The 57,671-nt window shown below is 40.1% G+C and carries 58 protein-coding genes and 4 tRNA genes (2 of these 62 running past the window's edge); 16 read left to right on the top strand and 46 right to left on the bottom strand.

Translation table 11 applies throughout. From position 1 onward, the window contains the following. Positions 1-947, bottom strand: the 5' portion of a protein-coding gene (tyrS, locus tag ATS74_RS14285) for a tyrosine--tRNA ligase (RefSeq protein ID WP_058549539.1). It extends 253 nt beyond the left edge of the window; the window shows 947 of its 1,200 coding nt (coding positions 1-947); the start codon lies at positions 945-947; its stop codon lies off the left edge, out of view. Between the two features lie 323 nt (positions 948-1,270). Here tyrS and ATS74_RS14280 point away from each other — a divergent pair, with 323 nt between their 5' ends. After that, positions 1,271-2,584 (top strand): peptidoglycan DD-metalloendopeptidase family protein, encoded by a 1,314-nt coding sequence (locus ATS74_RS14280; protein WP_058549538.1) that lies wholly within the window; start codon positions 1,271-1,273, stop codon positions 2,582-2,584. A 78-nt stretch (positions 2,585-2,662) separates the two neighbouring features. On the opposite strand, the gene ATS74_RS20035 is transcribed toward ATS74_RS14280, so the two are convergent. The 5 genes from ATS74_RS20035 to ATS74_RS14260 all read right to left on the bottom strand — a co-directional run bounded on the left by ATS74_RS20035 (position 2,663) and on the right by ATS74_RS14260 (position 7,125). Next, on the bottom strand, positions 2,663-2,839 hold the full coding sequence (locus tag ATS74_RS20035; RefSeq protein WP_201023029.1) for a hypothetical protein: 177 nt from the start codon (positions 2,837-2,839) through the stop codon (positions 2,663-2,665). A gap of 8 nt (positions 2,840-2,847) precedes the next feature. After that, positions 2,848-3,819 (bottom strand): aldo/keto reductase, encoded by a 972-nt coding sequence (locus tag ATS74_RS14275; RefSeq protein ID WP_058549537.1) that lies wholly within the window; start codon positions 3,817-3,819, stop codon positions 2,848-2,850. A gap of 127 nt (positions 3,820-3,946) precedes the next feature. Beyond that, complete coding sequence (locus ATS74_RS14270; protein WP_058549536.1) at positions 3,947-5,077, bottom strand: sodium ion-translocating decarboxylase subunit beta; 1,131 nt, start codon at positions 5,075-5,077, stop codon at positions 3,947-3,949. A 12-nt stretch (positions 5,078-5,089) separates the two neighbouring features. Continuing rightward, on the bottom strand, positions 5,090-6,868 hold the full coding sequence (oadA, locus tag ATS74_RS14265; RefSeq protein WP_058549535.1) for a sodium-extruding oxaloacetate decarboxylase subunit alpha: 1,779 nt from the start codon (positions 6,866-6,868) through the stop codon (positions 5,090-5,092). Positions 6,869-6,879: 11 nt separating this feature from the next. Beyond that, the gene (locus ATS74_RS14260; RefSeq protein WP_058549534.1) at positions 6,880-7,125 is read right to left on the bottom strand and encodes an OadG family protein; all 246 of its coding nucleotides are present in this window, start codon (positions 7,123-7,125) and stop codon (positions 6,880-6,882) included. Positions 7,126-7,653: 528 nt separating this feature from the next. Between ATS74_RS14260 and ATS74_RS19760 the strand changes: the two genes are divergently transcribed. The 3 genes from ATS74_RS19760 to ATS74_RS14250 all read left to right on the top strand — a co-directional run bounded on the left by ATS74_RS19760 (position 7,654) and on the right by ATS74_RS14250 (position 8,673). Next, entirely contained in the window at positions 7,654-7,827 is a 174-nt protein-coding gene (locus tag ATS74_RS19760) for a DUF1328 domain-containing protein (RefSeq protein WP_002961939.1), read from the top strand. Between the two features lie 56 nt (positions 7,828-7,883). After that, complete coding sequence (locus ATS74_RS14255) at positions 7,884-8,075, top strand: hypothetical protein (protein ID WP_004587517.1); 192 nt, start codon at positions 7,884-7,886, stop codon at positions 8,073-8,075. Positions 8,076-8,205: 130 nt separating this feature from the next. Continuing rightward, entirely contained in the window at positions 8,206-8,673 is a 468-nt protein-coding gene (locus tag ATS74_RS14250; RefSeq protein ID WP_058549533.1) for a YcxB family protein, read from the top strand. 50 nt (positions 8,674-8,723) lie between these two features. Here ATS74_RS14250 and csrA read toward each other — a convergent pair whose 3' ends face one another. From csrA to ATS74_RS14220, 6 genes are all read right to left on the bottom strand, one after another. Beyond that, positions 8,724-8,915, bottom strand: a complete 192-nt coding sequence (gene csrA / locus ATS74_RS14245) for a carbon storage regulator CsrA (RefSeq protein WP_004587515.1) — start codon at positions 8,913-8,915, stop codon at positions 8,724-8,726. 91 nt (positions 8,916-9,006) lie between these two features. Further along, positions 9,007-10,224 (bottom strand): aspartate kinase, encoded by a 1,218-nt coding sequence (locus ATS74_RS14240; protein ID WP_058549532.1) that lies wholly within the window; start codon positions 10,222-10,224, stop codon positions 9,007-9,009. A gap of 6 nt (positions 10,225-10,230) precedes the next feature. Then, the gene (alaS, locus tag ATS74_RS14235) at positions 10,231-12,831 is read right to left on the bottom strand and encodes an alanine--tRNA ligase (protein ID WP_058549531.1); all 2,601 of its coding nucleotides are present in this window, start codon (positions 12,829-12,831) and stop codon (positions 10,231-10,233) included. Positions 12,832-12,850: 19 nt separating this feature from the next. Beyond that, entirely contained in the window at positions 12,851-13,303 is a 453-nt protein-coding gene (locus tag ATS74_RS14230; protein ID WP_058549530.1) for a regulatory protein RecX, read from the bottom strand. Next, positions 13,303-14,091 carry a BPSS1780 family membrane protein gene (locus tag ATS74_RS14225; RefSeq protein ID WP_058549529.1) on the bottom strand — a complete coding sequence of 263 codons (789 nt, stop codon included), beginning with the start codon at positions 14,089-14,091 and terminating at the stop codon, positions 13,303-13,305. Before ATS74_RS14225 ends, ATS74_RS14230 begins: the two co-directional genes overlap by 1 nt. Positions 14,092-14,172: 81 nt before the next feature. Beyond that, entirely contained in the window at positions 14,173-14,796 is a 624-nt protein-coding gene (locus ATS74_RS14220) for a GTP cyclohydrolase II (RefSeq protein WP_058549528.1), read from the bottom strand. Between the two features lie 252 nt (positions 14,797-15,048). Between ATS74_RS14220 and ATS74_RS14215 the strand changes: the two genes are divergently transcribed. Next, a complete protein-coding gene (locus ATS74_RS14215; RefSeq protein ID WP_058549527.1) occupies positions 15,049-16,161 on the top strand; it encodes an energy transducer TonB in 1,113 nt (370 codons plus the stop codon). Between the two features lie 53 nt (positions 16,162-16,214). Here the strand turns inward: ATS74_RS14215 and ATS74_RS14210 are convergent, their stop codons facing one another. Further along, positions 16,215-16,664 carry a low molecular weight protein-tyrosine-phosphatase gene (locus ATS74_RS14210; RefSeq protein ID WP_058549526.1) on the bottom strand — a complete coding sequence of 150 codons (450 nt, stop codon included), beginning with the start codon at positions 16,662-16,664 and terminating at the stop codon, positions 16,215-16,217. A gap of 36 nt (positions 16,665-16,700) precedes the next feature. Further along, a complete protein-coding gene (locus tag ATS74_RS14205; protein WP_058549525.1) occupies positions 16,701-17,207 on the bottom strand; it encodes a DUF3087 domain-containing protein in 507 nt (168 codons plus the stop codon). Positions 17,208-17,353: 146 nt separating this feature from the next. Here ATS74_RS14205 and ATS74_RS14200 point away from each other — a divergent pair, with 146 nt between their 5' ends. The 3 genes from ATS74_RS14200 to ATS74_RS14190 are packed head-to-tail and all read left to right on the top strand — an operon-like array spanning position 17,354 to position 19,168. Continuing rightward, complete coding sequence (locus tag ATS74_RS14200; protein WP_058549524.1) at positions 17,354-17,989, top strand: energy transducer TonB; 636 nt, start codon at positions 17,354-17,356, stop codon at positions 17,987-17,989. Positions 17,990-18,003: 14 nt separating this feature from the next. Beyond that, positions 18,004-18,558: a sigma-70 family RNA polymerase sigma factor gene (locus tag ATS74_RS14195; protein WP_082660606.1), complete on the top strand. Its 555-nt coding sequence runs from the start codon at positions 18,004-18,006 to the stop codon at positions 18,556-18,558. After that, the gene (locus ATS74_RS14190; protein ID WP_058549522.1) at positions 18,545-19,168 is read left to right on the top strand and encodes a hypothetical protein; all 624 of its coding nucleotides are present in this window, start codon (positions 18,545-18,547) and stop codon (positions 19,166-19,168) included. Before ATS74_RS14195 ends, ATS74_RS14190 begins: the two co-directional genes overlap by 14 nt. Before the next feature lie 149 nt (positions 19,169-19,317). On the opposite strand, the gene drt4 is transcribed toward ATS74_RS14190, so the two are convergent. The 15 genes from drt4 to xerD form a co-directional block, all read right to left on the bottom strand. Next, complete coding sequence (gene drt4 / locus ATS74_RS14185; RefSeq protein WP_058549521.1) at positions 19,318-20,964, bottom strand: antiviral reverse transcriptase Drt4; 1,647 nt, start codon at positions 20,962-20,964, stop codon at positions 19,318-19,320. A gap of 71 nt (positions 20,965-21,035) precedes the next feature. Further along, positions 21,036-22,778: a potassium/proton antiporter gene (locus ATS74_RS14180; protein WP_058549520.1), complete on the bottom strand. Its 1,743-nt coding sequence runs from the start codon at positions 22,776-22,778 to the stop codon at positions 21,036-21,038. A 246-nt stretch (positions 22,779-23,024) separates the two neighbouring features. Beyond that, the gene (locus ATS74_RS14175) at positions 23,025-24,401 is read right to left on the bottom strand and encodes a Na+/H+ antiporter NhaC family protein (protein ID WP_058549519.1); all 1,377 of its coding nucleotides are present in this window, start codon (positions 24,399-24,401) and stop codon (positions 23,025-23,027) included. Positions 24,402-24,587: 186 nt separating this feature from the next. Beyond that, complete coding sequence (pbp4b, locus tag ATS74_RS14170; RefSeq protein ID WP_152996120.1) at positions 24,588-26,249, bottom strand: penicillin binding protein PBP4B; 1,662 nt, start codon at positions 26,247-26,249, stop codon at positions 24,588-24,590. Between the two features lie 9 nt (positions 26,250-26,258). Further along, the gene (locus ATS74_RS14165; RefSeq protein WP_058549518.1) at positions 26,259-27,434 is read right to left on the bottom strand and encodes an exo-beta-N-acetylmuramidase NamZ family protein; all 1,176 of its coding nucleotides are present in this window, start codon (positions 27,432-27,434) and stop codon (positions 26,259-26,261) included. Positions 27,435-27,934: 500 nt separating this feature from the next. Further along, positions 27,935-28,011, bottom strand: a tRNA-Arg gene (locus ATS74_RS14160). A 46-nt stretch (positions 28,012-28,057) separates the two neighbouring features. Continuing rightward, a tRNA-Arg gene (locus tag ATS74_RS14155) sits at positions 28,058-28,134 on the bottom strand. Between the two features lie 47 nt (positions 28,135-28,181). Further along, positions 28,182-28,258: transfer RNA gene (locus tag ATS74_RS14150), tRNA-Arg, on the bottom strand. Between the two features lie 36 nt (positions 28,259-28,294). Further along, positions 28,295-28,387 (bottom strand) — tRNA-Ser (locus ATS74_RS14145). 128 nt (positions 28,388-28,515) lie between these two features. Continuing rightward, entirely contained in the window at positions 28,516-28,698 is a 183-nt protein-coding gene (locus ATS74_RS14140) for a hypothetical protein (RefSeq protein WP_058549517.1), read from the bottom strand. Between the two features lie 335 nt (positions 28,699-29,033). Then, positions 29,034-30,569, bottom strand: coding sequence for a lysine--tRNA ligase (gene lysS, locus ATS74_RS14135; protein WP_058549516.1), 1,536 nt, complete (start codon positions 30,567-30,569; stop codon positions 29,034-29,036). A 26-nt stretch (positions 30,570-30,595) separates the two neighbouring features. Then, a protein-coding gene (gene prfB / locus ATS74_RS14130; protein WP_104643288.1) for a peptide chain release factor 2 occupies positions 30,596-31,694 on the bottom strand; the annotation gives its coding sequence in 2 pieces (ribosomal slippage) (positions 30,596-31,618 and positions 31,620-31,694; 1,098 coding nt in all). Between the two features lie 144 nt (positions 31,695-31,838). Continuing rightward, complete coding sequence (gene recJ / locus ATS74_RS14125) at positions 31,839-33,560, bottom strand: single-stranded-DNA-specific exonuclease RecJ (RefSeq protein WP_058549514.1); 1,722 nt, start codon at positions 33,558-33,560, stop codon at positions 31,839-31,841. 78 nt (positions 33,561-33,638) lie between these two features. Then, complete coding sequence (dsbC, locus tag ATS74_RS14120) at positions 33,639-34,367, bottom strand: bifunctional protein-disulfide isomerase/oxidoreductase DsbC (protein ID WP_058549513.1); 729 nt, start codon at positions 34,365-34,367, stop codon at positions 33,639-33,641. Positions 34,368-34,428: 61 nt separating this feature from the next. After that, positions 34,429-35,355, bottom strand: coding sequence for a site-specific tyrosine recombinase XerD (xerD, locus tag ATS74_RS14115; protein ID WP_058549562.1), 927 nt, complete (start codon positions 35,353-35,355; stop codon positions 34,429-34,431). A 105-nt stretch (positions 35,356-35,460) separates the two neighbouring features. Between xerD and fldB the strand changes: the two genes are divergently transcribed. After that, positions 35,461-35,982, top strand: coding sequence for a flavodoxin FldB (fldB, locus tag ATS74_RS14110; RefSeq protein ID WP_058549512.1), 522 nt, complete (start codon positions 35,461-35,463; stop codon positions 35,980-35,982). 38 nt (positions 35,983-36,020) lie between these two features. Here fldB and ATS74_RS14105 read toward each other — a convergent pair whose 3' ends face one another. The 3 genes from ATS74_RS14105 to ATS74_RS14095 all read right to left on the bottom strand — a co-directional run bounded on the left by ATS74_RS14105 (position 36,021) and on the right by ATS74_RS14095 (position 39,090). Then, entirely contained in the window at positions 36,021-36,467 is a 447-nt protein-coding gene (locus tag ATS74_RS14105) for a DUF2147 domain-containing protein (RefSeq protein ID WP_058549511.1), read from the bottom strand. 153 nt (positions 36,468-36,620) lie between these two features. Further along, positions 36,621-38,330: a DUF4153 domain-containing protein gene (locus ATS74_RS14100; protein WP_058549510.1), complete on the bottom strand. Its 1,710-nt coding sequence runs from the start codon at positions 38,328-38,330 to the stop codon at positions 36,621-36,623. 61 nt (positions 38,331-38,391) lie between these two features. Continuing rightward, complete coding sequence (locus ATS74_RS14095; RefSeq protein ID WP_058549509.1) at positions 38,392-39,090, bottom strand: tRNA1(Val) (adenine(37)-N6)-methyltransferase; 699 nt, start codon at positions 39,088-39,090, stop codon at positions 38,392-38,394. Positions 39,091-39,166: 76 nt separating this feature from the next. Between ATS74_RS14095 and srmB the strand changes: the two genes are divergently transcribed. Beyond that, entirely contained in the window at positions 39,167-40,393 is a 1,227-nt protein-coding gene (gene srmB / locus ATS74_RS14090; protein ID WP_058549508.1) for an ATP-dependent RNA helicase SrmB, read from the top strand. A 260-nt stretch (positions 40,394-40,653) separates the two neighbouring features. Then, a complete protein-coding gene (locus ATS74_RS14085) occupies positions 40,654-40,974 on the top strand; it encodes a BON domain-containing protein (protein ID WP_058549507.1) in 321 nt (106 codons plus the stop codon). 61 nt (positions 40,975-41,035) lie between these two features. On the opposite strand, the gene ATS74_RS14080 is transcribed toward ATS74_RS14085, so the two are convergent. The 4 genes from ATS74_RS14080 to yaaA all read right to left on the bottom strand — a co-directional run bounded on the left by ATS74_RS14080 (position 41,036) and on the right by yaaA (position 44,508). Beyond that, positions 41,036-41,743 (bottom strand): hypothetical protein, encoded by a 708-nt coding sequence (locus ATS74_RS14080; RefSeq protein WP_058549506.1) that lies wholly within the window; start codon positions 41,741-41,743, stop codon positions 41,036-41,038. A gap of 166 nt (positions 41,744-41,909) precedes the next feature. After that, positions 41,910-42,317: a hypothetical protein gene (locus ATS74_RS14075; protein WP_058549505.1), complete on the bottom strand. Its 408-nt coding sequence runs from the start codon at positions 42,315-42,317 to the stop codon at positions 41,910-41,912. A 330-nt stretch (positions 42,318-42,647) separates the two neighbouring features. After that, complete coding sequence (locus ATS74_RS14070; RefSeq protein ID WP_058549504.1) at positions 42,648-43,604, bottom strand: mechanosensitive ion channel family protein; 957 nt, start codon at positions 43,602-43,604, stop codon at positions 42,648-42,650. Positions 43,605-43,728: 124 nt separating this feature from the next. Beyond that, positions 43,729-44,508 (bottom strand): peroxide stress protein YaaA, encoded by a 780-nt coding sequence (yaaA, locus tag ATS74_RS14065; RefSeq protein ID WP_058549503.1) that lies wholly within the window; start codon positions 44,506-44,508, stop codon positions 43,729-43,731. Positions 44,509-44,733: 225 nt separating this feature from the next. Here yaaA and tal point away from each other — a divergent pair, with 225 nt between their 5' ends. Together tal and ATS74_RS14055 are read left to right on the top strand one after the other, a co-directional pair. After that, positions 44,734-45,684, top strand: coding sequence for a transaldolase (gene tal, locus ATS74_RS14060; protein WP_058549502.1), 951 nt, complete (start codon positions 44,734-44,736; stop codon positions 45,682-45,684). 190 nt (positions 45,685-45,874) lie between these two features. Then, entirely contained in the window at positions 45,875-46,063 is a 189-nt protein-coding gene (locus tag ATS74_RS14055; protein WP_058549501.1) for a DUF3545 family protein, read from the top strand. A 72-nt stretch (positions 46,064-46,135) separates the two neighbouring features. On the opposite strand, the gene ung is transcribed toward ATS74_RS14055, so the two are convergent. The 8 genes from ung to ATS74_RS14015 all read right to left on the bottom strand — a co-directional run bounded on the left by ung (position 46,136) and on the right by ATS74_RS14015 (position 53,875). Then, entirely contained in the window at positions 46,136-46,798 is a 663-nt protein-coding gene (gene ung, locus ATS74_RS14050; RefSeq protein ID WP_058549500.1) for a uracil-DNA glycosylase, read from the bottom strand. Next, positions 46,795-47,655 (bottom strand): cobalamin-binding protein, encoded by an 861-nt coding sequence (locus ATS74_RS14045; protein WP_058549499.1) that lies wholly within the window; start codon positions 47,653-47,655, stop codon positions 46,795-46,797. Before ATS74_RS14045 ends, ung begins: the two co-directional genes overlap by 4 nt. Continuing rightward, a complete protein-coding gene (gene cobO, locus ATS74_RS14040) occupies positions 47,655-48,254 on the bottom strand; it encodes a cob(I)yrinic acid a,c-diamide adenosyltransferase (protein WP_058549498.1) in 600 nt (199 codons plus the stop codon). The genes ATS74_RS14045 and cobO overlap by 1 nt, the downstream gene beginning before the upstream one ends. After that, positions 48,244-49,728, bottom strand: a complete 1,485-nt coding sequence (locus tag ATS74_RS14035; RefSeq protein ID WP_058549497.1) for a cobyric acid synthase — start codon at positions 49,726-49,728, stop codon at positions 48,244-48,246. The genes cobO and ATS74_RS14035 overlap by 11 nt, the downstream gene beginning before the upstream one ends. A gap of 4 nt (positions 49,729-49,732) precedes the next feature. Beyond that, on the bottom strand, positions 49,733-50,737 hold the full coding sequence (locus tag ATS74_RS14030) for a FecCD family ABC transporter permease (RefSeq protein ID WP_058549561.1): 1,005 nt from the start codon (positions 50,735-50,737) through the stop codon (positions 49,733-49,735). Between the two features lies 1 nt (position 50,738). Beyond that, positions 50,739-51,551: an ABC transporter ATP-binding protein gene (locus ATS74_RS14025; protein WP_058549496.1), complete on the bottom strand. Its 813-nt coding sequence runs from the start codon at positions 51,549-51,551 to the stop codon at positions 50,739-50,741. Between the two features lie 356 nt (positions 51,552-51,907). After that, positions 51,908-52,840 (bottom strand): porin, encoded by a 933-nt coding sequence (locus tag ATS74_RS14020; RefSeq protein WP_058549495.1) that lies wholly within the window; start codon positions 52,838-52,840, stop codon positions 51,908-51,910. A 183-nt stretch (positions 52,841-53,023) separates the two neighbouring features. Next, positions 53,024-53,875 carry a LysR family transcriptional regulator gene (locus ATS74_RS14015; protein WP_058549494.1) on the bottom strand — a complete coding sequence of 284 codons (852 nt, stop codon included), beginning with the start codon at positions 53,873-53,875 and terminating at the stop codon, positions 53,024-53,026. 91 nt (positions 53,876-53,966) lie between these two features. Here ATS74_RS14015 and ATS74_RS14010 point away from each other — a divergent pair, with 91 nt between their 5' ends. Beyond that, positions 53,967-54,341 (top strand): DUF413 domain-containing protein, encoded by a 375-nt coding sequence (locus ATS74_RS14010; RefSeq protein WP_058549493.1) that lies wholly within the window; start codon positions 53,967-53,969, stop codon positions 54,339-54,341. 87 nt (positions 54,342-54,428) lie between these two features. After that, positions 54,429-55,664, top strand: coding sequence for a response regulator (locus tag ATS74_RS14005; protein ID WP_058549560.1), 1,236 nt, complete (start codon positions 54,429-54,431; stop codon positions 55,662-55,664). 10 nt (positions 55,665-55,674) lie between these two features. Here ATS74_RS14005 and rarD read toward each other — a convergent pair whose 3' ends face one another. Beyond that, positions 55,675-56,592: an EamA family transporter RarD gene (gene rarD / locus ATS74_RS14000; protein ID WP_058549492.1), complete on the bottom strand. Its 918-nt coding sequence runs from the start codon at positions 56,590-56,592 to the stop codon at positions 55,675-55,677. 129 nt (positions 56,593-56,721) lie between these two features. Continuing rightward, positions 56,722-57,177 carry a thioesterase family protein gene (locus tag ATS74_RS13995; protein ID WP_173827057.1) on the bottom strand — a complete coding sequence of 152 codons (456 nt, stop codon included), beginning with the start codon at positions 57,175-57,177 and terminating at the stop codon, positions 56,722-56,724. Between the two features lie 134 nt (positions 57,178-57,311). Between ATS74_RS13995 and recQ the strand changes: the two genes are divergently transcribed. Further along, on the top strand, positions 57,312-57,671 hold the beginning of the coding sequence (recQ, locus tag ATS74_RS13990) for a DNA helicase RecQ (protein WP_058549491.1). The gene runs 1,464 nt beyond the window's last position; only the first 360 of its 1,824 coding nucleotides appear in the window; its start codon is at positions 57,312-57,314; the stop codon falls past the right edge of the window.

Below are 57,671 nucleotides of genomic sequence, written 5' to 3'. Positions count from 1 at the left end.
TGGAAACGTTTGATAAAATCGTCATGTGCAGCTTGTGCATCTTCTTCACTATGAAAACGAGCTATTAGTTCTTTAGCCAACTCAATTTTAATATCGCGCGGGTTAGTGCCTTGTTCAACACGTTCTTTTTGCGCTGCAATTTGCTCAATTGAAAGACCACTTAGTAAGTCGTAGTAGCGCCACATTAGTACATCGCTAATCGACATTACTTTACCAAACATATCGTTTGGTGCATCAGTAATACCAATGTAGTTACCTAGCGACTTAGACATTTTTTGAACGCCGTCAGTGCCTTCAAGCAATGGCATCATTAATACAGTTTGCGGCTTTTGACCTTCTACTTTTTGCAGCTCACGGCCCATAAGTAGGTTAAAACGCTGATCAGTACCACCAAGCTCTACATCTGACTCAAGTGCAACCGAATCCCAACCTTGTACAAGCGGGTATAAAAACTCATGAATCGCAATAGGCTGACCGCTACCGTAACGCTTTTTAAAGTCGTCACGTTCTAGCATGCGTGCTACCGTTTGGTTAGCAGCAAGCTTAATCATACCTGCAGCACCTAGGTTTTCCATCCACGTAGAATTAAATGCAACCGTTGTTTTAGCCGGATCTAATATTTTAAATACTTGCTCTTTGTATGTTTCAGCATTGGCTAGTACATCTTCGCGAGTAAGTGGCTTACGCGTTACGTTTTTACCTGTTGGGTCACCAATCATGCCCGTAAAGTCACCAATTAAGAAAATTACCTCATGACCTAAGTCCTGAAAGGTCTTCATTTTATTAATTAGTACAGTGTGGCCTAAGTGTAAATCTGGCGCTGTAGGATCGAAGCCTGCTTTTATTTTTAGCTTTTTGCCCGACTTTAGTTTTTCAACTAGCTCGTCTTCAATTAATATTTCTTCTGCACCGCGTTTAATCTCTGCTAGAGCGGTTTGTAAATCCACTTTGTGTTACTCCAAAATTCTGCCGACGAAGGGGCGACTAGTTACTTGCGTAGTCACGGTTTAATAAAGGTTTAAACCGAATATATAGATGTAGCTAACATAACAAATTTCTACCTAATTAAAACAACTTTTTAAGTGATTCATGCAACTAAACAAAATCAATTGAGTCTTACCTAGGTAGAGCGTTAAAAAAGGCTTTCTAAGACCGATTTTAGCGTAATTTAAGGTCAGTTTAAATCTACAAAACACTAGTATTCGTACATTATTAGGTATATCCTGCAATATTATGTATTTATTATCTTGACAGCAGAAAAAGGCACGTTATGGTTCACGTGGTTCGCACGCTCCCCAAAAAACACAAATTGCTTATATTAGGTTTGGTTTCTGCTATTGTTGGCTTAGCCTTTCTTCCTTCTGAAAAAGCCACTGCATCCAAAGACAATAGTGCAAATGCACTAGAGATTGGTAAACGCTACGAGTTACAAGTAAAAGTTGATGGCAACGAAAAATTAACTGAGCTAAATTCAGAGCAAGCAGCAGAAAAGTTACCAGAATACGACTTTGTCGATCATAAAGTTAAAAATGGCGACAATTTAGCAATTATCTTCAAGCGAGCTGGCTTTTCAGCGCAAACGCTTCATAAACTAATTAACACTAATGCAGAAACACGTAAACTAACCAAAATTCACCCCGGTGAAGTACTTAGTTTTGCTACATCTGAAGATGGCTCTTTGGCACAATTGCGTTACGTAATTTCAAAAACCGATACGCTGTTTGTTACATTAAATGACGAAGGTAACTACGATACAGCAATCGACAGCAAAGAAATTGAAACACTTACCAAAACCGCTGGCGGTGAAATATCTAACAATTTTTGGACGTCTGCAATTGCAGCTGGTTTAAGTGAACGCCAAATAATGAACTTTGCGGATATTTTTGGTTGGGATGTCGATTTTGCAAACGACATTCGCAAAAATGATCAGTTTGGTTTAATTTACGAGTCTCACTATGTTGATGGCGAGTTTATTGGTACTGGTAAAATTATTGCCGCTGAATTTATTAACCAAGGTCAACGCTTTGCAGCTATTCGCCACACCGACGGCAATTTTTATACGCCCGAAGGTCGTAGCATGAAAAAAGCATTTTTACGCGCGCCGGTTAACTTTAAATATATTAGCTCAAGCTTTAACCCTAAGCGTTTACATCCAGTTACCGGGCAAGTAAGAGCTCATCGCGGTATTGACTACGCAGCACGTACAGGCACGCCTGTAGTTGCATCAGGTAACGGTAAAGTAATTAAAGCAGGTTACAGCAAATATAACGGTAATTATGTATTTATCAGCCATGGTACACAGTACGTAACTAAGTACTTACACCTTAACAAAAAACTGGTTAAAACCGGCCAAAAAGTTAAGCAAGGCGATAAAATTGGTACTGTTGGTTCAACAGGTCGCGTAACAGGCGCTCACTTACACTATGAGTTTTTAGTTAACGGTGTTCACCGTAACCCGAAAACCGTTAAGCTTCCTAAGTCAGAGCCACTACCTCGCTCAGAGCTTGCTAAGTTTAAACCTATTGCAGATAACTTTATTGCACAGCTAGAGCGCAATCGCGAACTACAGCTAGCACTTAAGTAACGTTAAGTTATAGATAATAAAAAAGCCTTTGCTGGGTAACCCGCAAAGGCTTTTTTGTGTTTTTTATTAATTTATTTATTAGTTCATTAATACATAAATAAGCTGCACTACTATAGACACCATAACAAGCGGCCAAATATATTTGCTGAATTTGGTTGCTCCCTCCAGCCCCATTTTACTTTGGTACTTTTCTAGTAACGGAATAAGCACTGCTAGGGCTACAAACAAGCAAATTAAAATAACAAATATGTTCATAGCGATTCCTACGGCAACTCATGACCTTTAGCACTTACGTAAAGTGCATACCAATGTTCGCGGCTTAGCTCTACGTTTACAGCATCACAAGACGCTGCAATTCGCTTAGCGTTAGTTGTGCCAATAATTGGCTGTATAGATGCAGGATGGCGTAACAACCATGCTAGTACGATAGCTTCTGGCGAAGTTTCGTAAAGTGCGGCAAGTTTATTAACTAGTATGCTGGTATTTATATCGGCTTGCGATGCATTTGATAAGTCGCTTCCTGTATATAAACCTTGGCACAAACTACCCCAACTTTGTATTTGAATATCAAAATGGCGGCAATATTCAACACTGCCAGGGGTAAAGTTTAGGTCTTTACCATCAGCATTGCCTGCATAAACACCTTCATCAACAAACTGGTGTTTTTGTAAGCTTGCTTCAATTTGATTAGCCACTATTGGCATATCGAGTGCATGCTGTAAAAAGTTCATCTGATGTTGCTGCATATTCGATACAGCAAAATTACGCACTTTGCCGCTTTCTTGTAAGCAGCTAAATATTTGCGCTATTTCGTCTACTTCCATAAGCGGATCTGGACGGTGTAGCATAAGTACATCGAGGTAATCTGTGTTTAAACGCTTTAGCGAGCCTTCAACTGACTCCTCAATCCATTTTGCTGAGAAGTCATAACGCTTAGGTCCTTGCTCGTCTTCAAAGCGAATACCGCACTTAGATTGAATATACATTTTTTCTCTAAGCTCTGGGCGCTCACTTAATGCTTTACCAAAAACCTGCTCTGCTTTACCAAAGGTATAAATGTCAGCATGGTCAAAAAAGTTAATTCCGCCTTCAAAGGCATTATCTATACATTCATGAGTTTGTTTTAGGTGTGCACTAGTAATTGCATCTTTGTTCCAACCACCGCCTAAACCCATGCAACCAAATACAAGTTTACTAACATGAGGTAAGTGTTTTGCTAAAGGTGTGTGAAGCATGATAACCGTCCTTAAAGTTTAGAAGAGTCATCACTGTAAACAAAAACGCTGTATCTATCTACAAATTAGGCACAAAAAAAGCGCAGTAAACCGCGCCTAATGGTTGGTTTAATTTTAAAACGAGAGCTTAGCCAACAAGTGCTAGCAATATACCAGCAGCTACTGCGCTGCCTAAAACACCGGCTACGTTTGGCCCCATTGCGTGCATAAGTAGAAAGTTATGTGGGTTATTTTCAAGCCCTACTTTATTAACTACTCGAGCAGCCATTGGTACAGCCGACACTCCCGCTGCGCCAATTAATGGATTAATAGGGGTTTTAGAAATTTTATTTAAGCCTTTTGCCATAAATACGCCCGAAGCTGTACCAATTGCAAAAGCCAATGCACCAAGTACTAAAATACCAATAGTCTCAACTGTTAAAAACTTATCTGCTGCTAGTTTTGAGCCAACAGCTAAGCCTAAAAATATAGTGGTTATATTGATGATTTCGTTTTGAGCGCTATTACTTAATCTATCTACAACACCCGACTCACGCATTAAGTTACCTAAACAAAACATACCAACAAGCGGTATAGCCGCAGGTAAAAACATCGCAGTTAAGCTAAGCACCATTAGAGGAAATACAATTTTCTCTTTTTTAGATACTTTGCGCAGCTCAGGCATTTTAATTTGACGCTCTTGAGGTGTTGTTAGCGCACGCATAATTGGCGGTTGAATAATTGGTACAAGTGCCATGTAAGAGTAAGCCGCTACAGCTATTGCACCAAGTAAATCTGGTGCAAGCTTCGAGGCTAAAAATATTGCTGTAGGGCCATCGGCACCACCAATAATGGCAATAGCTGAGGCATCTTGTAAGGTAAATTCAAAACCAGGCACATAGTTTAATAGTATTGCACCAAACAACGTTGCAAAAATACCAAACTGCGCAGCAGCACCAAGTAATAACATACGCGGATTAGCAATTAGCGCACTAAAGTCTGTTAATGCCCCCACGCCCATAAAGATTAATAACGGGAATATTCCCGTATCAATACCAACGTAATAAACGTAGTAAAGTAAACCACCGGGATCTGACAAACCCGCCACAGGAATATTAGTAAGTATTGCGCCAAAGCCAATAGGCAGTAGTAACAGTGGCTCAAAGTTTTTAGCAATTGCTAAAAACAATAATAAGCACCCTACTGCAATCATTATCAAACCAGGAAACGTAAAGTTAGCAATACCTGTAGCATGCCAAAGGTTTAAAAGTGCTTCCATTTAAACTCTCCCTTAAGCTAACGCTATAATTGCGTCGCCTGTTGTTACCGAGTCACCCTCAGAAACAAGCACTTCAGCTATAGTACCGGTATGCATTGCACGTACTTCGGTTTCCATTTTCATGGCTTCCATAATTACAACTACATCACCTTCGTTAACTACTTGGCCCGCTTTTACTTTTACTTTAAAAATATTACCGGCTAATGGTGCATTCAAAGTTTCGCCAGAAGCAACCGATGCAGACTGAGGTAAATGCTCAGAGTCTTTAAGGGTTACTTCTTTAAGCTCTCCGCCTTGCGCTACAACTACATCATAAACTTTACCGTCTACCTTAACGCTGTATTGCTCTGCTTTTACGCTATTTTTACCTGCTGGTTTTGCAGCCGGTTTATTCGCTTCATCGTCAGCACTTGGTACTGCTTCAAACGCATCTGGGTTATTACGGTTTTTAATAAATTTAAGGCCAACTTGTGGGAATAACGCATAAGTTAGTACATCGTCTATTTGATCATCACAAAGCGTTAAGCCTTGCTCTTTTGCCTCTTTAAGTAACTCAGCTTCAAGCGTTGCAAGTTCTGGCTGTATCTTATCAGCAGGACGACATGTAATAACTTCGCTACCATCAAGCACTCGCTCTTGCAGCTCTTTGTTCATAGGTGCTGGCGTTAAGCCATACTCACCTTTTAGTACACCGGCAGTTTCTTTGGTAATTGTTTTGTAACGCTCGCCAGTAAGCACATTAAGTACAGCTTGTGTACCTACAATTTGCGATGTTGGTGTTACAAGTGGAATAAAGCCTAAGTCTTCACGTACACGTGGGATCTCAAGTAACACTTCATTTAGCTTATCGGCAGCGCCTTGCTCTTTAAGTTGGTTTTCCATGTTAGTTAACATGCCACCAGGTACTTGAGCTAATAAGATTCGTCCATCAACCCCTTTAAGGCTACCTTCAAACGCAGCGTATTTTTTACGTACGTCCCTAAAGTAAGCCGCTATCTCTTCAAGCTGATTTAAATCAAGCTCGGTATCGCGAGCAGTTCCTTCAACAATCGCTACAATAGTTTCTGTTGCAGAGTGACCATAAGTCATACTCATAGAAGAAATAGCGGTATCAAGCATATCAATACCTGCATCAATTGCTTTTTGATACGTTGCAGTACTTAGCCCCGTAGTAGCATGACACTGCATAGCAATAGGAACAGACACAGTTTCTTTAAGTGCTTTGATAAGCTCTTCTGCATCGTATGGCTTTAATAAACCCGCCATATCTTTAATACAAATTGAGTGACAACCCATATCTTCAAGCTGTTTTGCAAGAGTGAGCCACATATCAAGCGTATGGACTGGGCTTACTGTATACGAAATAGTACCTTGCGCATGCGCGCCAACTTTAACAGCCGCCTTAATTGCAGTTTCTAGGTTACGTACGTCGTTCATTGCATCAAAAATACGAAATACATCAACACCGTTTTTGTGTGCGCGCTCTACAAACTTTTCAACTACGTCATCAGCATAATGACGGTAACCTAATAGGTTTTGGCCGCGTAATAGCATTTGCTGTTTAGTGTTTGGCATTGCCTTTTTAAGTGCACGAATACGCTCCCACGGATCTTCACCTAAATAACGAATACATGAATCAAATGTTGCGCCGCCCCATGATTCAATCGACCAATAACCTGCATCATCTAACTTGCTTGCAATAGGAAGCATGTCGTCTAAACGCATACGTGTTGCTAATAAAGACTGGTGAGCGTCGCGTAATACTAATTCTGTTAACTTTAATTTAGCCATGTGTGTGCCCCTTAGTTATTATTTGATTTGTACTGAGCAATGGCAGCACTAATAGCAGCGATGTGCTCACTAGGCACACCTTGAGATTTAAAAGACGGTGATTTAACTGGTGTTGTCACTTCTGGTTCGCTAAAACGCGCAATCAAGTTAGACATAAGAACAACCGCACCAATTAATATCGACAAAAATACAAACACCCCAACCATACCGGTTAGCATTAAGCTACCTGCAGTTGTAAGTAGAGCACCTATATCCATTACTCTCCCCCTTAAAACCCACATCGAAATAAAAAATCGATTTATTTAAATAATTATTCACTGGATGATAACAAAACTAATAGCTTTGTCTACACCTTGTAAATTGGTAAAACCAATTAAAATAAAAATAACATATCACCCCCTTGGTTAACATAGCTAAAACAGCCATAAACACTACTACGTATAGATGATAAAAATAACGGTTATAGGCAAAGGTTATATCCATAACTTTAACAATCCATAAATACCATTAAAAATAGCGCGTTACAGGTATAGTAACGTTAAAGCCAATTGATAAAATGTAAATTGGTCTTACCAAAAAACGTTAAACTTAGCTATCTATATATCTTGTTTACTAAAATTACATAGGTGTGAATAAGTTACATAACAAAGCGTAAAAATTACTAAGCCAATAGTTACCTATAATTATCAAAAAACAATTAAGCAATTGATAAATAACAATAAAATAAACTGGCATGTAACTGGCATTAGTTATTTCGAACGATTTGATAAACCAAGGAGAAGACAATGTTACGCTGGACAATCACATTTTTAGTTATTGCTTTAATCGCTGCAGTGTTAGGTTTTGGTGGCATAGCAGGTGCCGCAGCTGGTATAGCAAAAATTATATTTTTTATCTTTTTAGTACTTTTAGTGATTTCATTAGTTTCAGGTGCGCTACGTGGTAAATCACCCAGGTAGATAAGGCATACGACTAACAAACACTAAATTAATTAATACTTACAAGGAATTACACTATGAACTCTACAACTTTAAAAGCAGCACTAATCGCAGTATTTGCAGGTTTTTTCATGATGGGTTGTGAAGACAACCACGCAGAAGAAGCTGGTGAGCGTATTGATGAAGCAGTAACTGACGTGCAAAACTCTGTTGAAGATGCATGTGAAAATGTAAAAGAAGGCGTTAACGCAGAAGAAACTAACTGTTAATTCTTCGCCTTTAGAAAAAAGCGGCTTACGAGCCGTTTTTTTGTGCCTGCAATAAAATCCTCACTTTAAAGCTGCTCATTTAGGGGCTTACTGTTAAAATGTCAAAAAATACGCTTTAAGTAAATACAATATGGCATTCACAACTACCTACACGCTTGATAAACCTTATTTTTACGAGTGCTTTGACGAGTCGCTTCCTTATAGTAAACGCGCCAAACCCAAGTATTTTTTACTAGTACTACTTATTGCACTTGGTTTATTTGGGATTTATGGATTGGACGATCATTACCTAGGTACATTTATGATCATGTTAGCCGTGCTGGAATGCGTAGCATTTTACTACCGCCGACCTTGGTGGGTTACTAGGCAAATGTTTAGCAGAGCATCAGGCTCCGAGGTTACGCTCACTTTTGATGATGAAGGGATTAAATCCTCTAATCATTACAAAAGCTACCAACTAGCATGGCAAGATATAACTGAGGTAGTAAATACACCAAACGGTTTGTTAATTAAAAATAAAAGCGGTATGCAATACATCTCAAAACAAATACTAAGCCCAGAAACACTCGATTTTATAAACAAAAAAGCCACTCAGTGAGTGGCTTTTTAACTAGCTGAGTAAATTACTCAACTACGTATACGTGTTGATTAAGCATTGCCCGGATTAGGGTTCGACTTCTCAGCTTGTATGCGCATGTAAATCTCTTCACGGTGCACAGATACGTCTTTAGGTGCATTAACACCAATTCGAACTTGATTTCCTTTAACACCTAGAACGGTAACTGTTACTTCGTCACCAATCATTAGGGTTTCACCTACTCTACGAGTTAGTATTAGCATTCTCTTGCTCCCATGTTCCAATAAAAATTATAAGATTCCGCTTAAACATATTAATGAAAAATCGATTGAAAAGTAAGTAAAAACTCCCAAACTACTCATTTTCCGTTAAAAATGTTTTATGTAATGCACGAACAGCCAACTCTAGGTACTTTTCATCTATTAAAACTGAAATTTTAATCTCTGACGTAGAGACTAAAACCACGTTAATATTTTCCTGCGCTAATGCATCAAAAAATAAACTAGCTACACCAGAATGCGATTTCATACCCATTCCAACAGCAGACACTTTAGCCACTGTGGTTAATCCGCTAATATTATCAGCGCTTAATTGAGCTTGTTGCTCAGTAATTAATTCAAGCGCTTGCAGATAGTCATTCGAGTGCACAGTAAAAGCATAGTCTATTTTTTCAAAGTTATGATTATCTTGATTAATCATATCTATTTCGACGCCATTATCGGCAAAAAGTTTCAAAATTTTTGCAAGGTACTGAGTGCCGCTTGGCATACCTTGTACCTTAATTAAACATTCGTCGCGATTAAACGCAATACCCGAAACAACCTTACTTGGCATATCGCTTTCCTCAAAGCTAATTAATGTGCCTTCATCAGGGTTAAAGCTTGAAAGCACCCTAAGCGGAACATTGTGTTTACCTGCCGCCTCAACAGAGCGAATGTGCAATACTTTAGCGCCTAAACTGGCCATCTCTAGCATTTCAGCAAAGGTTACTTGGCTCATTCGCCGTGCATTAGGTTCAACACGAGGATCTGTAGTATATACGCCATCAACGTCTGTATAGATCTGGCATTCATCAGCTTTTATTGCGCCGGCAATTTCTACTGCTGAGGTATCTGTGCCACCACGGCCAAGCGTTGTAATATTGCCTTCTACATCACGCCCCTGAAAACCCGCAATAATAGCAATGCGGTTATGTTCAAGCTCATGCTTTAAACGCGTAGCAGCAATGTCCTCAATTCGGGCTTTGCCAAACATGTTGTCGGTTTGAATATTAACTTGATCAGCAAGTAGGCTTACGGCCGAATGGCCACGCTTTATAATAGCCATAGCTAGAAGCGATACAGACACCTGCTCTCCGGTGCTAATTAATACATCTAGTTCACGGCTACTCGGGCGAGTATCAATTTGTTTGGCGAGATTAATTAAGCGGTTGGTTTCTCCCGACATGGCCGAGAGCACCACAACCACTTGATGACCTTGTTGCCTAGTTTTAACAACAAGGTCGGCGACCGCCTCTATTCGCTCTATTGAGCCAACTGAAGTGCCGCCATATTTTTGGACAATAAGTGCCACGTAATCTTAAACTTTCTCGGTTACCCAAGCTGTTACGCTATCAAGCGCTGCGTTTAAGTTTTCAGGCTGAGAACCACCCGCTTGAGCCATATCAGGACGGCCGCCGCCTTTACCGCCGACTTGAGAAGCCATGTGGTTTACAAGCTCACCGGCTTTAACTTTACCTGTTAGGTCTTTAGTTACACCGGCAATTAGGCTTACTTTGTCGCCACTGGCAACACCGAGGGCAATAACACCTGAGCCAATCTTGTTTTTAAGGTCGTCAACCATACCGCGAAGCGCTTTAGACTCAGTACCTTCAACGTTTGCAACTAATAGCTTAACGCCATTAATTTCTACTATCGAATCAAGTAAAGACGCACCTGCAGCACTTGCTAGCTTGTCGTTAAGCTGAGCAATTTGCTTTTCAAGGCCTTTAGACTTTTCAAGAAGCGCTGTTACTTTTTCAAGTACTGATGCGCTATCGCCTTTAACAAGCGCTGCAACATCGTTAAGCTGTTGCTCTTGCTCGCTTACATACGCTACGGCATCTGCGCCAGTTACTGCTTCTATACGGCGAACGCCTGCAGCAATACCGCTTTCAGATACAATTTTGAATAAACCAATATCGCCAGCTCGCTCAACGTGTGTACCACCACAAAGCTCAATTGAGTAATCACCAATAGTTACTACACGTACTTCGTCGTCGTACTTTTCGCCAAACAACGCCATAGCACCTTTCGCTTTAGCATCATCAATTGCCATAAGTTCAGTGTTAAGTGCAAAGTTACGACGAATTTCGTCATTAACTACACGCTCAATTTCACGTAACTCATCTTTTGTAACAGCTTCAAAGTGCGAGAAATCAAAACGTAAACGGTCAGCTTGAACTAGCGAGCCTTTTTGGCCTACATGTTCACCTAACAACTGACGAAGTGCTTCATGTAAAATATGCGTAGCTGTGTGGTTTTTCTTGATGCTATCACGACGTGCGTCATCAATAGTGGCATCCACTTTATCGTTTACACCAATACGCCCTTGCACCGCACCGTGGTGCGCAAATGCATTACCAAGTTTAGTGGTGTTAGTAACATTAAACTCGCCACCAGCAACGCTAATAGTACCGGTATCGCCAGTTTGACCGCCCGATTCTGCGTAAAACGGTGTGCGATCTAATATTACAATGCCTTCTTGGCCATCTTCTAATAACTGAACGGCTTCGCCACCGGCAAAAATTTCTACCACTGTTGCGCTATGGTGCGTGTTGTCGTAGCCCTTAAACTCAGTTAGTTTTTCTGATTTTAATTGCTCGTTGTAATCTGCACCAAATTTACCTGCTTGCTGTGCAGTTTTACGCTGTACAGCCATGCATTCTTCAAAGCCTTTATGATCAATCGTCATTTGGCGTTCACGTGCAACATCGGCGGTTAAATCGGCAGGGAAACCATACGTGTCGTAAAGTTTAAATACTAAATCACCTGGGATCACATCGCCTTTAAGGTCACTTAAGCTTTCTTCTAAAATAGCTAAGCCACGTTCAAGTGTTTTACCAAATTGCTCTTCTTCAATGCGAAGTACTTTTTCGATAATTTCTTGCTGCTTAGCAAGCTCTGGGTACGCTTGACCCATTTGCTCAATAAGTGCAGCAACTAATTTAAAGAAAAACGCGCCTTGTGCACCTAACTTATTACCGTGGCGCACAGCACGACGAATAATACGACGTAGTACGTAACCACGACCTTCGTTAGATGGCATAACACCGTCTGAGATTAAAAACGCACACGAACGAATATGATCCGCCACCACGCGAAGTGACTTATCGTCCATATCTTGTGCGTTAGTTACGCTTGCAGCTGCTGCAATTAAGCCTTGGAATAAATCGATTTCGTAGTTTGAATGCACGCCCTGCAAAATAGCAGAAATACGCTCAAGGCCCATGCCTGTATCAACAGATTGCTTAGGTAATGGCAGCATAGTACCGTCGCTTTGACGGTTGTACTGCATAAATACGAGGTTCCAAATTTCAATAAAGCGGTCGCCGTCTTCCTCTGGAGTGCCTGGAGGTCCACCCCAAATGTGCTCACCGTGATCGTAAAATATTTCAGAACACGGGCCACACGGGCCTGTATCACCCATAGACCAAAAGTTGTCTGAGGTAGCAATACGAATAATGCGATCTTCACTTAAGCCAATATCTTTTGACCAGTACTCAAATGCTTCTTCATCATCATGATAAATAGTAACAAGTAGTTTTTCTTGAGGTAATTTAACAACCTCAGTTAAAAACTCCCACGCAAACTTAATTGCTTCTTGCTTGAAGTAATCACCAAAGCTGAAGTTACCTAACATTTCAAAAAATGTATGGTGGCGCGCAGTGTAACCAACGTTTTCTAAATCGTTATGTTTACCACCGGCACGTACACAACGCTGCGAGCTTGTCGCACGTGTATATGGGCGTGATTCCGCGCCTAAAAATACATCTTTAAACTGCACCATACCGGCGTTGTTAAATAACAACGTGGCATCGTTACCCGGAATAAGCGAGCTTGAAGGTACAACTTGGTGTTGTTTGCTGGCAAAAAAGTCTAAAAACTGTTGCCTAATTTGTGCGGTAGTCATGTGCTGCATTTGAAAGTCTCACCTGTATTTACTGTGCTTGCATTGCAAAATTAATTTCATCGTAGCTAAACCCTCGATACATTAAGTAGCGCACGCGCTTAGCTTTGTCTTTGTAATCGAGATTTGGCGGTGTATCCGAATATTTTTTGTTGTACGCGTCCTGCGCCAGCTCAAACCAATCTATTTCAAGCTCTTCAACTACTCTTTCAAGTAGCGAACGGTCAATCCCTTTGCCCATGGCTTCGCTTTGAATACGCTTAAGCCCGTGGCATTTAAATATGTGTTTTCTTACAAAGCCTTCACAGTATCGCTGCTCATTAATAAAATTGTGCTCTTCGCACCAATTAAGCAGGTTTTCGATAAACTCGTCTGTGGCTTCTTTTTGCTGTAGTTTTTGCGTTAACTCACGGCGCGAATACTCTTGGCGCCCTAGTAACCAAAGTACATAATTTTTTAGCTTTTGCTTTAACTTATCATCCATTAAGCGTCAAAACGCCCGCTTGTTTCACTACTAAGTGGCTTAACGTTGCTATCGTCACTTGGTGGCACAATAGGCATAAAAATAGCCTGATAAGATACAAAAAAGCTAATGTAGCAAATTGGCATTAAAATCAATAGTGGTAAGAACGATAAGAACATAGAAAGCGCCATAAATAATGCGCAAATAACGCCAAAAACGCCAAGTGGCAAAATATTATGGTAAAACACCATTAACGACTTTTTAAGTGCCGTTAAAATACGTGCTTCTTTACTAAAGTAAACAAGCGGTACAGCGTACGCAAATGCCGTTAGGTAAATAAGCATCGCCATAAAAAATAAAATAACGTTAGCGCCAGATATACTCTCAAGCATTTGCTCAAGTGCTACGTTTGGATCAAGCCCTGGCTGGCTCATAACAGCCACTGCATCGGCAAATAAACCATTAGCAAGTAACGCCATTAAAATACCCGCACCCATTTGATAAAGCGCTAAGCGCAGTAACCCTAAACGATTCCCCTTTGCCGAAAACGGTTTGAGTATATCGGCCAGCATAATTTTACCGCCTTGCTGCTTTGTAAGCACCGCCTGATAAAAGCCAGCGGTTAAAAACGGCGTAGCTAGTGCTGCAACAACTTGCAGTACAGGTAAAAATAAAGACAGTAGCCCTACAATGCCAATAAATAAATGCATAAAAATAAAGGTTGCTGGCTGGGTTTTAAAAATAAGCCATCCGGCTTTAAACCACTTTAGGCCTGCATCAGCTTTAAAAATTCGTAATTCTGTAGACATACTTGCTCTTAATTTAAAACGAAACACGCCAAGTATAACTTGGCGTGAGGGGGGATTAATAGACAGAACGCAATTAAATACTTAAGGTTTTTTAATTTTCTTAATGTCTAGCATGTGCGCGCCGTGCTTAATTTTAGTTTCTAGGTACGACTTGTTACCTGCAACACCCGCTTTAATGTGTGCATGAGTACCAATAACTGAATCAACCTCAATACCCGCATCCCTGAGTGCATTAAGCTTTTTAGGGTTATTAGTCATTAATTTAACGTGGCTTAAGTTAAGCGCATTAAGCATTAACACCGCATCCGAAAAATCACGTAAATCGTCGGCAAAGCCTAAGTGGTTATTAGCCTCGTAGGTGTTCATACCTTGCGATTGAAGTACATAGGCATCAATTTTATTGTACAAACCAATACCGCGCCCTTCTTGGCGCAAATATAGTAAAACACCGCCTTTTTCGTGCATCATTTCAATACATTCATTTAATTGCTCACCGCAATCACAACGTGACGAATGAAATACATCCCCTGTTAAACACTCAGAGTGCATACGAATAAGCGGCACAGCTTGCTCGGTATCGGCGTTGTTAAACACCATAGCAATATGCTCTTGGCCGTCTTTTAAGTCAGTAAACGACACTATTTCTGCAGGGATATCACTGTTTTTGCCAACATTAAGCTGGACTCTTGCTCTTACTTGCGCCACGACAAATCCAAATATTTAAATAACTACGACACGATAAGGTGATAATATCACAAACGTTTAAATTTAGATCGTAGTACAACATTGTTTATCGCAATTATATGGCGACGACAGCCGTTGTTTTCAATGATTAACCGCAATTTAAAACGCCCTCAACAAATGAGTTAAGCATTTACGTTCATTTACCCATTTTAATGACAACCATTCTTATTTGGTGTACGTTACTATAAAGTATGAATATTAATAGGGATTATTATGAAGCCACAGCAACTCGCCTTATTTGTTGGTTTAAGTTTATCAGCGCTAAGCGCAACTACTTTAAGCACCCAAGCACTAGCTAGCCAAGCAAACGACCCTCAACGTGTTTTTAGCCAAGCATACAAAAATTACTTAGCTGCCGTTAAAGCAGACGAAAATGTACAACAAGCTGCAGAACTTGCTTACACTTCAGGTAAAGCTGTTTATGGTAAAAACGACGACAACACCGCTAATTTAGCAATTAACTACGCTAAGGCGATTAATGGCTATGGGACAGAGCTAACTGAGCAACGCTTTAATCTCTATAAAGAAGCACATACCATTTTGGCAGGTAATCATGGGGAGCAATCTGTAGAAGTTATTGATGCTTTATTTGGTCAGGCAAACTTCGCTCCATCGGCTTATCAAGCAGATAACTATTTAGAACAAATAATTGAAATAGCCGAAACACAAAACAACCCTAAGTTTGTAGCCGACATGAAGCTAGAAGCGGCAACGCTGCTTGCTAAAAAGCATAGCCACAAAAAATACCGTGAAGCCAAAAACTACCTAGAAGCCGCCGACGAATACTACCGAGAAAACGTACCTAATGGCTCAGTAGAACAAATTAAGGCCGATTTTCTAATGGCTTCTTTTGCCGAAGGCAGAAAAAGATACAGCCAAGCCATTGAGCGCTTAAACAACATAGTTACCGTGTTTGACGAAAACTTAAGCTTTGATCACAGTGCAGAGCTAACAGCACATTCGCGTCTTGTTAGCCTGTACGAAAAGCAGGGCAAAAGCGACGAAGCAACTAAGCATTGCCTAGCTATTGCCCAAATGGTGCCTTGGAAAGAATCGCAACAGCAAACACCGCTCTACCGTGTTCATCCTGAGTACCCTAAAAATAAAGCTAGATTTCGTAGCGATGGTAGCGTTGTTATGGAGTTTGAAGTAGATACTGCAGGCTTTGTTAAAAACCCTAAAGTACTTAGTTCAGAAGGTGGCAGCGCATTTGAAAAGTCAGCTCAAGCTGCCATAGAACAATGGCGTTACGCGCCAAAGTTTGAAGATGGCAAACCGGTTAGCGCTGTAACTCAGGTGCAACTCGACTTTAAAATTAACCGATAAGCTAAAATATAAAAAAAGCACCATTTGGCGCTTTTTAAATTTATAAATTAGTTCTAAATCTTAGCGAGTATTTTATCGCTTGCCGCTTCTATTAAATCAAGTACATTTTCAAAACCATCATCGCCGCCGTAGTATGGGTCGGGTATAGCGCTTTGGCTTTGCTCGCCGTATTCTAAAAACAATGCCAGCTTGTAATGTAAATGGGTGGGGCATTGCGCTTTTAAGTCAGCTAAGTTTTGTGTGTCGGCCGCTAATATTAAATCAAATTCAGTAAAATCGCTGCTGCGCACTGGGCGCGAAAAAAGTCCTTTAAAGCTATAACCGCGTTTTTCACCCGCAGCCATTGAGCGGCTATCTGGCGTTTTACCTTCGTGGTAGCCAATAGTCCCTGCCGAGTCGACTTTTACCTCAACACCTAATTTTTTAGCACGCGCTTTTAACACAGCCTCTGCGGTTGGCGAGCGGCAAATATTACCTAAACACACTATAAGTACTTTTTTCATCAGGGCTTGCTCCTTAAAACTAACTTTAAAACTGTTTTAAAACTGCTTTAAAATATTCGCATCATACTCATCAGCATTAAGCGTAACGTTATACTTTGCAGCCACACTATCAAGCTCAGTTTGCTTTATGGCTAATTCGTCCATGGTAATAGTGTTATCGTCTAGCTGCCATAAAAGTCGTGAGCCCGCATAACTGTAATGAATAGCTAACAGTGCATTGGCATTGCCTTCGCGCCCTGCTGCTTTTAGTTTTGGCATTTTACGGGTTATTTTATTAAGCGCTTGTTTAAGCTCCCACACATATACCACTTCGGTCATAAAACTATGGGTACGGTATTTATTTAACAGCCAGCCAATGGCCAAACTTGTTATAACAACACCGGTTAAATTCCAATGAAAGTGACTCCCGCTTTCATCAGGAAACAACGCAATTAACGTTTGCGATATAGCCAAGCTGCCAACAGCTAAACCCGCCGCACACCCTGCAATTACCCGATTTAAATGTTTGCGGTAACGTGCTTTATCTATTTGTATGAGTTGCATAACAGCCTAAAAAATTAATAAGTAAAAATATAGCGAACGCTATTGTAACTAAACCCCGCAATTTTTATAAAATTATTTAACCCCTTTTTGATTTGCCCCCCGTTATAGCTTTTAAATAACCCAAATAAGTTTACTCGGAGCGGCTTATGCACACACTTGAAGTACCTAATAACTCAGCATTTATTAAAACATCAACCGCCGTAATTGGCGGTGCAGTAATGACCTTTGCGGCTTTTGCGTTTATGCAATATTTAATATCTGGCGAGCAGCGCGCGCCTATTAAACCAGGTGGCGATATTATTGTAGAAATTTTTCAGGCACCAGAGGATAAACAAACAACCACCATAAAAAGAATACCACCACCGCCAATGCCTAAAGTGCCGCCAAAAGCACCACCGCGAGTTTCACCCAGTGCCGATCCAATTATGGCAATAAACACTGCCCCACCATTAATAATGGACAGCTTTGGAGATGATATAAATAGCACCATTAACCGCCCTACCGGGGATGCAACACCCATAGTGCGCATAAACCCTAAATACCCAACTACAGCAGCGCGCGATGGCATAGAAGGCTGGGTGCAACTAAGCTTTAGCATTTCGCCAACGGGGGAGGTAATTGACCCTGTAGTTATTAACGCCGAACCAAAACGCACCTTTGATCGCGAGGCAATAAGAGCTATTAAACGCTGGAAATATCGCCCCAAAGTAATTGAAGGTGTGGCACAATTACAAACAGGTCAAACTGTACAGCTCGATTTTAAATTAGATAACTCTATTTAACGGACTAAACGCCTATGCTACTCAGTATTAAGTCATGGTTATTTGAAACGCCAAGCAAGGACTGCATGGCAAGTTACGCAAAAAGTGGCGACAATCGTTACTTAGAGCAGCTTATTGCCCTCTACAGTAACGACTTATACCACTACCTTGTTACGCAATCTAATACGCATTTAGCATACGATGCAAGCCAACAAACATGGCTAAAGGTAATCGAAAAACGCCACCTTTACCAAGCGCAAACCACGCCCAAAGCGTGGTTGTTTAAACTTGCCCGCAACACACTTATAGACGAATACCGCAAACAGCAGCGCTTTGTAGAACTTGACGAAAACACTCATCTACCCGCGCAGCAAAATGAGCAAAGCAATATAAGCTATCAAGCATTCGATAATGCACTTAAACAGCTAAGCTTTGTACAGCGCGAAGCCATTACCTTACAACAAGAAGGCTTTAGCCTTGCCGACATAGCGCTTATAACGCAAAGCAACCATGAGAGCGTAAAAACAAGGCTGCGCTATGCCAAGCAAAACATTAAACGTTTATTAGGAGCAAACAATGAACAAGCCTGATGAGCAGTTTGACCAAAAGCTCACTCAACACTACAAAGAGCGAAAAGCACGCACTACACTCAGCGCTTCCCAGCAAAAAGCGTTACTTAATAATGCCAGCCATAAAAAGCCCTCAAGGCTTAGTTTTACGCTACAGTTAACCAGCCTTGCCTGCGCACTGGGCGTATTCGCATTTATTGTGTTTGATAGCAGCAATGGCATTAACTACGCACCTAAAACGGTGCTTAACAGCTCATTTAAAACTATAGACATTCACGACTACTCAATTATTAAAACCCACGAAATAACCCCATCGGGCAGTTACACAAGCGCCATTACCGAGCAAAAACATGCACTCGATACTCAGCATGCTAATAGCTTGCGCTTACACCAACAACGCCACATAGAATACGGCACGCTCGTAAAGGTAGATAACGACTGGTACATAGCCAGCTGTAATGACGAGGTACTAGTGCAAATTAAGCAGTCACTGCTCAGTGATTTAAAGGGTAAACATGCGGTAGAAAGTGGTCTAAATACAGGTGATATGTTGGCTATGGCTCACAACGGTAAAGGGCAGATTATAGCGCTTAAGCATGCGGGCGCTGGAGTTAGGCAGTGTGGAGCTTAGGTGGTTTAGCTCAGTTAAGGTTAGTGGTAATTTAGATAAATTACCACCGAGAACACTGAGGCGCTTCGCGCTGCACAGAGGAAAAATTACTACATAGCTAACTTTATTCACCTTCATTAACAAAAGCTTTAAATAATACTCTATAAAAACTAGAAGACAGCCGAATCTTCATCTGGATTTTTGTTTACAGCAGGTATAGTCATTTCTGAAAATACGGTTTTTAACGCATTTGATGTCATTTCACTTTGAATTTTATCACAATTTATTTCAGCTTTAGTTTTCGTATTTCGGGGTATAAAATTAACCTTATGTTTTTTTAAACAGCTAAATACCTTGTCAGTATAAGGTTCATCAATTAACAGGTCTTTTAGGTATAATTGATAAAGTAATAGCCAATAACTATCTTTTTCATAGTTATCATCACTAGCAATTATAGTATTCGCAAATTCAACTATCATTGCGTTGAAGTCATGCATCTCTAGTAGCAAAGTAATTGCAACGCAATCACCACTCGCAATGACCTTTTCAGCAGTTTCCTTTTTTGGTATGACGTTATTAGTTAGCATTGTATGAAGAGGCCAAGACATGCCATCAGACCTGAACTTATCAGCATTTTCTTGTATTATTACATTTAATTGCTGTTCAAAACCCCCTGCATTTATTTCTGCTTTTTCTAATAGCTTATCGAATAGCGGAAGTAAAACTGGATAATGCCAAGCAAGGTTCAGAAGAGCTTCTAATAAACTTATATTCGCATTTTCATCTAAATAATTAATGATTAACGACGTTGCGTACTTTAATACACTTCCATCTGGCGTGCTTTTATTAATTCCAATAGCTTTATTTAAAAACGTAAGCGCTTCGTCAGCAGAAATTTTTGGCTCGTTTTCTCCTGCGTTACCTAAACGGCTTGGTAATGCACTTTTTAAATCTAGCACCCACTCATCTTCAAAAGCTGCTGGTAATTCTATTATTGATGTTTTCTTTAAGTTTAGTGTTAACTTATAAATAGCGAGAGAGTTGGCTAAATCTTGAATGAAGTTTTGAGCGTCCTCGCTAGTCACGCAATAGCAAGTATAATCGTCAATGTATCTATGGAACACATAACCTTTACTTTTTAAGGCTCCATCAACTTTGCCTAAGATTAACTCGCTCACAATACTAGAGGCTGCAGAACCTATTGGTATTCCCTGAGTTTCATTACGCTTAGTTTTTCGTTGGTAGGTATCTAAACGATTAAACCATTTTTTGCTTTTTTGTTGTGCTTTAGCCTCTTTAACTCCAACAGCAGCCCATGCAATTGAATGAGAATAAATACTATTAAAACAGTTAGCTATATCAGTGTGAACTCTAAATCGTTTTGCAAAAGAAGAAGTATGGGAGCGACTAATTTTTACGAATGGCTCTTCGTAATTCATTACAACTAATCGCTTTTCACTTTGGTGAAACTCAGGCTTAATTATACTATTTTCGTTCTCAGTAACACATTTCAGCTCCCCCCAATTATCATGTATACACTTGGCTAGTGATGAGTAAGCTCTAGGATGAACAAGTCCCAGTACTCTAGGCACGTTATTATATCTTGTAGCCTTATATTCAACTAAGTCGTAACCAGATCTGCCATTAGACTCTTCAAGCTTAGAAATAGCCTCTGCCACCTCAGGTGTAAATTGCCTCGTATCGAGACTCGGTGGTAACTCACCTATATTTGCTCGTTGATTTGGAAAATAGTTATACCTAGTTAGAGCCTCATATAAAGATCTCTTATCATCTGTATCCCCAAGAATTTGACTCATATCATTCCTTTGTATTTATTATCTCGTTAGTTTATTTGAAACCGCCCTAGGTAAAAGAAAACCCTTAAAGGCTACAGCTTTAAAAGTCGTTGTTCTGGATTGTGTAAGTACTTTAAGCCGATGGTCACTATACGTGTATGTACCATTGTTATAACGCGTAGTTGAACATTACCAATAACCACAATTGACCCTTTACTGATTTCTCCTGAGAGCTTTTGGTTGATCACCTCTTCCAAGCTTATGCCCTCTGGCGCGTCTATTTTCATGTGATATGAGTAAAATATATCGCCTACTAACGTAACCCCTTTCACTTTAAGTTCGTTGCGCGCTAAGTGGCTATCTTGGTGGTTTGTTTTATCGGTTGCTGTAAAAACTAAATCAACAAAAGGTCTGTTAGCGGGTTTTAAAACAACAAATAAATGATCGTTTGGTTTTAACTTAGTAGAGCCGCGTGGCGGTATGATTGAAGGCCCTCGTGTGATCATGGCTACAACTACACTTTCTGGCAGTGCAGCATGTGACAAACTGCGCCCAGAAACGCGAGAAACCTCACTTAACGTGTACTCTACAATTTCTATATCAATATCGTTTAAGGCGGTAATTTCGAGCGTTGCAGCTGCTAAATCGGGTGGCGGCTCTATTAAACTTAACTTTTTAGCCATCCAAGGCATAGTTGAGCCTTGCAACGTGGCCGAGATTAACACCACGAAAAAAACCACATTAAAAATAAGCTCCGCCCCTGAAAGGCCAAACAACAGTGGGAATATAGCTAAAATAATCGGCACTGAGCCTCTAAGGCCTACCCAAGATACGAACAACGTTTCGCGATTATTAAAACCAAACAGTTTTAAAATAGGCGCAACAGCTAGTGGCCTCGCTACAAAAATAAGGGCCAGTGCAATTAACAACCCTTCTAGCCATACATCAACCAACGACGACGGGTTAATAAGGAGTCCTAACACAACAAACATGGTTATTTGCCCTAGCCACGCTAAACCGTCATGAAACAGAAAAATACCGCGTTTATATACAAATTTACTGTTACCTAAAATAACGCCTGTTATAAATACAGCTAAAAAGCCACTGCCGCCGAGCGTTGCAGAAAGACCAAAAGAAAGCAGTCCAAATGCGGTTACCATCACTAAATACAAACCCGATGCATTTAATTTTATTCGATTAATAAACCACACCGACACCTTACCAATTAAAAACCCACAAACGGCACCTACGCCCATTTGCTGGGCAAATAACTGCAGTAAACCCAGCCCTATTGGCATGTCGTTCACTAGCATTTCGAGCAAACCAACCGTTAAAAAAATAGCCATTGGGTCGTTCGAGGCACTTTCTATTTCAAGGGTTGATTTAAGTTTTTTATTAAGGTGAATACCGGCGCTACGTAAAAGAGCAAACACGGCTGCGGCATCAGTAGAGCCAACAATAGCCCCAAGTAAAACACCTTGTAATATGGGCAGGTCTAAAATATAAGTGGCCACAAGGCCTGTAATTACAGCCGTTAATAACACCCCGACTGTTGCTAAAGCCGAAGCAGGTTTCCACACTTGTTTAATTGAACTGGTAGGTGTTTGTAAGCCCCCATCAAATAGGATAATGGCAAGCGCGAGAGTACCCAGAGCATGCGCAGCCTCTGCGTTATCAAACGATATGCCGGCAATACCGTCTTCACCTGCCAGCATGCCCACCAGTAAAAATAGCACGAGCACTGGTAAGCCAACGCGAGCAGAGAGCTTGCTCGAGATAACCCCTAGTAAAATTAAAATGGCACTAACGAGAATGATATTATCAATTACAAACATAGTGTGGGTTTACTGCCTTGTATGAGTTAAAAAGTAAGAATTTATAGCTACCAAAAAGCTTAAAGCTCATGCTATACAATAACCTAAAAAATATAAATACGGGTACTTAAGTCTATAATTAAATGCTTTAGATTAAGTTAGTGAGTTATTAGAGTTGGTATTACTAAGTTGGATATTTGGATTATTTGTTTTTAAACAAAAAAACCTGCAGTTATGCAGGCTTTTGAGTATTAAAGTAACGTGTATTTATAACACTATTATGCTTGTTACTAAGTACGCTATAAACGTCAATGCGCCGCCGAATAATGCATACGGTAGCTGCGTTTTAACGTGGGTGAGCAAATCACAACCCGAGGCGAGTGCTGATACGGCGCTGGTGTCGGATATAGGCGAGCAGTGATCGCCAAATATGCCGCCACCTAAAATAGCGCCTACTACAAGTGAAGGCGGTAAGCCAAGCTCTTGAATAAGTGGTACGCCAATAGGGATGAGTATGGCAAATGTGCCCCACGATGTACCCGTAGTAAACGACATAACCGCACCCGTTAAAAACAGCACAGGTACAATTAGGTAAATGGGTAAGTAGTCGCCTACTAGCGATGCTACAAATACGCCGGTACCTAGCTCTTTTAAGCTTGCGCCCAGTGTAAGTGAAAGCAATACAATGCTCACCAGAGGTAATAGCTCGCCCATGCCTTTAAAGCCGGTGTCTACTAATTGATGGTGGGTAAATTGGCGTGAGCTAATCATTAAAGCATAAGCAACCACAATGGCTAACACGGTTGCATATAAAACAGATTTAGAGCCGCTACCTTCTGCTAATACGCCGTTACCGGTGTAAAACATAAAGCCTACCATGCTCACAATAAGCGTGACTAAAGGCACGAGCATGTAACGCGCTTTAGAGCCTTTTACTTCTTCTTTTAGGTCGGTTTTTTGCAGCTCTAGCTTTTGCTCGGCTTCTTTCATTGGGCCGTGTACTTTATCAAACGCGATAGTGTAAAACACAATGACTAAGGTGATAATGGCGTAAAAGTTATACCCTACGCTACCCCATAAAATAGAAACTGCCGATTCGCTTAGCTCGTAATTGCCAAGTAAGCCCAGCACAAATGCGCCCCAGCCGTTAAGCAGTATTAAAATACATACAGGCGCACTGGTGCTATCAATAATGTAAGCAAGACGCGCTCGGCTCATTTTAAATTTGTCGAACAGGCCGCGTGATACAATACCTGAGGTTAGTACACTTAGGTTTGACTCTATAAATACTGCGATGCCGGTAAACATGGTTAAAAAGCCTACTTGGCGCTTACTTTTTGCAATGCCTTTGTTCATTAGCATATTAACGGTGGCTGCTACGCCGCCAGATTCGCGAATATAAGCCAGCAAGGCACCAATCATAATACTAAATATTAAAATGCGGGTGTTACCTGGCGAGCTGGCTACCGATATTATGCGCTCAATGGTATTTAAAAATGTAGCAAATAAGGTATTACCCTCGCCTTGTATTGCGAGTAAAAGTTCTGATGAAGCCACGGCCACCAAAAGTGCCATTATTACTTCTTTGCGCCAAAACACGATGGCGATAGCAATGAGCGGCGGTAATATAGAATACCAAGACATAAGTTAACCTTTATTAATAGCGAAGTGCTTTCGCTTATTCACGTTTAAACGCTTATTTTGCAGGCCGTTTTAAAAATGTGGCCTGAATTTGTAAACCGCTTAGCTTAATGGATTGCCTTAGTTAAGTCACCTGTAAATAAATCACTTAAGGCACTGCACTTAGGCCGTTTTAACCTAAACGATAATTTATTGATTTAGTAGTGCTTCGTAAATAAGCGATACCACCGAGCCATATTGCGCCGTCTCGTATTGTTTGCCCAAAAACTGGTAATGTTTTTGGCTTCCTTTTATTTTTGTGTGGCGCGCATTGGTCAATAAAATAATGGCTAAATCGTACGTTGGGTCAATTACGGTAACTGTGCCCGTCCAACCGGTGTGTCCATACGCCTGTGCACTTGCGTAAGGGCCAAAGTGCCAACGCCTAGCTTGGTTGTTACCTGCAAGCCTAAAACCAAGGCCGTAGGTTTCGTTGTTTAATTGTGGCGTTAAAAACTGCGCTAAGGTTGATGCGCTAAATAACTGGTTATTGCCAAAGCCACCTTGGTTTAATAGCACTTGGCTAAGTACGGCTAAATCGGGCGCATTACTAAATAAACCAGCATGCCCTGCTACGCCATCAAACGAATAAAATGCCCGCTCGTCGTGCACTTCGCCTTGCAAAACATTGGTGCGAATATTATCAAATTCAATTCGCCCATCACGGGTGTTACCGCTAAGCTCGGTAGCTGCAAATTCAGAGCGTATAAAGCCCTTTTTAAGTGGGTTAAATACCGTATTGGTCAGTTTAAGTGGGGCGTAAATGTGTTGCTCTAGGTAGTCATCAAGTGGTTGCCCGGTTATACGCTCGACCAGTACACCTAAAATCATATAATCAATATCGGAGTAAACGGCTTGTGCGGGGTATTTATTACTTAGCGGTACTTGCGTAAGTAACAGCTGCTTTGTGGTTTGGCTATTTTGCGAAAAATACGCATCGCCAGTTTTAGCACCTTTACGATGAAAATCAAACACAGGCGGGTAACCCGCAGTATGCGTAAGTAAATTTTTAACTGTGCGCAGCTCGCGCCCATCGCCTTTGTATTCGGGTAAGTAACTTTGCACGGGCTTGTTTATATTTAAAAGCCCTTCGCTTACTAGTTTCATTAGGGCAAAGTTAGGGGCAAATATTTTGGTGTTAGAGGCTAAATCAAACAGAGTGTGTGTTTGCATTGGCTCTGGGCGTAGTAGCATTAAATCACTTTGTTGGTACTGCTTGGCATCACCATAGGCGCTAAGCTTTATGAGTTCGCCACTTTTTACAACGGCTAATACTGCCCCCGGAAAACCTGCTTTTACGTCTTTTTCAATAAGGGCATCGACCTGGCTAAAGTCTATGTTACTTTGCGCAGCGGTATTTAACGTCGGAAACTCAAAGCGCAAGGTAAGGCTTGCGCCTTTAGGTTTAATATTTTCAACCTTAAACGTATTTACCCCGTTGTGGGTGCGCCTTGCTAGCGAATACTCATATAAAGTATTAGCGGCTAATTGGTTGGTAATATTAAGCTTTTGGTTATTTATAAAAATATCGGCGCTTATCGCGTTATTATTTTGAATTAATAACTGCCCTCGCCCTTTATACGCTTTAAATGTGCCACGGTTATTTACGTATTCACGACTACTTGGGTTAGCTTCAGGAAAAGTGACCACTACTTGCGCATTTGGAAGCGTTACTAATTTACTCTGCTTAAGCTCACTCGCTGCAAAGTCATTAGCCTTGTTGCTACTACACGCTGCAAGTGCAAGGCCCATAAGTGCGACTAAAGCTGCTTTAAAATAAGTGCTTATTTTTGTGTTTATTACTAACGCCATTTATAACCCTTACTTGTATAGTAAATATGGCGCTCGTTGCTTTTTAAATGCCTCAAGCCCTTGCTGCCAACTTTGTTTTATTTGTGCCTCTGATTGCCCTGCTTCAATAGCTAAACGTAGTTTGTTAGTGCCAGCCAATTTATCCATAAAATCAGCGCGTTCAAAAAAGGTAATATTATTTTTAGTTAATTTATTATAAGCCGTAATTAAATAACTTAAATCAAGCCCGCGCGTGTTTGCTGTGCGTAAATCGAGGCCTTTTACAGGGGTATTTTTAAATTTAGGGTTTGCTGCCGCGCCTTTAATAGAGCGCGGTGTAAAACTAAAACCTCCAAGCGCAACGGGCGAGTAGCCAATTACTTGAAACGCAAAGTCGGAGCCTCTGCCAATACTTATTGGCGTTGCCTCAAAAAAGCAAAGCGACGGATAAAGCGCGATTGATTGATCGTTCGGTAAATTAGGGCTGGGTTTTACAGGTAAACTGTAGGATGTTGAGCGTGTGTAATGAGCAACCGGGATCACTGTAAGTTTTAAATCAGCCGCTTTATTGATCCAGCTTTCGCCTTTGATCATTTTTGCAAGCTCGCCTACCGACATGCCATGCAGCACGGGGATTGGGTGCATACCTACAAACGATTTAAACTGGCGCTCAAGTATTGGCCCATCCACATAGGCAATATTGGGGTTTGGCCTATCAAGTACAATAAACTCAATACCTTGCTCGGCTGCAGCTTCCATCATGTAATGCATAGAGCTTATGTAGGTATAAAAGCGCACGCCCACATCTTGTATATCAAAAATAATAACATCTACATTGCTAAGAGCTTCGGCGCTTGGTTTTTTGTTTTTGCCATAAATAGAAATAAGTGGGATACCAGTTTTGCTATCAACTGCATTTTTAACATGGGCACCGGCATCGTGATCGCCTCTAAAGCCATGTTCAGGTGCAAATATTTTGGTTATGTTTATATTTTTAGTGAGTAAGGCATCTACTAAATGCGTGTTAGCGACAAGTGATGTTTGGTTTACTACAAGGCCAATACTTTTATTTTTTAATTGTGGTAAATAATGTGCGAACTGCGCAGCGCCAACAACGGGCGAATTTTGCGCTTCGCTTTGCTTAGCGCTCACATTAAATAAGCTGCTAAATAGTAATACAAAGATGATAAATACGGCTTTAAACATACAGCAAGATCCTTTTAAACAAGGTGTTTAAAATACCACAGCTTAAGTTAAAGAGCAGTGAATGGTTTTGAGTGGATACGTAACTAATTAAAAGTTGCACTTCTCTCGTTAACAAGTTCTGCGTCTACGGTAATTTAAGTCATAGTTTAAGGTTTGCCGTAGGCGCTCAGCTTGCTGGCGCGACGAGCATCGCTCGTAAATGGTTTTGGGTAGATACGTAAGTAATTAGAAGCTGCGCTTCTCACGCGAACAAGTTCTGCGTCTACGCTGAAGTTTTTAACAGAAGTGTTTGTTTGGCTTAACTGAAAACTTTCTCAAATTTCAGGCACAAAAAAACCGACTTAGTGTCGGCTTATGTATGAAAGTGGTGGGCGCAGGACGTATCTTCTAAGAGTGAACCTCTGACCGCTTGGTTCGCAGTAAGCTAGTTTATCTATATCTACGCTTTACTTTATTTCAGACACAAAAAAACCGACTTAATGTCGGCTTATGTATGAAAGTGGTGGGCGCAGGAGGATTCGAACCTCCGACCGCCTGGTTCGTAGCCAGGTACTCTATCCAGCTGAGCTATGCGCCCACTTTCATTTTTTACTTGTTTATACTCTAAGCAGAGTTAATAAAAGTGGTGGGCGCAGGAGGATTCGAACCTCCGACCGCCTGGTTCGTAGCCAGGTACTCTATCCAGCTGAGCTATGCGCCCACTTTTATTTTTTGCTTGTTTATACTCTAAGCAGAGTGTGTAAAGAGTGGTGGGCGCAGGAGGATTCGAACCTCCGACCGCCTGGTTCGTAGCCAGGTACTCTATCCAGCTGAGCTATGCGCCCATCTTTACTTTTTACAAGACTCGCCATTAAAAGAAATGGTGGAGAGGGAGGGATTCGAACCCTCGATAGAGCTACAAACTCTATACTCCCTTAGCAGGGGAGCTCCTTCGGCCACTCGGACACCTCTCCGTCTTGTGGGGCGTATAATAAAGATTTCAGAAAATATGTCAAACACTTTTCTGCCAAATATGTCTATATGGTTATAGATTGCACATATGTTTGGTTTTAAAGTGTAATTAGTTTGAAAATTAAGCGGCTTATGTGTTTTTGTCGGCAGGATTAACACCTAGCACAGGCACTAACTCATCTGTTAAATTAGCTAAATACTGTTCTTGGTAACCCAATTGTTGAAATTCAGCTATGCAAGCACGGTAATAAGCTTCTCGCTCTTGCTCTGTGGTGCTCACTTCTGAAAAATCTTCTGTGCGTTTATTTTTCATATTATTACTCTAAGTCCTTTAGATATTTAATATTTAACTAGCAAATACGAAGCCGTATAAATTTTGGGCGTATTCTAGCTAAAAAGCTTACATAAATACAACACATGTTTAAAAAACAACCATAATAAAAAGTTATAACACTACTATTTATAATGCTAACAACTAGTTATAACCATAAAGGTTTTAAGCTGAATTTTATATTAACCAGCATTAATAACTGCATTTAAATTTTATTGTAGTACTAATTAATTAAAAAACAAAAATTCGCTTAATAAAAAGAAAAAAAACACCGCTAGTTAGCGGTGTTTTTTAATTCACGTTGTTTTACCAAAAGCTTAATCAGCTTGTGGGCGCATATGCGGGAATAAAATAACGTCTTTAATTGTTGATGAATCAGTAAATAACATTACTAATCGGTCAATACCAATACCTTCACCAGCGGTAGGCGGTAAGCCGTACTCAAGTGCGCGTATGTAGTCTTCATCGTAATGCATTGCTTCATCATCACCTGCGTCTTTCTCTTCAACTTGACGAGTAAAGCGCTCAGCTTGATCTTGTGCATCGTTAAGCTCCGAGAAACCATTTGCAAGCTCACGTCCGCCAACAAAAAACTCAAAACGGTCGGTAACAAATGGGTTTTCGTCGTTACGACGCGCCAGTGGAGAAACTTCCCACGGGTAACCAGTAATAAATGTAGGTTGGATAAGCATGTGCTCAGCCGTTTCTTCAAATATTTCACATAAAAACTTACCTGGGCCCCAAACGCAGTTTTCAGGAATTTTTACATGTACTTGTTTAGCGTACGCTTTTAATTCGTCAAAGTGGTTTTCTGGATCGTTAAATACCGCAGCATCAAACTCAGGGTTATATTTTAAGATAGCATCAGCCATGCTTAAACGTGTAAACGGTTGCCCAAAGTCGTACTCTACCGAGTCGGTTACTTCGCCGTTTTCGTCTTTTGTTGTATTAATAACAATTGGGCTGCCCAATACGTTAGTTGCAACAGTACGTAGCATGTCTTCGGTGATATTCATCAGGTCAATGTAATCAGCATACGCTTGGTAGAACTCAATCATAGTGAATTCTGGGTTGTGACGCGTTGATAACCCTTCGTTACGGAAGTTACGGTTAATTTCAAATACGCGGTCAAAACCACCTACCACTAAACGCTTAAGGTAAAGCTCAGGCGCTATACGTAAGTACATATCTATATCAAGTGCGTTATGGTGAGTCACAAACGGACGCGCAGATGCACCGCCAGGAATAACCTGTAGCATAGGTGTTTCTACTTCCATAAAGTCGCGCTCGGCTAAAAAGCGACGAATACCTTCAACTACTTGTGAGCGAATACGGAACGTTTCGCGCGTTGCTTCGTTAGTAATTAAATCAACGTAGCGTTGGCGGTACTTAGTTTCTTGATCTGATAAGCCATGAAATTTCTCTGGTAATGGGCGTAGTGACTTAGTAAGTAATTCGTACTCTGTCATTTCTACGTATAAATCGCCTTTACCTGATTTATTAAGTGCGCCTTTAACACCAATAATATCGCCAATATCTAGTTGACCATATTTTGCTTTTAAGTCTTTTTGCACATCTTTAGATGCGTAAGCTTGTACACGGCCTTTCATGTCTTGAATTGCCATAAAAGGACCACGTTTAGCAAGAATACGTCCAGCAATTGATACAACATGCTGAAGCTCTACTAATTCTTCTTTACTCTTATCACCAAACTCAGCCTGTAAATCAGCCGTGTAATGTTCACGACGGAACTGATTAGGATGACCGTTGGCTGGGCAATTTGCGCGAATAGCGTCTAATTTGCCGCGACGCTCAGCGATTAACTTATTTTCGTCTTGGATTTGATCAGTCATTTTTTAGCTCTTTTTTAGCTTGGTGGTTATAGGCCAGATTTTAGGCTGGCTTCAATAAATTTGTCTAGGTTGCCGTCAAGTACCGATTGCGTATTACGGTTTTCAACACCAGTTCGTAAATCTTTAATACGTGCATCATCAAGTACGTAAGAACGAATTTGGCTTCCCCAGCCAATATCCGACTTTGCGTCTTCTTGAGTTTGCTTTTCAGCATTTTGCTGCTGAAGCTCAAGCTCAAATAATTTAGCTTTTAACTGCTTCATTGCTTGGGCTTTATTTTTGTGTTGTGAACGCTCGTTTTGACACTGTACAACCGTGTTGGTAGGTACGTGGGTAATACGTACTGCCGATTCGGTGGTATTTACGTGCTGACCACCCGCGCCCGATGCACGGTAAACGTCTATACGTAAATCTGACGGATTAATATCAATTTCAATGTTGTCATCTACTTCTGGGTATACAAACGCAGAGGCAAACGAGGTATGACGACGGCCACTTGAGTCAAACGGGCTTTTACGTACTAAACGGTGCACACCTGTTTCTGTACGTAGCCAACCGTATGCGTATTCGCCAACAAAGCGCACTGTTGCGCCTTTAATACCTGCTACATCGCCATCGGTAGCCTCTACAAGCTCAACTTTAAAACCTTTGGCTTCGCCCCAGCGTAAATACATACGCAGTAGCATGTTACACCAGTCTTGTGCTTCAGTACCGCCAGAACCCGACTGTAAATCTAGGTAGGCGTCGTTTGAATCGTGAGAACCCGAAAACATACGACGGAACTCTAAACCTTCAAGCTGTTTATTTAAGCCTTCAAGCTCAGTTTGCGCTTCAACAAAGGTTTCTTCGTCTTCAGCTTCTATAGCAAGCTCAAGCAACCCTTCAACGTCGTCGGCGCCAGCCACTAAGTTATCGATTGTTTCAACAACCGCTTCTAGTGCTGATTTTTCTCGGCCAAGTGCTTGTGCACGCTCAGGCTCATTCCATACGGCTGAATCTTCAAGTTCGGCGTTTACTTCTTCTAAGCGTTCTTGTTTAAGAGCGTAGTCAAAGGTACCCCCGAAGCAGTTCAGTACGTTCGCGAATTTCCTTGATTTGATTAATCACAGGATTCACTTCAAACATGTACATTACTCCAAAATGGCTAGATTATTACGCGCTAAAATTAGCTAATTACGCAATAAATTATCGTCAAATGATAAAAACGCCCGATTTTAACAAAAAACCGCGCGCTTTATTAGCATTTTATGCATAGTTGCTGCATATTTTTTAATGCACTTTTTCAAGCTCTCTTACTATTAATTGCAAGCTAAACTTACCTCTAAACTCGTTTATGTCGAGCTGATACGCCACTTTAACAAAACGAGCTTCGGTGTCGGGCCATTCTTTTACATCAATACCAAAGGCAATGGCATCAACTAATCGCCCTGATTGATGTTTAAGCACTAATTTTAAATGCTTTTCGCCCACAATACGCTGTTGAATAACTTCAAAGGTATGCTCAAATACCGGCTCTGGAAATTGCTGTCCCCATGGGCCTGATTGCTTTAATAGCTGAGCAAACTCCATCGTAAAGCATTCGTTTGGCAGCTCGCCGTCGGTAAATACAATACAGCGTTTGCTTTCTTCGCTAAGCTGAGCTGTTACAGCTGCATCAAACGCTTTTTTAAAGTCGTTAAAGTTTTGCTCGTTAATACTCAAACCAGCAGCCATTGCGTGGCCACCAAATTTATTAATTAAGTGTGGGTCGGCGGTATTTAGCCCTTCGAGTAGGTCGCGCATGTGCAGCCCTTCAATAGAGCGGCACGAACCTTTTATTTCGCCGTTTTCGCCACCAGCAAAAATAACGGTTGGACGATGATATTTTTCTTTTAAGCGGCCAGCCAAAATACCAATAACACCTTGGTGCCAGTCATCTTGAAACAAACAAATAGCATCGGGAATGTTATCGTCACTAAAGGCGAGCCTATCAAGTACGGCTTGCGCCTCGGCTTGCATGCCCTGCTCTATTTCGCGCCTAGCATGGTTTAAGCTATCAAGCTCACCAGCAATGCGCCTTGCTTGGTTTATATCGTTACTTAACAAACACGCTATGCCTAAGCTCATATCATCTAATCGACCTGCGGCATTTAAACGCGGCGCTAGCGAAAAACCAAAATCACTGGCACTTAAACGCGCTGCATTTCGGTTAGCCACTTCAATAAGTGCAGTAATACCTGGGCGAGTATTACCACTTCGAATGCGCGCTAAACCTTGATGTACTAAGGTGCGGTTATTTGCATCAAGCGCAACCACATCGGCCACTGTACCTAGTGCAACTATATCGAGTAGGTTAGCTAAATTTGGTGGTGGTTGCTGTTCAAAGTAGCCTTGCTCGCGCATTACGCTTCTAAGGGCAATAAGTAAGTAAAAGGCAACACCAACCCCTGCTATTGATTTAGACGGGAAGTTACACTCGTGCCTATTAGGGTTTACTATTGCATCGGCATTAGGGAGTTGCTCACCTTGTAAGTGGTGATCTGTTACCAACACTTTTATACCCACTGCCTTTAAAATATCAATACCGGCAATACACGAAATACCGTTATCTACAGTTATAACCAGCTCAGGGTTTATTTGTACTATTTGCTCAGCCAATGCAGGGCTTAAGCCATAGCCTAAACTAAACCGGTCTGGTATTAGGTAATCTAAATGCTTAAAGCCAAACATCTCAAGGCCTTGCATTAAGGTAGCTGTGCTAGTTGCGCCATCGGCATCAAAATCGCCAACAATTAAAATACGACTTTGCGCGTTTAAAGCATTTACTAACAACTCGCTTGCTTTGTCTATGTCTTTAAATAGTTTGAAGTCGTGAAGTGTAGCTGCACTGTTATTTAGCTCATCAGCATTAATTACATTTCGCGTGGCATATATTTGTTTTATAACGGGGTGTAAGTTGCTCGGTAGGTGTGAGTCGTCAACGTTTTCTCGCGCAATGATCAGTTTTTTCATGCAATTGCTAACTTTTAAATTCAAAATAAAAAGACAAAAAAAGGCCATTACGGCCTTTTAATAAACGTAAACGCCTTATTAAGACGCTTTGTTTGCCTCAAGCGCTGCTTTTAAAGCGGCTGCTGGCTGGTAACCTGGGATCATTGTACCATCTTCTAATACAATCGCTGGCGTACCGCTAATACCAAAGCTTTGGCCTAGTTGGTAATGCTCGGCAACCGGTGCACTACAGCCTGCAACTACTTTAGTGTCTACGCCCGACTTAGCCTCTGTTAGCGCTTCTTGCTGATCGCGTGCGCACCAAACATTCATTAAATCAGCATAACCAGAACCTTGCAGTCCACCACGCGGAAACGCTAAGTAACGCACTGTAATGCCAGCGTCTAGTAAGTCGTCTAGTTCGCGGTGTAATTTACGACAGTAACCACAGCTAATATCAGTAAATACAGTAATTTGATGTTGCTCATTTGGCGCTTTATAAACAATCATAGAATCTTCGTATTCTTTAACGCCTTCAACACGTACGCCATTTAGCGCTTGCTCTGTTAAGTTACTACGGTTGTTTAAATCGATTAGCGTACCTTGCATTAAAAACTGGCCGTCTGGGCTTGCGTAAAGTACACCTTTATTTGTAATTAGCTCTTTTAAACCGGCAACTGGGCTTGGGTTAATTTGCTTAACCGTTACACCTAAAGTGGCAAATTTAGTAACAATAGGATCATCAGCACTTGGAGTTACAGCAACGCCATTTGCAAATGCACTAATACTTGTGCACAACATGGCACCTGCTAACATTAATTTTTTCATAACTTCTCTCTATCCTAAAAATACTTATAAACTGACCGGCTTAGTAACAAAAAATTTCAACTTAAGCGCGTGGATGATGCTGTGCGTGTACCGATTTTAACCGTTCATTAGCAACATGGGTATAAATTTGTGTGGTTGATAAGTCGCTGTGTCCTAGCATCATTTGCACCACACGTAAGTCAGCCCCATGGTTTAGTAAATGCGTAGCAAAAGCATGGCGCATCGTATGGGGAGATAATGGAGACTCAACTGATGCCAAAATAGCATAGTGTTTAATTCTATGCCAAAAAGTTTGTCGGGTCATGCCTACACCACGCTTTGACGGAAATACAAAGTCGGTCGCGTGTTTGATCATTTGTGCGCGCCCACCTTTTAAAAACTGTTCAAGCCAATACATGGCCTCTTCGCCCAGTGGCACTAAGCGCTCTTTGTTACCCTTACCTTTTACAAACACTACCGACTGGCGCAAATTTATTTGCTCCATACGCAGCCCCACGAGCTCGGTTACACGTAAGCCCGTAGCATAAAGTAGCTCAAGCATCGCTTTATCGCGCAGTCCCATTGGGTCTTCAATATTAGGTGCATTTAATAATGCTTCAACCTCCGCCTCTGAAAGTGTTTTAGGTAACGACTGCCCTGCTTTTGGCTGGGCAATATTAACCATAGGAGAGTCAGCTATTACTTTTTCGCGAACAAAGTACTGATAAAAACGTTTTAACGCACTTATGCTGCGCGCTGTGCTTCGCGGCTTTAAACCTAAATCAACACGATGAGCTAGGTAACTTTCAACATCGAGGCTGGTTACTGTCATTAGGTTTTCGCCTTTTAAAAACTGGCAAAACTTGTCTAAATCGCTGCGGTACGCGCTTAGGGTGTTTTCGCTAACACCTTGTTCTAAATACAAGCTATCTAAAAAGGTTTCTAAAAAGTCGCTATTGCTACTTAGCTCGGTATTTTGTTCAGGTAAATCGTCTGGTAGCGTTGTCACGTTGTGATCTCTTGTTGGTAATACCACGGTAGAAGGTATCAATTAAAAATACCTTACGGTAAACTGCGCCCTATCATAACAGGCAATTACACAGTGATAAATACGATGCAGATTGGTTTATTTTTTGGCTCTACTACGTGCTATACAGAAATGGCAGCAGAAAAAATTCGCGACATTATTGGCGCCGATGTAGTGACCTTACACAACATTAAAGACGAACCACTAAAAAATGCAGAGCAGTACGACTTTATCATCTTTGGTATTTCAACATGGGATTTTGGCGAAATACAAGAAGACTGGGAGTCTAAGTGGGACGACATAAAAGACGTAAACCTAAATGGTAAAACCATTGCTTTATTTGGCATGGGCGACCAGCAAGGTTACGGACAGTGGTTTCAAGACGCCCTTGGTATGCTTCACAATGAAATAAATACCCAGTCGTTTACGCAACTTGGCTTTTGGCCAAACGACGAAAACTACGAGTTTGAAGCTTCAAAAGCACTTACCCCTGATGGTAAATACTTTGTAGGACTCGCGCTTGATGAAGACAGCCAATACGAGCTAAGCGATGAACGCATTGCCAGCTGGGTTGAGCAAGTAATGACCGAGTACAGCGAAACGCTATAAACATATTTAAGCGCAGCCCTTGCTGCGCTTTTGATTATTTACTCTACACGCTCCCAATATTGGTTACGGTAAAAAAAGCCAATATAGCCACGAACTTCTAACGTTTTACCGTCGTTTTGTGGCGTTAGTTGCACTGTGTAGGTTTTGCCATTAGTTGGGTCGAGTATTTCGCCATCTCCCCATACGCCATCATCTTCTGGTTTTACATCAGTAATAATGGTCATACCCAAAATAGGCTGATCTTTTAATGCGCCATCGCACTCTTTACAAATGCCATCTTGCTTAGCAGGGTCTAAAATAGAGTCTACCTTGCCGCTTAGTATATTGTTGTTTTGAGTAATACGTACGTACGATTTAGCTTCGCTTGTATCTTCATCAATGGTTTTCCAAAGCCCTACAGGGCTCATGTTTGCAAGCGCACTTTGGCTTACAAATAAAGCCGCTGCGAGTGTACTTTGCAAAGATAGTTTATTTAATTTTTTCATTATGTTGCCTTAATTTAAAATGGCGAATAAAGCGATAATACCAGCTGATTTATAAACACACTATTAAAGCATCGTACCTAAAAGCAAAAAACCTAACCTAATAATTATTAGCTTAGGTTTTAGGCTATGTAGCGTAAAAATTAAAGTAACGTATTACCTCACTTTAAAAACAACATCCCCTATTTTTAGATTTGAATATTCAGACTCAACTAAAGATAATTCATTACTATCAATCATGTTTTTAAGGTATCTAATTTCTTCAGGATTTTCGACATCCATATACTTTGAGCGCCACTTACCCATATCAAATAACCAAAAATATGCGGCTATATTTTCATTATTTTCGTCAACCACTATAAAATCTAGCACTTTATCTTTATTTAAATCCATACCAATAAAATAATAAGTATGTTCTTTTAAAGAGTTACGCTCGTAAAAATGTTGTTCAGAAAATACTACTTCTATTAAATCTTGAGGTATTAGCGTTTGTGATGGCCAAAATACACTACGCTCAATAAAATCATCTACGGTGTGTTCTAATGTTAAAGCATATTCATTATTAACATACATTCTATCAATAATAGCGTATTGCTCTGGATGACTAGTTTCTATTTTCTGTTTTAATAACTGCATAGCTAAATAACCTTGGCGACCTAAGCTGTACTCAAAATAGTAATAGTCAAATTTTTCTATTGTTACTTTACCTGCATCTAAACGCGCTATTTGGCTATTTGTAGATAAGCTTTGAAAGTTTAATAAAGGAGAGTTAACAGCAAGCATACTCACTAATACCACCCAGCCCATTACAATATTTATTTTACTAAGCGGCTCTAGCCAATTATCTCGTTTTGTTATAATTCCAACAAGGTAACTAAACGAAAAACACGCCAATAAAAACCAAATTAAAATACCCCAACAACGATCTACTGTTAGCCCATGCTGCTCTACCCGTAAGTAAATTCCATAGGCCGAAATAACACTATAAACGGGAAGTAACGCAACGCTTATAAAAACGAGTCGATGCAAGAGCAAGTGATAAGGGCGAACTGATGAGTCATCTTTATAAACAGTATTAACAAAAAACAACGTGAGTACCTGCAGCCACATTACTAATAAACTGCCACTTCCGGTTTCCCATAATTTATTGAGTCCGGTAAAAGGAAGTGTTGCTAAAAAACCGAGAGAAATAACTGATAAAACAGGAAGTAAAAACTTAATTAAAGTTTGCAGTAAAAAAGCGATATTATCTTCAATGTTCAAAAGCTTTCTAAATATGATACTCGCAAAGGCAAATGCAAGCGTTAAGGTTGGGATCCAAAACCATTCATCTCTTAGTAGCTCAGAGAAAAACTTTATATCTAAAATATCAAATAAAGCCGCACCTAAATTTAGTATTCCCCAAAAAATAAGTACGAACAGCCAACATTCTCCAAAAATTATAAAATTACGCCAAGAGAGCTTAAACAATCGACTATAGCTAACATTTTCTGAGCTACTAAATTGTTGTATGTACATAAGGCCTTTAAAGCCAGCTATTAAACTAGTAAAAATAAAAACTGACATTAAAGTGTTATTACTTACGTACTCTTGAGGTTCTTGCTGAAAGCCTGCATACGCACCCAATAAAGATAACAACAAAGAAAAAGGAAGGATTAAAAGTAACGACGTTTTTATATTATTTTTATTAACGGTCATTAGCATTAATAAAGGAAAGCTCATAGAGAATGTAATAAGTGAGACTAACCATGTAGGGCTTGTTGCTGGCCACACATTATTTTCTAAACTGCTATACAAAAGGGTAAGAGCAATAGCCTGTAATATGGCAAGTGTAATTATAAAGGGTTTAGGTAGCTGACTATCCATATCTGTTCTCAGCGATAAGTTTTAGTCAGTTTGCGTTATTCGTTCCTATTTTACAATTACTTTACATTTTCAAATAAAATGCTTTGCACAACGCTACATAATTAGCTGTGTAGCTATTATCTAAGTTTCTAATGCACAGGATTGAGGATTCGATATCGCTTTTTAGATAGCTAAATGTCATTAAACTGCGACTGATATCTTTATTGGGAGTGGCTTTTACTCGGCAATGTGCATTTAAATACAACCCATTTTGAGTAGCAAGCTTAATAAATAACGCTCCTTCAATGCTGGGAAGTATTAAGCTAAAGCGAGAGCCACTATGGCTGAAACGTTTAAAAGTATTTATTAACTCGTCAAAGTTTAATCCATCAGTGTGGCGGGCAGTGTTACGGGCATCGTTTTCACCTTTTAAGCTGTGATTAAAGTAAGGTGGATTAGAAATTACAACATCAAATGGCTTCGTGTATTCAAACGCTTGAATTGTTGTATGCACTACGTTGATATTAGGCCATGGGCTATTAGCACTGTTTTGAAGCGCTTGATTGTAAGCAGCTTCATCAACCTCTACAGCGGTTATTGCAAGATCATTACTTCGCTGCTGGCACATTAACGCTAGCAACCCCGTGCCGGTGCCTATATCGAGTAGTGACTTTGCATCACTTAAATTAGCCCACGCGCCAAGCAAAATGCCATCGGTTGAGACCTTCATTGCACACCTGTCGTGCTCTACCTTAAATTGTTTAAACGTAAACCCTGACATTTTTTCACCTTTTCGTTCACCAACTGGCGTATAGCGCGTATAATTGCAGGTAATTGTCCCTTATTTTAGACACTCTATGCAATTTTCTGAATTTGATCTTGATACCAAGCTACTCGACGCCATTGATAAAATGGGTTACGAAACGCCAACTAGCATTCAACAACAAGCTATTCCTGAGGCACTACAGGGGCGCGATATTTTAGCATCTGCACCTACTGGCACAGGAAAAACAGCGGCATTTTTAATTCCTGCCATTCAATACTTATTGGATTTTCCACGTCGTGAACCTGGTTTTGCCCGCGTATTAATAATGACCCCAACACGTGAGCTGGCATATCAAATTCATGAACAGTGTGAACTACTTGCTAAACGTACGCACCTAAAAATTGGCGTGGTAACGGGCGGCATTAACTACGGTACTCACAAAGAGATTTTTGAAAAAAATAATGATGTATTAATTGCCACTCCAGGGCGATTAATGGAATACCTAGAAACTGAAAACTTTCATGCTGAACATGTAGAAATGCTTATTATTGATGAAGCTGATCGCATGTTAGACATGGGTTTCAAAAAAGAAATGAGCCGTATCTGCGACGAAGCTAAAAACCGTCGTCAGTGCTTTTTATTCTCGGCAACGCTTGAAGGCGACAGCGTAGAACGATTTGCAGAAACAACGCTAAACGACCCTGCTCTACTTGAAGCTGAATCGTCACGCAAAGAAAAAGCAAAAATTCACCAGTGGGTTCACCTTGCGGATGATTACCACCATAAACTAGAGCTTTTAGTAAACACCCTAAATGGCCCAGACGTAACTAAAGCTATTGTGTTTGTTAAAACGCGTGAGCGCCTTGAAACGCTAATTGGTGAACTTACTAATAATGGCGTTAAAGCGGCGTGGTTGCGCGGTGAAATGCCACAAGATAAGCGCATGAAAGCCATGGAAAACTTTCACAGTGGCCGTACTAAAATACTTATCGCTACAGATGTTGCAGCGCGTGGTATAGATGTATCAGACATCAGCCATGTAATTAACTTTGACCTACCACGCACCGCAGATGTATACGTACACCGAATTGGTCGTACAGGCCGTGCTGGTAAAAAAGGTGTAGCAATATCGCTTGTTGAAGCACACGACATTGGCATTTTATATAAAGTAGAGCGCTACATTGAGCAAAAACTTAAACGCCGTGTAATTAAAGGTATTGAGCCGCAGCATAAAGAAGCTAAGCCGCCGGCTAAAAAGCGTAAAGATCCGGTAAAAATGAAAGCTAAGAAAAAAGCGAAGGTTAAAAAGAAAAAGTAACCTAAAACATTTTTATATTAAAGCCGGCATTAGCCGGCTTTTTAAAGAAACCCTTATAGACTCTGCCCTTTGTACCCGTTACAAATGTAACCCATGCATGTAACTCATACTCAGTAAAATGTAATTATTGCCCACCTGAATTCTCACTTAATAAAATATCCTTATATTTCAATGCATTAATTTTGGCACTGAAATTGTAACTGTAAGAATAACTCAGCAAACAATTGCTGCACTATTCACCGTAATGTAAGGATAAAGTTATGAACCGCTTCAAGTTAACTATCGCTTTAGTATCATTTTGTTGTTTATTTTTATTAGCTTGCGCTACAAAGGTAAGTGCAGCAACCAACATGGCCGTAGTAAGCAGTGTAGCCACTCAACCTAACTTGCAGCAATCAATAACGAATACATTACGCACTAACCCTAATTTAGAGCTAAACGATATTCGAGTGCAGGTAAAAAATGGGGAAGTTGATTTATACGGTGAAGCACAAACAGGTTTTCAGCGTGCACTAGCTCAAAAGTTTTTAGAAAATATGGATGGGGTTAAAATCATTCGAAATAAAATTAGTGTTATTTAATACCTCCCTCTCTTAACTTATTCCTCAGCGCTGCTTGTTACTCCAACACAAGTGGCGCTTTTTATTTTAATTCTTCTAATTGTTTAGCCACATCACTTATTTTAAAACTATTTTTTTGCGAATAATAACTATCTACAAACACTTCTTCAAAATTGCTCACTGTAGAGCCTTCATTTAGCTCAAAAGGAAAACCCTTAAGTTCCTTTGTTTTTGTGTTGAACTTATAAACAAAATTGTCACCACTTATACCTGAAGAAAAAACATACTGTTCGTTATTTAACCACCCTCCAGTTTGATGAAACAAACCGATATTAAAGCGGTTAGTTGTTTGATGAAGTCCAATCTTGAGTATATGCCTTTCATTAAATGCAGACTTGGTTATTTCAATAGTTGGTACAAACCAAAAACCTTGGGTGTCCCCTGCAAAAACGGCTAAAAAACCACCACCTGGCGACCAACTAACTAAACTACTTTCAGACTTCATATCCGGACATAAAGAGTTGTCTTCATCGCAAAATTCTAATAACTCTTTTCTTCTCACGTATGCATTTTCATCAGGTAAAGTTAGCTTGGATATAAAATTATTATCGCGATCAAAAAAAGTAATTCCTGCGTTATCATTTTCAACTGTTAATTGATAACTTAAACCATACCGTTTATTAAGCTCTTTAGTATTATCTTGCTGAGTATTATTTAATGAATTGCAGCCTATAATAAAACTTAAAATAAATAAAATGATAGAACAATGAGTTATGCTTTTTTTATTCATGTAAATGCCGAGCCACTTGTGGTAGTGATTTTAATAATCCTGATGAATCTTTTGGTACAATAATAACACCAGATAACCAGTTAAATAAATTCAAAGGTGTTTTTTCGTAAAGGCTAGCACCAATACCATCCCAATGAACTTCATAAACATATCCTTCAGAAAAAAGCTATGTATGCATACCACCATTTGAAACGCCGAATCCAAAAGGAACTTTTCTCATGGTGTTATAGTCAACTATATTAAGTGTTGTTGGGCCTACTTTTAAACCTCTTGATTTATAGATCTTCCACAAACCTTGCTCCTGAGCCGATTCTTTATCAGTTGGGCGATAATTCGTCATAGCATGATGAACAGGGACATTATAGTATTTACCATCCCTTTTAACTTGCTGCAAATATGCCAAAGGGTGTTTATTTTCGCCATCTGCGGGGTGATTAATATCAGCATTAATATAAACGGTTTCCCAACCGAGGTTACTCACTAAATATTGAGCTGTAATAATACCACTGTGTCCCTTTTTCCAAATCGTATTTTTAGCCTCACTATTGCCTACCTCTGCAAACGCAGCAGACATTACATTCAATGCATAAGTGATGCAGTCTGTAGAAGTAAAACCTTTTAGTCGTAATATTGTTTATTCCTAATATAAAGTTGTGAACCAACTTCTTTAGGATGATGATTATAATATTTAAGTAGGTGTTTTTTTGCGTTTGAAGAAAAGGAGCTCATTAAAATAATCCATTATTTTTAAAGTGTTAAATTTAAAGTACGAAAGGTTAAATAACAATCAATATTTTAAGACTACTTAATTAATGGTATATATCAGCGTGCTTTTACTTTGTAAAAACGCGCTGATAGTCAGTAACTATTTCCTAATGCTTTTACCTTGTGGGTTTTAAATTATTTACTCACCTTGGCTTGCATCAGTATTATTATCACCCTTTTTATTTGCTGATTGCTGACTTATTTTATCGCTTATCATGGCATCGAGTTTTTCGCCGCCTTTTATACCAAAATCTAAAGTCCGTATTGGGAATGGAATACTAATATCAGCTTCATCAAGTGCTTGTTTAACTGCCACTACGCCCTTGTGGCGTACTGTCATAAAGTCTGGCTCGCCAGGATATTTAATCCAAAACCACACCAGTAGATTAATACTACTGTCGCCAAAACCTTCTGCGTATACAGCGGTTTCGTCTTTGCGTATTACAAAGTCAAATTCGTTAATTTTATCAACTATAACCTCTTTGGCTTTTTCAATATCATCGCCATACGAAATGCCGACTGGCACTTCTATGCGCCTAACGCCTAACGTGGTGTAATTTTTTAACACGTTTCTAAATAATACCTTGTTTGGTACTAGGATTAACTGCCCGTAAAAGCTCTCTATTAGCGTGTTACGCAGGTTTATAGAATGTATTGAACCGAATACGTCATCGGTTTCAATTACATCACCCGCTTTAAATGGTTTGCGTATTCCCATAGCTATACCGGCTATTAGGTTTTCGGTCATGTCTTGAAATGCAAAACCAATAGCTAAACCCACAATACCTGCACCGGCAAGTAGTGAGGTAACAGTGCCCTTTAACCCAACAAAGTCGAGCGCTATAAATAAGCCAATACAAAGTACAATAACTTTAAATATAGAAGCCATTAAGTCAGCTATTTGTGTAGAGTCGAGAGAGCGGCGTAATACGTTTTTCATCAACTTACCGGCATATCGCGCTAATATAGAAAACACGAGTGCGATAACAATAGCGACAATAAAATTAGGAATGTGGCTTATTACTACATCAAACCAGCCACCAAGTTTTTCTTCTATCAGTTTTTCGGCTTCGCCAACGGTTGGCATATTCATCATAGTGCTGTACCTGCTTGTTAGTCGTTAATTAATTTTAGACAATGTTTGCAAGTTTAGCGCCAGCATAAAAAAAGCCATGCAATGCATGGCTCTTTTAGTAATTATTAAGCTTAAATAAAACGCGTTAGTTTTGCTCGTCGCGCATAAATACCGGCTCAAGATCTTTAGTTGTTGCCTCGGGGCTAAAGTAATAACCCGCAACAGTAAACTCTTTTAATTGGCTGAGCTGCGTTATTTGGTTTTCTATAATGTAACGGGCCATCATGCCGCGCGCTTTTTTAGCGTAAAAGCTAATTACTTTATACTGACCTTTTTTGCAGTCTTTAAAATGTGGCGTAATAATTTGTGCATTAAGCGCTTTTTTATCTACCGCTTTAAAATATTCGTTTGAAGCAAGATTAACGAGGTATTGTGCGTCTTGCGCTTTTGTTACTCCGTTTAGCTTGTTAGCAATAATACTGCCCCAAAATTCATACAAGTTTTTACCACGAGGGTTTTCAAGCTTGGTACCCATTTCTAGGCGGTAAGCTTGCATTAAATCAAGTGGTTTTAATAACCCGTATAAACCTGAAAGAATGCGTAAATGGCTTTGAGCGTACTCTAGGTTACTCGCGGTAAGTGTGGCGGCATTTAAACCACCATATACATCGCCGTTAAAGGCAAGTACTGCTTGTTTAGCATTACTTTGTGTAAATGGCTGCGCCCACTCACTAAAGCGTGCTGCGTTAAGCCCAGAGAGCTTATCGCTAATTTTCATTAGGCTGCCAATTTGCGCTGGTGTTAGTTCTCGGCATACTTTCATGAGCTCTTCGCTGTGCTCTAGTAATTCAGGCTGAGTGAACTTGTCTGTTGCGGGTGGCGTGTCGTAATCAAGATTTTTTGCTGGTGAAATAACAGTGATCATAGTTAGCTATTGACTTGTAATTTATTTAATGTCAATTTCAACATTAAATGAAACGAAAAGCACGTTTTGTTTAAATAAATCCTCCCTTAAATAACTCATACATCGCCGTTATTCTATTGATAAGGACATAAGACCTATCAAGCATTGTCACACTGTTGCAGTATGGATTGTATATATTAAGGGTGTTTAGATTTTCTTTTAACTTGCTTGGAATGAGGAAAGCAAATGACTTCAGCTCTACAAAGGCTAAAACAACATTCATCTATCGTAGCCGACACTGGCGATATTGAAGCGATCAAAAAGCATCAACCAGAAGATGCAACCACAAACCCATCGCTTTTATTAAAAGCGAGTGAGATTGAAGCTTATAAGCCTTACCTAGATAAAGCTTGGAGCTACGCAAAAGAAACCGAGCAAGATGCAGCTAAACAACTTGAACTTGCATGTGATTACTTTGCAGTATTGCTTGGTAAAGAAATTAGTGAAATTGTACCGGGTTACATTTCTACAGAAGTAGATGCTCGCCTTTCGTTTAATACCCAAGCTACAATTGATAAAGCCCATACGCTACTTAGCCTTTACGAAAAAGAAGGCGTAAGCAAAGACAAGATTTTAATTAAAGTTGCGTCTACGTGGGAAGGCATTAAAGCCGCTGAGCAGCTAGAAAAAGAAGGGACTAAATGTAACCTTACTTTATTATTTAGCGATGCCCAAGCACGTGCGTGTGCCGATGCAAACGTATTTTTAATCTCACCATTTGTTGGCCGTATTTTAGATTGGCACGTGGCTAACGGCATGGAAAAACCAACTGATCCGCTACAAGATCCTGGTGTTCAGTCGGTTCGTAGCATTTTTGAATTTTACAAACGTCATGATTATAAAACGGTTGTTATGGGCGCAAGCTTTCGTAACACGGGCGAAATTATTGCCCTTACAGGTTGTGACAAGCTAACTATTAGCCCTAACCTTTTAGAAGACTTAGGTAATTTAGAAGGCGCACAGGAATACCTACTAGAAACAGATATTCCTAAAGAGCCAAAACCTGAGCCGCTTACAGAAGCCCAGTTCCGTTGGTTACATAACCAAGATGCAATGGCGACTGAAAAGCTAGCAGAAGGTATTCGCTCTTTTGCTGATGCACAAGAACAATTAGAAGCACGTTTTAAAGCAATGTAATTGGTTTAAACGTACTTTAAAAAACGTCGCAATTGCGGCGTTTTTTTATGTCTAAAAAACACTAACTATTTGCATAAACCTTCATCAATCAATCACACTTTCGTAACATTAATGTCACTTTTTTATTCTATTTTAGCTAGGCCTGTGGTATAGGTATTCTTGAGGTCAATAAAATCAATAGGAGAAGTACATGGATAGCCTAAACGATATATTAGAGATATTAGAAGGTCCTAATACAACACGGAAAACCTCTCAAAAAAATAAAAAAAGAAAGTGGCGGGAAATAGAAGCAATAAAAGACAAACACCGTTTACGTAAAGAACTAGAAGAATACGATTACTTAACAGACAGTATTGCGATTGACGAGCTAGACTTTTAATCCTTTACAACCAACTAAACAAAAAGGCTTTCACTATATGAAAGCCTTTTTTAATGCGTTGCTTTTAGTTAGTTAAACCTGCCAATTAATGGGTTTATTACCTTGTGATTGTAATAAGTCATTAGTTTTTGAAAAGTGCTGACAGCCAAAAAAACCACGATGTGCAGAAAGCGGCGAAGGATGCGGCCCTTTTAAAATATGATGACGTGCACTGTTTATACTTTTACCTTTTTTTTGCGCATGTGCGCCCCATAAAATAAATACTACACCTTCGCAGTGCTCGTTTATATGCGCAATTACGTTATCGGTAAATTGCTCCCATCCTAAATGCTTATGAGAATGCGCTTGCCCTTGCTCAACAGTAAGTACCGTATTAAGCAAAAATACGCCTTGTTCTGCCCAGCTTTGCAGGTAACCGTGTGCTGGAATAGTAAAGCCAGTAATATCGGTGGCTAACTCTTTATACATATTTTTAAGCGACGGTGGCAGTTTTTTAACCTCAGGCAATACCGAAAAACACAAACCATGTGCCTGTCCTTCGCCGTGGTAAGGGTCTTGCCCCAAAATAACCACTCGAATGTTGTTAAGTTCTGTTGCATCAAAAGCGCTAAATACTTGCTGCTCTGGCGGATAAACTGCAACGCCTTCTTCTCTGCGCTTAGTGACATAATCTAAGGTTTGCAACATATAGGGCTGCTGTAATTCGCTTTGTAAAAAGTCTGACCAATCGCTCATTGTGTGCTCTTAATTTGTTTGCGTGATACATCTATTTTATCACACATATCAGCAAGCCCATCGAGCATACGCGGCGAAAAACGATGCAATAAATCGGCATTTACACTAATAAAATGATTATTTTTAACCGCAGGTACTTCTGGCCATTTTTGCCAATCGACAACCGGTTGTGGTGTTTTTGATTTTTCATCAGGGGTAATAATAATTTGCGGCTTAGTCACAACAACATTTTCGATACTAATCTGCGGGTAGTCGGTATCGCTTTGTGCAAACACATTACTTACATGACATGTTTCAATAAGCTGGTTTATCCATGTATTTTTACTTACCGTCATCATTGGCTCTGGCCATAGTTGATAAAAACCAGTTAATATTTTTTTGCTTTGCTGCTGTTTTTTAATTTTTTTTAGCTTAGTAATAAATGCGTTTGCTACTTGCTCGCTTTGCTCAATACGCCCAGTAAATTTACCAAAAGTAATCAGCTCGTTTGCAACTTCTTCTATTTTTTTGGGATCACTTAAATGTACTTTTATACCTAGGCGTTTAATTTGTTCTAAATCTTCACTTTGATTGCCACTTTTCCAACCAATTACTAAATCAGGTTTTAGCGCTAATAATTTTTCAAGGGAAATACCATAGTAACCACCAATGCGCTCAATACTTTTAGCCTCAGCTGGATAATCGGCGTAATCAACAGTACCGACAATATTACTCCCCGCGCCTATAGCAAATAGGTTTTCTACTATATGCGGCGCAAGTGCCACTACACGTATCTTATTAGGATTTGTTACTTCATTTGCAGCTGCATTGCCTAATAAACTGCATAGCCCAAGTCCAACTAAAAGCGCTTTGTACATTAGTAATCAAACCCTTCTAATGCTTTTATTCCTGAGTCGAACGCATGTTTTACATTACGTACTTCACTTACTGTGTCTGCAAGATCGGTTAAAGTGCGATGCGCTGCACGACCGGTAATAATAACCGACTGCATAGGTGGGCGGTTATTAAGCGCACTGACCACTTCATTTAGGTCAATGTAGCCGTAAGTCACCATGTACGTAAGTTCATCAAGTAATACTAAATCAATACTGCTATCTGCAAGCATACGTTTAGATTCTTGCCATGTTGCTTGCGCAGCAGCAGTGTCGGCCTCTTTGTTTTGCGTATCCCATGTAAACCCTGTATTCATTACTGCAAATTCAACGCCTGCACCTTGCAATAAATTACGCTCGCCACATTCCCACGTACCTTTAATAAACTGACATACAGCGGCTTTTTTACCATGACCAACACAGCGCGCAACCACACCAAAGCCAGAGGTTGATTTACCTTTACCATTTCCTGTAATTACTTGGAATATACCTTTTACGTCTTGCGCGGCAGCAACACGCGCATCTACCTGCTCTTTTACTTTTTGCTGGCGTTGCTGGTGCTTATCGTTGCTTTTATCTGTCATTATTGTGCCCTTCATAAATCGATATAATTTGTTGTATGTTTAAGTGTGCCTCGCACATAGTTGCTAAGCGTTCTAATTGCTGTTCGCGGTGCTCGGCAATACTAATTGGCTTTATTGCGGCCTCTGGTTTTACCCAGTTTAAAATTTGCGATGTGGCGCTGGCCTCATCAAATAAACCATGTAAATAAGTGCCTGCTATAGCATTATCATCACTAATAAAGCCATCGTTTACAAACCCATTAGGATGCTCAGTAAAAGTTAAAAATGGCTTATTAAGCGCTGCCCCTATACTAATACCTGCATGTATTTCGTAGCCACTACACGGTGTTTGTAAATCATTTAACTGCAGTGTTGCTGATAATTTAGAGAGTACTTTTTGCGTACTCAATGTGGTTTCAAAATCGCACAGGGCAAGCCCCGTTATTTGCTTTAACGACGACTCCACTCCATCTGGATCGTTGATTGTATTGCCCAGCATTTGCATCCCTCCACAAATGCCAAGTACTTTGCCACCATAGCGTAAGTGTTGCTTTATTTGTGTATCCCAACCTTCGCTTTTTAAAAAGGCTAAATCCCCGAGCACATTTTTACTACCCGGTACAATGATCAGATCAACTGCTGGGATCGTTTGCGTGTGGCGTACATACGTTATATTAATATTGGGATGCAAACGCAGTGCATCAAAGTCGGTATGGTTACTAATATGAGGCAATAAAAGTACTGCAATATTAATGGTGGCACTCGTCACTTTGTTATCTATCGCAACGGCATCTTCAGCATCAAGGGCTAAATCGTGCAAATACGGAAGTACACCAAGCACTGGCTTATTTGTGTATTGTTCAAGCCAATCAAGCCCGCTTTGCAATAAGCTTATATCGCCCCTAAAGCGATTTATAACAAACCCTTTTACGCGCGCTTGTTCTGATTCGCTTAGTAGCGCTAATGTACCCACTAAGTGTGCAAACACGCCGCCTTTGTCAATATCAGCAATGATAATGACCGGGCAATCTACCGCTTCGGCATAACCCATATTTGCTATGTCGTTTTCACGTAGATTAATTTCAGCCGGGCTACCAGCACCTTCAACCAGTAATAAATCAAAACGTTTAGCTAAGCGGTTATGCGAGGTAAGTACTGCATCCATTGCCACTTTTTTATAGTCGTGATATTTACCCGCTTCCATATTACTAATAGCTTTGCCATGAATAATAACTTGTGCGCCAGTGTCGCTATTAGGCTTAAGTAATATGGGGTTAAAGTCTATCTCTGGCTCTACCTTTGCAGCTATTGCTTGAAGAGCCTGGGCACGGCCAATTTCGCCTCCATCTTTAGTTACCGCACTGTTAAGTGCCATATTTTGTGGCTTAAATGGAGCAACATTTACTCCTCGCTTTGCAAACACTCTGCAAAGCGCCGCTACTAACGTGCTTTTACCCGCATCTGATGTAGTGCCTTGAACCATTAGGGTTTTCATTGGGCTACACCTTCGACTTTCTAAAAAACAATAAACTTAAAAAAAACACACTACCTATTGCAGCCGTAATAACACCGACAGGTAGCTCTTGGTTTTTTAATAGTGAGCGTGAAAACACATCAACCCACACCATAAATGTGCCGCCAACTAAGCTAGTCACTAATAGGCCAGCGACACTACCTTGTGATATAAAAAAGCGCACAATATGCGGTACCATCAAACCTACAAAGCCTATACCACCACACATTGCCACCAGCACTGCGGTTATTAACGAACTTAAAACAAGCATTAAAATTCTAAATCGATGTACCCGCACACCCAGCGTTATGGCACTTTCATCGCCCAATAGCATTGCATTAAGCTGCCTTCTGAAGCTCAGCATAAAACCAATGCACACAACAATAACGACTAACGGCAACCAAAGCGTTGCCCATTGCGCACGTGCAAAGCTACCTAACGTCCAAAACAAAATAGCCGCAACAGCCTGAGGATCGCTCCAATAAAGTAATAAGCTAGTAAATGCGCTAAATAAAAACGACAATGCAACACCTGCCAACAACATAGACTCAACTTGAGCACTTTGCTGCCTACCGGCTATAAGTATTAATAAACTCATTGCAGCCAAACTGCCTAAAAGCGCCGCAGTAGATAACATAAAACCAGCGCTAATGCCTGTAAAAGCCATAAGTACTACCACTCCAAACGAAGCCCCCGATGATATACCGAATAAGTATGGATCGGCGAGCGGATTGCGCGTGACGGTTTGCAAAATAAGCCCTGCAATTGCTAATCCTGCGCCTGCCATAAACGCAAGTAACGTACGTGGCATTCTTAGCTCGTAAATAATACGCGTATTAAAAGAGGCTTCATTTGACAGTAAAAAACTATTTAACACATCCTCAAGTGAAGTATCTGCTGCACCAAAACTAAGTGCTGCAAATAAGCTAAATAACGCAGCTGTAATGCTTATAAATAGTGCAAGTGAGTGACGAGTATTAACTGCGCTCATATTATTCATAACCATAAAAGTAAGTGATGTGAGGAATGCTATTTCCCGCTTTAGATAACTGTGGATGGCTATTTACTTGAGCGCATACACCAAAAACGTCGCCTAGCATGCTTTCGGTTAACACCTCAATTGGCGTACCCGAATGCGTAACTTCGCCGTTTTTAATAACGAGCAGCTCATCACACATTGCAGCAGCTAGGTTTAAATCATGAAACGATGCAAATACAGTTACACCGAGCGATTTAGCCAGCTCCATAACTTGTATTTGGTATTTAACATCTAAATGGCTGGTTGGTTCGTCCATAATTAATAACTGAGGTTGCTGCACAATAGCGCGAGCTATTAAAGCGCGCTGCTTTTCGCCGCCAGAGAGCGATTCAAAACTTTGATTACTGTGTTGCTCAAGCCCTACAGTATTGATAGCTTGGATGATATTTTGTTTATCGCTATTGGTTACTGAACTAAATAACGATTTATGAGGAGTAAGCCCAAGCGCAATAACGTCAAATACACTTAGGTTAAATTGTGAAGGTGTTTCTTGAAGTACCACAGCGACTTGCTTTGCATAATCTTCACTTTTAAGTTGCCAAATATCGTGGTTATTAAAAGTAATCTGCCCTGATATTGGCCGGTTAAAACGATATAAACAACGTAGCAAACTCGACTTACCCGCCCCATTCGGCCCGATTAGACCCACAAACTTACCTGGCGATATTTGCACATTAATATTATTTAAAATGCTTTTATTGGCAATCCCCCACGAAACATTATTAACGTTAAGTAAAGGTGTGTTTGGCGCTGATTTAGTGTGCAACAGTGAGTCCTTGGTAGGCGTGCACTCACTAACAATACAGCTAACAATACCTAGTGCATTAATAAAAAATGAGTAAGCCCGCTCGTTAAAAAAATTTTACCAATCTGCTTAGATACAGAAGCTATTAAGCGATAAATTTAACTCGCTAAATTGTTCAAATATTTATGCTAATTGGTATTGCTCATTTGTATCTGACTTAAAGCTTTATGCTAATTACAGTTACGGGAATAGTTGAGGGTTTGCACCTCATTCCAAATGAGGGTCTATTATGGGCGGGTAAAGAATTTAAAGCAAAAAAAACCGCGCTCAAAGGAGCGCGGTTAAAAAGGGAGTGTTTTAACTAATTTAGCGAATAGTTAAAACTTGTATTCCATACCTAAGCCTACATAATCTTGGTCAACGTTGTTGTCCATGTCGAAGCTTGAGTAAAAACCAAATACTTTAATGTTTTTATTAAACTTGTGATCAACACCTACAGATACCGCAGTTTTATCATCACTATCGTCAAAGTCCATTGCTTGGTACTGTACTTTGAAGGTGTTTTTACCCATGCTGTAAGCGGCGTTTAGTAAGTAACCGTCAGCTTCTGCACTGCCATCTACTGTTTCTTGCGTTTGGTACATTGCGCCTAGTTTAAAGTTTTCAACTTTACCTTGAATTGACGCACGTACAACATCGTAGCCATTTACTTCGCTATCGGCTGCAATTGACGCATATATAGCGCTATTTTTAAGTGCTACATCGCCATAAGTAACCGCTAATGAATAACCGTTATCTGCATCTACGTCGTCTTCGGCAATAAAAGTAGCAAGTAATTTAAAACCTTCGTATGTTTTAGATGTATAAGTAATTGAATCACCTAAACGGTTTTCACCTTTAAACACGTTTTTAATATCGCCTTCAAGGTCGTTAAATAAATCTAACTTACCTTGAGATTGTTTAAGGGCTGTATCATTACGACCCACAACTACCTGACCATATGCGCCTTTTAAGCCAACATATTGGTTACGAGCAGAAATATTGTCGTCGTTGTCGCCTTTTGAGTCAGCATCAGACACGTCTACTTGAAACTCAAACTTATAAACCGCTTCTAGGCCGTCTGTTATTTTTTCAGAACCTTTAAGACCAAAGCGAGATGCGTTACTTTTAATTTCTGTGAAAGACCCTTCACCATCATCAGACGACTGCACAGTAACATTCGCTTTACCGTAAACATCAACGTCTGCAAGCGCATTAAAAGATAAACCACTTAATAAAGCGACACATAAGCTCGATTTTACAAATTTCATGTTATTTCCTCGATAATCACAAAAGACTAATTTTTAAAACAGCTGCAGTTTGGCATTACTAAATGACAAAAATATTACAAATGAAATATTTTTGTCTTTTAAAGTTAATAAAACTGCATTATTTATGAAATCAAAAGGACATGTTCACTAATTAGGCAAATTAGTACCTAATAAAAGCTTTTACTAAGTCAGCTCTACTTTAGGTAATAAATTTATTAAGGTTTCGATTAATTCCTTTTGCTCATTATCTCTATGATAGGCTACAAATATGTCTCTTGAGGTATTTTCTACGTCTTTAACATGAAACAGCTCACCCTTATCAAGATGATCTTGCACAAGCACCTGAGGTATAAAGGCACTGCCACCACATTGCAGTATTAAATCAAGCGCAATACGCCCTGTACTAGTTCTAAAATAAGGGGGCGTTTTACCCGTAAACTGGCGAGCATGCCAAAGTGAAAAAGTAGTGCCCCAGTCAACATAAACATATTGGTTATCAAAAAAGTTTTCGTTTGTTGCGGTGTCAAATGCACTTACTGGAATAATTGGCAGCTCACAAATACGCTCAACCACTAACTCGTCAACCTTTGGCGGATCAAACAAAATAGCCAAATCGAGTGTACGCTCTAAAAGTAGTCGTGTACTTTCTTGCTGCGCTTTAACTTCAGCTACAAGCGACACCCCAGGCATAGCCGACACTATATTAGTTATACCAAACTGTAAAAATGCATCCCAAATATTAGGTGTACCAGCAAGTGTTACCTGCTTATGCATATTATCAGCAAGCGCCACATCCACTTTTGCGCGCTGCATACCAGTAATTATCATTTTTGCATGGGGTAATAAACGCTCGCCAGGTGCCGTTAACTGAATATTATTTCGTTGGCGTATAAATAAATTAACCCCAAGGCCTTGCTCAAGTTGGCGAATCCTAAAACTAACCGCAGACTGCGTTATGTACAGGTTTTCGGCCGCTTTACCAAAGTGGCGAGTACGCACTACTTCTACAAATGTTTTTAATAAATCTATATCCAATTTTTTATCCTCACGATAAAAATAATTTGTTTAATAAATTACCAAACTTGCATCATACTCCAACTAATTAATAGGGTATGAGGATAAAGTTATGAGCAATAATATTTCACTACTACGCCAAGCATTTGTTAGCCAACGTCAATTTTATGATGATCAAAACTTTCCACGTGGTTTTGGCCGCAGCGGAAACTTCACCTTGTTAGAAGCCAGCATACTAGAACAGCACGGAGTTGTTTTAAAAGGCTTATACTCTAAAACTATAGCGCCACAAAATGAACATCAAGAACAATTTATAGCGGTGGTTACGGGTTCTTTAGAGCCTACAAACCCAATTGAGCGTGCTTGGGTTAAATACTTAAAGCTAACAACCTGTAAAACTAAATTCCACACATTATTTGGTCGTTCTAAAATGTCAGGGCCAGCACCCATTAGCCAAGAGTATTATTCAGAAGCAGATAGCTTGTAAGCTACTAAGTTATTTGCTTTTTTGCGTTTTAGCAGTTACAACTTGTATTAGCAAATACTTTTGCAAAATATTAAACAAGGTAGCTACGTGACGCGAAAAATACTAATAATTGAAGATACGCCTACTATAGCGCGTGTGCAAAAGCACATTGCGCTTAAAGCTGGCTACGATGTTGATATCGCCGAGTCGTTAGCTCAAGCTAAAGAACTATTAAGTTCAAACGCCTACTTTTGCGCTGTCGTAGACTTTATTTTACCTGATGCGCCAACAGGCGAAGCTGTCCCCTGTACTATAGCTGCAGAAATTCCTACCATTGTAATGACTGGTAATATCGATCAGCAAACACGCGACACGGTAGAAAAATACCCAATAATTGATTACATAACCAAAGAAAACAAACAAGCTTATCAATACTTAGAAAAGCAGTTACTGCGCCTACCCCGTAATGAAAACGTAAAAGTACTCGTTGTTGACGACTCAACCTCTACACGTCGCTATATTTGCAGCTTACTTGCACGACACAAATACCAAACAATAGAAGCTAAAGATGGTGTTGAGGCACTTAAAATGCTTGAAGCCTCACCAGATATCACGGTAATAATTACTGACAACGAAATGCCCAATATGAATGGTGACGAATTATGTACACAAATTCGTAGCCTATACAGTAACGATGAAAAAGCGATTATTGGTATTTCTGGGGCCGACTCTTCAGCGCTTTCTAGCTTATTTTTAAAAAATGGCGCTAACGATTACCTGCACAAACCTTTTAATAGCGAAGAATTTTACTGTCGCCTTAGTCAAAACGTAGATATGTTAGAGCAAATTGCCACCATTAAGCGCCAAGCAAATACTGACTACTTAACAAACTTGCCTAACCGCCGCTATTTTTTTGAAGAGGCTGAAAAATCACTAAAGCAAATTAAGCGCACTAACAGCAATGGCGCACTTGCTATGCTTGATATTGACCACTTTAAATCAATTAACGATACCTACGGACACGATGTAGGCGATGAAGTATTAAAAGGGCTCTCTATTTGTTTTAAAAAGTACTTTAAAAAGCATTTAGTGGCGCGCTTGGGTGGTGAAGAGTTTGCGGTTTATTTTATAGATGTAGAAAAACAAGAAGCCCTTAAACGCCTTGAAGGATTTAGGTACTTTATAGAAGCTAATAGCCATGAATTTAGTAGCGCTAAAATCAAATTTACTATTTCAATTGGTTTTGTTAGTGGCCCTGTTTATAAAATTGATGAGCTATTAAAACAGGCCGATTTAAAGCTGTATGACGCTAAAGAAACCGGCCGTAATAAGGTAGTTAGCTAGGATGTAACACCTACACCTCGGCGGCTGTTATTGCCGCCTTTTTACGTTTACGCGACTGATGATACGAGTCCCACGTAAATATCGCTAACGCGCTCCAAATACACGCAAAAGTAATAACTCGCTCGGCATCAAACACTTCATTGTAAAATACCACAGCTAGCATAAACATTAAGCTTGGCCCTATATATTGGAAAAAGCCCAGTGTTGTGTACTGCAAACGTTTAGCGGCGCCAGTGAAGCAAAGTAGTGGTAAGGTGGTAATAATACCAGCACTAATTAGTAGTGCATTAGTATGCCAATCGTTTACAACCAAATCTGAGGTCGGTGTTGGGGCCATGACCCACCAATAAATTAACGCGACAGGCAATAAAATAAGCGCTTCGAGTAAAATACCTGGGAGTGCCTCTACAGGTAGCTTTTTGCGTAATAAACCATAAATAGCAAATGAGGTAGCCAGTAAAAACGCCACCACAGGGAACGAGCCAAAGCTAACAAGCTGTAGTACCACACCTGCAAACGCTAAAAATACCGCAAACCCTTGTAGTTTTCGTAACCGCTCGCCTAAAAACAGCATACCTAGCAACACATTAAGTAGTGGGTTTATGTAGTAACCTAAACTGGCATCAAGCATATGGTTGTTATTAACTGCCCAAATAAACAAGCCCCAGTTAAAACCTAATATAGAAGACGTTATGAGCAGCATAAACATAATTTTAGGCTGAACAACAATACGCTTAACCTTATCCCAATACTTAAGCACACTCACTACAAGTACTAAAAATACGACTGACCAAACAACGCGGTGGGTTAAAATTTCAAACGCAGAAACATGCTGAATTTGTTTGAAATAGATAGGAGCCAAGCCCCACATAAAAAAGGCAAGACAAGCAAAAATACCGCCTTTACGCTGCTCATTTTCCATCGACATAAATACAACTTACTCATACTAAAAGGCCGACAGTTTATACCAATTCGCTCTACTAAGTGATTTATTTTGAGGCGAGTAAACCTAAGCACAAGGCAAAGCTTTTTATTTAGCTGTACTTAATTAAGTGCTTTACCCCACTAAATACGTACCTGTACCAAAAGCTATTTGCACTGACTTTTCATTATGTAGCTCCATTCTGCACACACAAACTTTATTACCTGAACGAATGAGTGTGGCACTCGCGATAAAACTCTCCCCTTTCCCTGGGCGTAAATAGTCGGTGCGTAAATCAATAGTCCCTAAAGTGGCAAGCTTTTGCTGCACACTTGGCATATCTATATCGGTTAATTTATCTATTACACTGGCTGCTGCAAGCATTCCGCCGACATTATCAAGCACAGCAGAAATAATACCGCCGTGAAGAATTTTTTGAGCAGGGTTACCAATAAACACATCCTGCCAAGGAAAGCTTATTTTAGCTTGCTCTGGGCTTAGCGACTCCACCGATATATTTAAAAACTGGTTAAATGGCATACCATTTACAAACAACGCGCCTACTTGTTCAATTAACATTTCTTTATTCATTATTATTCTCTATGTTTAAATTAACACTGGTACGATGAGTAAAGCATAACTTGAGCAAAACTACGAGGCTCTGATCAAATCATTTACCTTTAAGCTAAAGACATCCTATAAAAAAAACACTAAAATACCCGCCGATGACTACATTAACGCAACCTTCTAGCACTATTGTGCGCAAACCCGAAACTGTCCTCAAACAAGTGTTTGGCTACAGCGAATTTCGCGACGGCCAAAAAGCAGTAATTGATGCAGCTATTAGCGGTAAAGATTCTCTGGTATTGCTGCCTACGGGCGGTGGTAAATCAGTCTGCTACCAAGTTCCGGCTTTAGTACTTGAAGGCGTTACTATTGTTATATCTCCACTTATATCCCTAATGCAAGATCAGGTTACGCAACTACAAGCATTAGGTGTTAAAGCTGCCTATGTAAATAACAGCTTAGGGCGAGAAGAGCAGCAGTTAGTCTATCAACAGCTCCACCAGGGATTAATTAAACTA

It is taken from the genome of Pseudoalteromonas sp. H103 (genome assembly GCF_001469205.1).
GTDB classification, from domain to species: Bacteria; Pseudomonadota; Gammaproteobacteria; order Enterobacterales; family Alteromonadaceae; genus Pseudoalteromonas; species Pseudoalteromonas carrageenovora.
This window is presented reverse-complemented; position numbering and strand designations above follow the sequence as displayed.

Bases quoted from the DNA above. Each gene is read 5' to 3' on its own strand.
- ATS74_RS14280 (WP_058549538.1), top strand. From the start codon at position 1,271: ATGGTTCACGTGGTTCGCACGCTCCCCAAAAAACACAAATTGCTTATA.
- ATS74_RS20035 (WP_201023029.1), bottom strand. From the start codon at position 2,839: ATGAACATATTTGTTATTTTAATTTGCTTGTTTGTAGCCCTAGCAGTG.
- ATS74_RS14275 (WP_058549537.1), bottom strand. From the start codon at position 3,819: ATGCTTCACACACCTTTAGCAAAACACTTACCTCATGTTAGTAAACTT.
- ATS74_RS14270 (WP_058549536.1), bottom strand. From the start codon at position 5,077: ATGGAAGCACTTTTAAACCTTTGGCATGCTACAGGTATTGCTAACTTT.
- oadA (WP_058549535.1), bottom strand. From the start codon at position 6,868: ATGGCTAAATTAAAGTTAACAGAATTAGTATTACGCGACGCTCACCAG.
- ATS74_RS14260 (WP_058549534.1), bottom strand. From the start codon at position 7,125: ATGGATATAGGTGCTCTACTTACAACTGCAGGTAGCTTAATGCTAACC.
- ATS74_RS19760 (WP_002961939.1), top strand. From the start codon at position 7,654: ATGTTACGCTGGACAATCACATTTTTAGTTATTGCTTTAATCGCTGCA.
- ATS74_RS14255 (WP_004587517.1), top strand. From the start codon at position 7,884: ATGAACTCTACAACTTTAAAAGCAGCACTAATCGCAGTATTTGCAGGT.
- ATS74_RS14250 (WP_058549533.1), top strand. From the start codon at position 8,206: ATGGCATTCACAACTACCTACACGCTTGATAAACCTTATTTTTACGAG.
- csrA (WP_004587515.1), bottom strand. From the start codon at position 8,915: ATGCTAATACTAACTCGTAGAGTAGGTGAAACCCTAATGATTGGTGAC.
- alaS (WP_058549531.1), bottom strand. From the start codon at position 12,831: ATGCAGCACATGACTACCGCACAAATTAGGCAACAGTTTTTAGACTTT.
- ATS74_RS14230 (WP_058549530.1), bottom strand. From the start codon at position 13,303: ATGGATGATAAGTTAAAGCAAAAGCTAAAAAATTATGTACTTTGGTTA.
- ATS74_RS14225 (WP_058549529.1), bottom strand. From the start codon at position 14,091: ATGTCTACAGAATTACGAATTTTTAAAGCTGATGCAGGCCTAAAGTGG.
- ATS74_RS14215 (WP_058549527.1), top strand. From the start codon at position 15,049: ATGAAGCCACAGCAACTCGCCTTATTTGTTGGTTTAAGTTTATCAGCG.
- ATS74_RS14210 (WP_058549526.1), bottom strand. From the start codon at position 16,664: ATGAAAAAAGTACTTATAGTGTGTTTAGGTAATATTTGCCGCTCGCCA.
- ATS74_RS14205 (WP_058549525.1), bottom strand. From the start codon at position 17,207: ATGCAACTCATACAAATAGATAAAGCACGTTACCGCAAACATTTAAAT.
- ATS74_RS14200 (WP_058549524.1), top strand. From the start codon at position 17,354: ATGCACACACTTGAAGTACCTAATAACTCAGCATTTATTAAAACATCA.
- ATS74_RS14195 (WP_082660606.1), top strand. From the start codon at position 18,004: ATGCTACTCAGTATTAAGTCATGGTTATTTGAAACGCCAAGCAAGGAC.
- ATS74_RS14190 (WP_058549522.1), top strand. From the start codon at position 18,545: ATGAACAAGCCTGATGAGCAGTTTGACCAAAAGCTCACTCAACACTAC.
- drt4 (WP_058549521.1), bottom strand. From the start codon at position 20,964: ATGAGTCAAATTCTTGGGGATACAGATGATAAGAGATCTTTATATGAG.
- ATS74_RS14180 (WP_058549520.1), bottom strand. From the start codon at position 22,778: ATGTTTGTAATTGATAATATCATTCTCGTTAGTGCCATTTTAATTTTA.
- ATS74_RS14175 (WP_058549519.1), bottom strand. From the start codon at position 24,401: ATGTCTTGGTATTCTATATTACCGCCGCTCATTGCTATCGCCATCGTG.
- pbp4b (WP_152996120.1), bottom strand. From the start codon at position 26,249: ATGGCGTTAGTAATAAACACAAAAATAAGCACTTATTTTAAAGCAGCT.
- ATS74_RS14165 (WP_058549518.1), bottom strand. From the start codon at position 27,434: ATGTTTAAAGCCGTATTTATCATCTTTGTATTACTATTTAGCAGCTTA.
- ATS74_RS14140 (WP_058549517.1), bottom strand. From the start codon at position 28,698: ATGAAAAATAAACGCACAGAAGATTTTTCAGAAGTGAGCACCACAGAG.
- lysS (WP_058549516.1), bottom strand. From the start codon at position 30,569: ATGACTGATCAAATCCAAGACGAAAATAAGTTAATCGCTGAGCGTCGC.
- recJ (WP_058549514.1), bottom strand. From the start codon at position 33,560: ATGAAAAAACTGATCATTGCGCGAGAAAACGTTGACGACTCACACCTA.
- dsbC (WP_058549513.1), bottom strand. From the start codon at position 34,367: ATGAAAAAATTAATGTTAGCAGGTGCCATGTTGTGCACAAGTATTAGT.
- fldB (WP_058549512.1), top strand. From the start codon at position 35,461: ATGCAGATTGGTTTATTTTTTGGCTCTACTACGTGCTATACAGAAATG.
- ATS74_RS14105 (WP_058549511.1), bottom strand. From the start codon at position 36,467: ATGAAAAAATTAAATAAACTATCTTTGCAAAGTACACTCGCAGCGGCT.
- ATS74_RS14100 (WP_058549510.1), bottom strand. From the start codon at position 38,330: ATGGATAGTCAGCTACCTAAACCCTTTATAATTACACTTGCCATATTA.
- ATS74_RS14095 (WP_058549509.1), bottom strand. From the start codon at position 39,090: ATGTCAGGGTTTACGTTTAAACAATTTAAGGTAGAGCACGACAGGTGT.
- srmB (WP_058549508.1), top strand. From the start codon at position 39,167: ATGCAATTTTCTGAATTTGATCTTGATACCAAGCTACTCGACGCCATT.
- ATS74_RS14085 (WP_058549507.1), top strand. From the start codon at position 40,654: ATGAACCGCTTCAAGTTAACTATCGCTTTAGTATCATTTTGTTGTTTA.
- ATS74_RS14080 (WP_058549506.1), bottom strand. From the start codon at position 41,743: ATGAATAAAAAAAGCATAACTCATTGTTCTATCATTTTATTTATTTTA.
- ATS74_RS14075 (WP_058549505.1), bottom strand. From the start codon at position 42,317: ATGTCTGCTGCGTTTGCAGAGGTAGGCAATAGTGAGGCTAAAAATACG.
- ATS74_RS14070 (WP_058549504.1), bottom strand. From the start codon at position 43,604: ATGATGAATATGCCAACCGTTGGCGAAGCCGAAAAACTGATAGAAGAA.
- yaaA (WP_058549503.1), bottom strand. From the start codon at position 44,508: ATGATCACTGTTATTTCACCAGCAAAAAATCTTGATTACGACACGCCA.
- tal (WP_058549502.1), top strand. From the start codon at position 44,734: ATGACTTCAGCTCTACAAAGGCTAAAACAACATTCATCTATCGTAGCC.
- ATS74_RS14055 (WP_058549501.1), top strand. From the start codon at position 45,875: ATGGATAGCCTAAACGATATATTAGAGATATTAGAAGGTCCTAATACA.
- ung (WP_058549500.1), bottom strand. From the start codon at position 46,798: ATGAGCGATTGGTCAGACTTTTTACAAAGCGAATTACAGCAGCCCTAT.
- ATS74_RS14045 (WP_058549499.1), bottom strand. From the start codon at position 47,655: ATGTACAAAGCGCTTTTAGTTGGACTTGGGCTATGCAGTTTATTAGGC.
- cobO (WP_058549498.1), bottom strand. From the start codon at position 48,254: ATGACAGATAAAAGCAACGATAAGCACCAGCAACGCCAGCAAAAAGTA.
- ATS74_RS14035 (WP_058549497.1), bottom strand. From the start codon at position 49,728: ATGAAAACCCTAATGGTTCAAGGCACTACATCAGATGCGGGTAAAAGC.
- ATS74_RS14030 (WP_058549561.1), bottom strand. From the start codon at position 50,737: ATGAGCGCAGTTAATACTCGTCACTCACTTGCACTATTTATAAGCATT.
- ATS74_RS14020 (WP_058549495.1), bottom strand. From the start codon at position 52,840: ATGAAATTTGTAAAATCGAGCTTATGTGTCGCTTTATTAAGTGGTTTA.
- ATS74_RS14010 (WP_058549493.1), top strand. From the start codon at position 53,967: ATGAGCAATAATATTTCACTACTACGCCAAGCATTTGTTAGCCAACGT.
- rarD (WP_058549492.1), bottom strand. From the start codon at position 56,592: ATGTCGATGGAAAATGAGCAGCGTAAAGGCGGTATTTTTGCTTGTCTT.
- ATS74_RS13995 (WP_173827057.1), bottom strand. From the start codon at position 57,177: ATGAATAAAGAAATGTTAATTGAACAAGTAGGCGCGTTGTTTGTAAAT.